Source organism: Mucilaginibacter sp. UYNi724, assembly GCF_054057495.1.
The window spans coordinates 1-57,671 of sequence record NZ_JBSRZI010000019.1 but is presented as its reverse complement, the minus strand read 5'-3'; the positions used below and the strand labels follow the sequence as shown (position 1 = coordinate 57,671).

Sequence of the window (57,671 nt, the reverse complement as noted above, 5' to 3'; positions counted from 1 at the left end):
CGCAACGAAAAACTCTCGCGCTCTTTTGTACGCAGGAAGAATGTAACGGCCCAGTTAAACAGCATAGATGCCAAAAATATAAGCACTATTAGCATAAAGTTACCCAGGTTTGCAAAGGCAAGCACCATAATAATAAGCAGGATGTTTATACCGCCTAACATTAAAGTGGTTTGCATGTGGGTATAGCCTAATCTTAATATACGGTGGTGTATGTGGTTACGATCTGCCGTGAAAGGCGATTTACCTTGTATAATGCGTAGTGTAAATACCCTAAGCGTGTCAAATATTGGCCCCATTAATATGGCAAAAGTCAACGCCGGTGCCGATATAATTGACGGGGCATTAACGGCTGTGACTTTATTAAGCTCGATAAACTTAACAGCCATAATTGCCGATATAAGGCCAATAAGCAATGAGCCTGCATCGCCCATAAATATTTTGGCGGGGGTTAAATTAAAGCGTAAAAATCCAAATACCGCACCTACTATTGTTAATGATACGGCTGCCAGTTCGTAATGTTTCATGGAGATGAACAGGATAGAGAAAGCACCATTCACAATGATACATGTGGTAGCCGCCAACCCATCAATACCATCAATTAAATTAAAGGCATTGATAATAAGGATAATAAACAGGATAGAAAATATTGCGCTTGCTACGTAAGGGATATCGTTTAAACCAAACATACCGTACATGCTGGTAAAGCGGATATCACCCAAAATAACCAGTATAGTAGCTACAATGAACTGTATTAAAAATTTGGTACTTGAATTTACGCCCGAAAGATCATCCTTCAACCCCATAATAAACAATACGATACTGGCCGTAAGCAAATAACTAACCGGTATGGTTTTATCAATTATGCTGAACAATAGCAGGGTAATGGTAAAGCTTACAAATATAGCTACGCCACCTAATCGTGGTATGCCGTGGTCATGCTGTTTGCGAAAATGGCCAACATCATCATATAAATGCCGGGTGCGCGCTACGTGTAAAATTGAGGGGATGGAAAGCAGCGTTATCAAAACTGAGAACGTTACCATTAACAAATAATATATAAAATAATAAGTGTTTAAATATTCGGGCATTTTATATAATGTTAGGGGCAATTATATGCAGCAAATGTATCAATTATATCCACAATTAAAAAAATTGCCTTAATTTCCTTAATGGCTTTAATATCAATGTTATAGGCGGAAAGAATATCTTATTTTTATACATCGCTTTCATATCAAAAAATAAAGATTTGATACGGTTTTTGATACTGCGGTTACTTACTCCACCTACACTCATTTCCACCAATACCTGTTTTACGTAATACACTGATAAAAGGTTTCGGTGGATATATCTCAGCATCAATTCATAGTCTGCAGCGGTACCATATTCAAGACCATAGCTGCCAAATTTTTCAAACAATTCCCTCTTGCAATAAAACGTTGGGTGCGGGGGCATCCAGCCATAATTAAACATCCCTTTTTTATATTCGCCGCTCACCCATTTACGGCTGATGGATCCATCTGATTTTATGTAATTCAGGTCGCCATAAACAATATCGGGTTTATTGTTTTCAAAGGCTTGGGCAACTACAGTTAAAACGTGTTCATCTTTAAAAAAATCGTCGGCATTTAATATGCCTACAACATCGCCCGTGGCTAAAGCTATACCCTTATTCATGGCATCATATATGCCTTTATCGGGTTCGGACAATAGGACATGGATGTTTTTGAGATATTTTTTTGCTATTGAAACCGTGCCATCTGCCGAGTTGCCATCTATTATTATATACTCTATATTCCTGTAGTCTTGACTTATTACCGACCGGATAGATTGCTCAATAGTATCCTGAGCGTTATAGGAAACAGTTATTACTGATATTTTAAGGTCATGCACTGCGGAAAAATACGTTTATTTATGGTGCAAATTATGTAATTTTGAAATCGCTGCATAATTATTAGTAACATTAAGCGGTAATTATTTTATATGCGTGCTTTATACATAATTTATTTTGTTGGTATTGTTATTTTGGGTAGTTCGTGCTCTTACAAACAAAACCAGATACTTTTCGAAAAAAAGGCATCAATTGCTGATACCGCTACACAACAGCCCATGGCTACGGTTAGCTACCATATACAACCGCAGGATGTTTTGCAGATAAGAAACCTGCAAAACATCAAGTACATTGTTGATGAATTACCCGTAATGGCTAACGGATCTTCTGCCGGCAGTGTGGCCGGGCAGGGCCAAACCTACCAGGTAGAAGAAGACGGTACTGTAGCACTACCTGTAATTGGGCATGTACAGGTTGCCGGTTTAACACGCACGCAAGCCACAAAACTTATAGAGGACCTTTATCGTAAAAACCTTTTAAAAGACCCTATTATTGAATTAAAGGTTATTAATTTAAAAGTTACCTTATTGGGTGAGGTGAAAGCGCCCGGCAACTTCCCTATTATAAAAGATAATACTACTTTGGTTGAAATGCTTGGGCAGGCAGGGGGTTTAACGCCGGCTGCCAATGAAAAAACCATCAAAATAATACGGGGCAAAGATAAAGACCGCAAAGTAACTGAGATTGATCTGAGCAACATCAATTCGCTATCGGACCCGAGGACCTTGTTGCAAAACGGCGATATTATTTACGTTGCACAAAACAAACGCGCTATACGTAGCGAAAACTTGCAAAGCTTTAATACCTGGGTACAACCGGCTTTACTATTTTTAAACACGGCACTGATAATTTTTACCCTTAGCAGGCAGTAATGGAGGAATCGGATAAAATTGTCAAAAAATTACCCAACCAAGAGGTTGACTATTTTAAAATAGCTAAAATACTGGTAAGCCGCTGGTATTGGATAGTGGGATCTCTTATCCTGTTCATGCTGGGGTCGTATGTGTACCTGTGGTACACGCCAAAAACCTATGCTACATCCGGCACGTTAAAATTAGAGGAAAATATATTGGTATAAGGGCATCTGTTATCCTAAAATCCTTCCCGGGGTACAAAGGTTTTTCGCTTAAAGAACTAAGCGATAACTATGTACTTTATTTCGCTACTGAGGCGCGATAACGTCTTTGTTTATCTCTTTCCAAAGTAAGTCCTTCAGTTCGGTTATATTCTTTTGGGCAACCGAGGATATAAACACGTAGGGGATATCTTTAGGCACTTCCTTGTCCATCTCTTCCTGTAACTCAATATCAAGCATATCAGATTTGGTTATGGCTAATACCCGTGGCTTGTGCATCAGTTCGGGGTTGTACTCGTTCAATTCCCTCAGCAGGATGTCGTATTCTTCTTTAATAGTGCGGTTGGTATCGGCCGGGACCATAAATAGCAGCACTGAGTTACGCTCGATGTGGCGCAGGAACCGGATCCCCAACCCTTTGCCCTGCGACGCACCCTCTATGATACCCGGAATATCGGCCATAACAAACGATCTGTTATCGCGATAGCCAACGATACCCAAATTAGGCACAAGCGTTGTAAAGGCGTAATCAGCAATCTCCGGCTTAGCTGCAGATACTACCGAAAGTAAAGTTGATTTACCCGCGTTAGGGAAACCCACCAAACCAACATCGGCCAGTAACTTCAATTCAAGGATATTCCAGTCTTCCTGGCCATCCTCACCTGGTTGCGAATAGCGTGGGGTTTGCTGTGTAGCCGTTTTAAAGTGCCAGTTACCCTGGCCGCCACGGCCGCCTTTTGATAGAATTTGTGTTTCGCCATCGGCGCTTATCTCAAAGATCACTTCGCCTGTTTCTGCATTTTTTGCAATGGTTCCAAGCGGCACTTCCAATATCTCGTCGCGTCCGGTTTTACCCGACCGGAGTGAACTACCACCAGAGTCACCATCGCCTGCAATTACGTGCTTTCGGAATTTAAGGTGAAGCAGCGTCCACAATTGGGCGTTACCTTTTACAATAACGTGCCCGCCGCGGCCACCGTCGCCACCATCCGGGCCACCTTTTGATGTTAAAATATCGCGGTGCAGGTGCGATGAACCCGGGCCACCATGTCCCGAACGGCAGCATATTTTTACGTAATCAACAAAATTTGAACCCTGAGACATAGTATTGCGTTTTAAAGTAGAAAGTTATTTAGACGGAAAGTCCGAAAGATGGTAAGCAAATCGCTTTACCGTCTTCCGGACTTTACTGCCTTGCCGACTTTCGGACTATATTATTAATAAACTTCGATAACCGAATTGATAGAAGAGAAAATCTCATCTATAGACCCGATACCATTGATGCTTTTGTATTTGCTTTGGTTTCTATAAAAGCCTGCAACCGGTGCAGTCTTGTCATTATATTCTTTAATCCGTTTACGTATAACTTCCGGGTTGGCATCATCAGGCCTGCCGGATGTCTCGCCACGTTTTAATAAACGTTGTTCTAATTCGCTATCGGTAACTTCTAAAGCGATCATACCAGAAATGGCAGATCCTTTTGTTTCAAGCAAATTGTCTAAAGCCTCGGCTTGTGCTACAGTGCGCGGGAAACCATCAAAAATAAAGCCTTCTGCATCTTTATTAGCGTCAAGTTTATTGCTGATCATACCAATCACAACACTATCAGGAACAAGCATCCCCTCGTCCATTAGTTTTTTTGCTTCGAGGCCAAGTTCGGTGCCTTGCGCAATTTCGCCACGTAACAGATCACCTGTTGAAAGGTGGATCAGGCCAAATTTCTCGATAAGATTCTGTGATTGAGTACCCTTCCCTGCTCCGGGCGGGCCAAACAGTACTAAGTTAAGCATCCCTTTGTGATTAAAGTTAAAAGCCTTTCAGTGTTTTAAAACAGAAAGGCTTAATTAGTGTGCACTTGTAGGGATTCGAACCCCAAACCTTCTCATCCGTAGTGAGATGCTCTATCCAATTGAGCTACAAATGCGTATTTTGATAACAACTGTTGTCAATAAATTAACAACCGCCCCGTTTTTTACGGACTGCAAAAATAGGATATTCTACATCCATTGCAAATTTTTTTATCAATTACTTTACTTTTTCGGCAATTGCCTCAAAATTTGGCAGGTCTCCAGCGTTTTCTAACACCTCGGCATAAATCACATTTTGTTCCTCATCTATCACAAAAGCAGCACGTTGGGATACGCCTTTCATACCAAAAGCAAACTCAGCATATAAAGCACCATATGCTGCAGAAACTTCTTTATTGAAATCAGATAGTAACGGAAATTGATAAGAGTTTTCTTCTTTAAACTTAGCCAGGGTAAAAGGCGAGTCGACAGAGATGCCTAAAATTTGTGCGTTTAAACCATCGTAATAACCAAAGCTATCGCGCATGGTGCAAAGCTGCGTGGTGCAAACACCTGTAAAAGCCAAAGGGAAGAAATGGATAACCACCTTTTTGCCTTTAAAATCGGCTAACGAAACTTCTTTAAGATCTGATGAGGTTAATTTAAACTGCGGTGCAGCCTGCCCGGGTTGTAATAGCATAAGTATTTTATTTTATGCAAATAAATAGCTTTTAACCGAAAGTTGGGCATCCTGCAAATTAAAGAACAATTTTTTTACCAAAAAAAAACAAAAACACTTGGAATTATCAATTAACTATTTACATTTGTAGTGTACTAATTAACTAATACACTAATGATACAATTTCACAACTTATCGTTTGGTTATTCGTCCAAAAAGCTGCTCTACAAAAATCTTACATTAGAAATTCAAAGCGGCAGTATTTATGGGCTGCTGGGGAAAAACGGCGCGGGCAAATCTACCCTACTTAAAAATATGGCGGGTACGTTGTTCCCTCTAGGAGGCAGCGTAATGGTAAATGGCATGGTACCCCAAACGCGTAAACCATCCTTCCTGCAAACCATTTACTATATAGCCGAGGATGTTTACGTACCGGCGCTTACTATCAAACAATATAAAAACTTGTTTGCGCCCTTCTACCCATGGTTTGATAGTAATAATTTTTACAAATACCTTACCCAGCTGGAAGTAAGCGTTGATGGCAAACTGAACAAACTATCCTTCGGGCAGCAAAAAAAGTTTGTGATAGCATTTGCGCTGGCTTGTAATACCAGGGTGCTCTTGATGGACGAACCTACCAACGGATTGGATATCCCTTCCAAATCGCAGTTCAGGAAACTTATCGCTTCGGTGATGAACGAAGATAGGATTATCTTTATCTCCACCCACCAGATTCGCGACCTGGAGAACATGATAGATAACGTGATCATTGTAGACGACGGCAAACTGCTGCTACACGCTTCCGTGGCAGACATTGCAGATAAGCTTTGCTTTAAAACGGTATCAGAAATACCGCCAGGCGCCAGAGTTTTATATTCCGAAAAAATGCTCCGTGGTACCGCTATAGTGATGGAAAACACCGATTGCGACGATTCGGGCCTAAACTTAGAGCAACTTTTTAACGGCGTTACTGAAAATCCCGCAATGGCCAAACAAATATTTTCAACCAACTAAACCTCATTACCATGAATGATACTTTTAACCTCAGCAGGTTTGGGCTTCTGCTAAAGAAAACCATACTGGAGCGCGCTATGCAAATAATTGGCGCGTTTGCGGCCGTACTGGCGTTCACCTTTTTACTTTACACGCTTATCCTTTACTCCTTAGACTGGGGGCCTGCGCAAAACCTGACCTTCATTTGGGGCTTCATTGGCGGCGGAGTTGTTTTATCCTCTGTAGTGTTCTGCTACTTTACTACCAATGCCGGCGGGGCCGCATACCTAACGCTACCTGCTTCTGCGCTGGAAAAATGGCTTTGCGGTGTATTAATATCGGGCCTGCTGTTTTGCATTGTTTTTTTAAGCTTTTTCAGGTTGATGGATTACACCTTCGTAACTGCGTACCACAACGGGCTCGACCGTAGCAGCCCGCTGTACCGAAACCTGTATGACCATGTTTACTTATACACTTTTTTAGATAATAACGTAGTTATTAAGGCCACTATATTATACACTAATTTTGTGGGCGCTATGATGGTGGGCTCGTTGTATTTTAATCGGGTTGCCCTGGTAAAGGTGGCGTTGGTGGTATGCGGGTTACTTGCTGCCATCTATTTTTTTAACCTGGCCGTTGTTAGTCTATTATTTTCTAATGTTGATGTTGCATTCCCGTACTTTACGGTGCTTATTAAAGTTTATTCAGAAGTTGGGAACATTGAGTTGCCGCATTACGCATATGATATTACCAACATTTTTTTGCAGTATGTGTTGCCTGGTATTTTATGGATAACCGCATACTTAAGGTTGAGAGAAAAAGAAATTTAGAATGGAGTTTAGAGAAAAGCAAGCAATTTACTTACAGATAGCAGAATACGTTTGCGAGCAGATATTGCTTAAACAGTGGCCACTGCAAGCAAAGATACTGAGCATACGCGATCTTGCAATAATGATGCAGGTGAACCCAAACACTGTGCAACGCGCCTATGATTTTTTGCAACAGCGCGAGATCATCACCAACAAACGGGGTGTAGGCTACTTTGTAGAAGCAGATGCCATGGCCAGGGTAATTGCCTTTAGAAAAGAGCAGTTTTTAGAGAATGAGCTACCGGTATTTTTAAGAAGCATGTATTTGTTGGATATCTCGGTGGAAGAAATTGATATACGTTACCAAAAATTTATCGACGAAACATTTAAAGAGAAAAAACATGAAGACTAAAATAAGCACAACAATACTCACCGCACTATTTGCCGTAATGCTGTTAGGCGTGGTGGTGACAGACCTTGCGTTTAAAAACGTGTACGACAAGGTTGATAAAAGTGACTTGTACTGGAACTATAATAAGGTATTGGAGCAGCCCTTTAAATACCTCAAGTTGGATGGCGGTAACATCACCCAGATCGTTTTCGAACAAAACAAGCACGCATCGGTACGTGTGCTTAATTATTGGGACGCCTATAAAACAGGTGTTACTTTTAAAGCCTATGTAAAAAACGATACACTGCACCTTACATTTCCCAATAAATACAAAAACCAAGGCGAAAAAAACTGGATGCAAAACCGGGTATTGGTGCGTCTTTTTGCGCCGCAATTATTATCTATCGATGCTACCAACACCAACTTTGAAATGCAAAAGTTAAGGCAGGCAAATATCAATGTTGATATAAAGGGCAAATCGAGGTTCGAAGTCGAGAGTTATAGTAGTAATTTTGATACGCTTAAAGTTACGCAGGCAGACTCGAGCCAAGTGTTGTTTGAAATGGCACCCGAATTAAAAGGCTCAAAAAACATGCATTTCGGCTACGTATCGGCTACCCTTAAGGATTATACCATACTCGACATAGGGCACGGGTTTGCCGAAAAAGCAAGTCTTAACATTGCTGATAGCTCTGCGGTTATTTTATCCGGGAAATCATTAAAGGCGATGCATCAATAGCTAAAAATTAAAATAGCACAAAGAAGTCATAGAATTGCGATCCGTTTGAAAAGAGTACGGTACGAAGCTGTATTTGAGGCCTTGTATGGCAACCTATAGGATATGATATAAAACGAAATTATATGAAAGCCATTATCATAACCCAACCCGGCGAACCCGAAGTTTTGCAAATTGGCGATAGGCCCACCCCTGCCTGCTCCCCTACCGAAATACTTATTAAAGTGATGGCATCGGGCATTAACCGGCCTGATATTGCACAACGGAAAGGTAATTATCCACCGCCTGCGGGTGCGCCTACGGATATACCGGGATTGGAAGTAGCAGGAGTGGTGACTGAGATTGGTGCAGACGTTACCCGTTGGAAGATAGGCGATAAAGTTTGCGCCCTGGTAATTGGCGGTGGCTATGCGGAATATTGTAATGCGCCCGAAGGGCAATGCCTGCCGGTGCCCGATAACTTATCATTTGCCGAAGCGGCATCGTTACCTGAAACGTTTTTTACGGTTTGGAGCAATGTATTTGACCGTGGCAGGCTGCAACCCGGCGAAACTCTTTTAGTGCACGGAGGCAGCAGCGGCATTGGCGTGGCCGCGATACAAATGGCTACGGCATTCGGTAGCAAAGTTTATGTAACCGCGGGCAGTGCCGAGAAATGCAGGTTTTGCGAAGACCTTGGCGCTACGAAGGCCATCAATTATAACGAAGAAAATTTTGCAGATGCGATAGCTAAACTAACTGATAACAAAGGCGTAGATGTGATACTGGATATGATAGGTGGCCCCTACACCCCATTAAATATTAAATGCCTTGCTACCGAAGGCAGACTGGTGCACATTAATACCATGAAGGGTAAAAAAGTAGAAATTGACCTGAGTGAGGTTATGCGTAAACGACTAACCATTACAGGATCAATGCTGCGCTCTCGCGATGTTGGGTTTAAAACAGCTATCGCCCACAATCTGGAGCAGCATATTTGGCCATTACTGGCATCGGGCAAAATAAAACCTGTTGTTTATAAAGTATTTGCTGCGGCCGAGGCTGCCAAAGCCCACGTACTGATGGAAAGCAGCGAACATATGGGGAAAATAGTTATCAGTTGGCAGTAGGGAGTTTGCAGTTAACAACAAATAAATAGTTTATAGCAGGTAGTTGGCAGCTTGCATTTACGTGCAAACTGCCAACTATTTACTTCAAACTGCTTAATTAGGGAACTTAACCCCGCGGTAGTTTGAAATATTTACTGCCGGGATGGTAGAGCCGTAGTTTGAATTGATCGCTTTAATAAACTCGTTTGCTACAATGGCATAACCACGTGGCGTTAAGTGGACCCCATCCAGCGAGAAGATCCCACCGCTGATATAGCTCGAATTTGCACTTACACCATCTATTATCACACCATTCGCTTTAACACCATTTAAAAAAGTAAAGGCATCAAACACAGCTAAGCCTTTTGTAGCGGCTACTGCTTTAATGGTTTTATTATAATCAGTAACATAATCTTTCACTAATACCGACTCATTATTATCCAATACATATTGGTTCTCAATAGGTGCATAAGGCGTTAAACCATAAGGCACCATACCGACCGGCGATGTCACCATTTGGCCGATCTTTGCAGTAGGAAATGTCAACACGATAAGATCTGCCGCTATAGCCGCGCGCGGGGCATAGTTGGTATTAGTGATATCAGCCGATGCACGTGCACTAATGTAAAGCGCCTGTACTTGTGGGTTAGCTTTTTGCACACCGGCTAAAATAGCACCAATAGTAACGGTTGTAAAGTATGGTACTGATGTAACATCAGGTATGGTAGCAACTGCGCCTCTGGCACCTTTTGCTGTCAATTTAGCTATAGATAAAGTGTATAGCTGTGCAAATTGAGTCTTATCAGTCAATGCATCGCCTGCACCGCCGCTTGTTGCGTAACCTAAAGCATCGTTATTACCCAACCAATCGGTAAAAAAGGTAAAATCTTTAGCGGTAACAAAATCGAGGTAAGTGGTATTGTTTGTTGGCGGGTTGCCCAGTAGCAAACGCTCAAAAAACGGGTTTAAATTACCATAAGGCGCGTAAGTTATCTGCTGTAACTTAATGCCTGGTACGCCGTAGTTATTTAGGTCGCCGCTGTATTTGGTTAGTAAAGTTACATTTCCAAAACCCGGGATAGTTACCTGGCCGCGTACTGCATTATTCTCTGTAACGGTAGCAGTAATTGGTGCACCTGTCGCGCTAAAACCTGTAAGTTTAAGGTAGGTAGAGCCGCTTGCCTGTGCTTCGTTAAATAGCGGCTGGGTAAAGGTACCACCGCCAACTATAGCCATTTGTTTGGCAATGATGCTTGGGTAAGAATTTTGCTGCCCTTCCAGGTATAAGCCGTTATCCGCGTAGCCAGCGGTTAACGAGTTACCTACCGCTATGTAGCGGGTAAAATCGGCATTGCCTTCGCTTTTCTTAGGGCTTTCAAAATTGGGTTTACAGCCTGTAAATAATACAAGCGCTGCAGATATGTATATGTATTTATTTAACGTTTTCATGCTGAAAGGATATTACCAATGGTAAGAAATTGAAACACCCGGGATATAAACATTGCTTTTGAATGTACCCGATAAATTAGATTCGATATTAGTTTGGAAACGAGAGAACAAGTGTTCGTACTCGAAAGAAAGATCAAGATCCAGTTTGCGTGTAAGCTTGTAGCCTAAACCCGCTGTTAAGTAATAGCGGTTAGCATCGGGTACCTCTGGCGTTACATAACCATCTTTTACTGCGGTGCTGGCGTAACCACCACCAAGGCGCACGGCAACTTTGTCACTTGTTTTATACTGCGCGCCACCTCTTAAGCTAAACGCGTCTTTATAGTTACGTGGCGAGTAAGTATCAGCTAAAGTAGCGGTGTTTGATGTATAATCGAACGCAAGGGCTTTATAAGAATGCCATCCCACAAAATTCGCATCGAAAGCCAAAGTCCATTTTGTATCAGGCGTATAGCCAAAACCTATTGAAGCATTTGCCGGCAACGGGATACCTGCTTTAAAATAATTTGGTTGCGGGAAATTTGCCTGCAGCGAGTTTGCCACACTAAAGAAGGCATCGCCCTTTTTAATGGTAGTATTAACCCGCGAACGGTAATTTAAACCAATGGTAAATTTATTGCTTGGCTTAATAAACACCCCTGCGTTCCACCCGTAGCCGCGGCCACCGCCAGTTAAACGCGCTTGGCCGGGGTTACCGTCGGGCCCGCTCACTGGGATAGCACGTTGCAGGTCAACCGATGCATGGTTGTAAACAAAGCCTGCACCTATGCTTAGGTAATCGGTAAGTTTATAACTAACCGTCGGCTGGAAAAATATCGCCTTAAGATCAAGGCTCTCCAATACGTATTTTCCCTGCCAGTTGCTTCCCCAATCCGTTAAGCCACCAAACGGGGTGTAAACGCCAAGGCCTACTTTCCAGCGGGCACCTTTAGGACCCCATACGCCATAAGCGTTAAAAGGAGTAGCTACTTTTTCTTTGGTAAACGCAGTACCCGAAGCGCCTGCACCCTGGAAACCCGACTTAAAAAACAGCGGGCTTATACCTGCCTGCAAATAGTTTTCAGATAACATCGCCATTGCGCCGGGGTTAAAAACAACCGAAGCACCATCCTGCAACAAGCCGGTACCGGTGTGGCCCATGCCTATTTGTTTTTGTCCGTTTAGGTTAACCATAAAACCCTGGGCATAGATAACGCCGGGGGCTAACCACATTAATAGTAGTAGAAGTTTTTTCATTTAATACGTTAAGAGGCTGTAAAGCCGGTTTTAAAATTGGTGAACAAAACTACAAAATTGTCCCTGAAAAATTTCACAGAAATTTCTTCACTTAACTATTTAAATATTTGGCAATAAACCTTAACTTTGCGCCTCTGAAATAGTACCGTTTTGTATAGAGCGCATCTGTTTCATCATAAATTATTTAAAATACCAGGTTATATATGCCAAACATTGGAAAAATATCAAGGATCATCGGTCCGGTAGTTGACGTAAGTTTCGCTGATGATGCACATCTTCCTAAGATCTATGATGCGCTTGAGATCACAAAAGACAACGGACAGAAAATCATTTTGGAAGTTCAGCAACATTTAGGTGAAGACCGTGTGCGTGCAATCGCGATGGACTCCACCGACGGCTTGCTGCGCGGAATGAAAGTTTTAGATACTGCTGCAGCTATAAAAATGCCGGTTGGTGAGCAAATCAAAGGCCGTGTATTTAACGTAGTTGGTGATGCAATTGATGGTATTCCTGATCTTGACAAAACGAATGGCCGTTCTATCCACGCTACCCCTCCACGTTTCGAAGATCTATCTACCGAAACTGAGGCCTTGTTTACAGGTATCAAAGTTATTGACCTTTTAGAGCCTTATGTAAAAGGTGGTAAAATTGGTTTGTTTGGTGGTGCCGGTGTTGGTAAAACAGTATTAATTCAAGAACTGATCAATAACATCGCGAAAGCTTATGCAGGTTTATCTGTATTTGCCGGTGTAGGCGAGCGTACCCGTGAAGGTAACGACTTACTGCGCGAGATGCTTGAATCGGGCATTATAAAATATGGCGATGCGTTTATGCATTCAATGGAAGCCGGTGGATGGGATCTTTCTAAGATCGACCCTGAGGCTTTGAAAGAATCAAAAGCAACATTCGTATTCGGCCAAATGAACGAGCCCCCGGGTGCACGTGCACGTGTGGCACTTTCTGGTCTTACCCTTGCAGAATATTTCCGCGATGGTGATGAGGATGGTAAAGGTCGTGACATCTTATTCTTTATTGATAACATCTTCCGCTTTACACAAGCAGGCTCTGAGGTATCGGCATTATTAGGTCGTATGCCATCGGCAGTAGGTTATCAGCCCACACTGGCTACCGAGATGGGTACCATGCAAGAGCGTATCACTTCAACAAAACGTGGTTCAATTACATCTGTACAGGCCGTTTACGTACCTGCGGATGATTTAACTGACCCTGCACCGGCAACAACATTTGCCCACTTAGATGCTACAACCGTACTTTCACGTAAAATTGCCGAGCTTGGTATTTACCCTGCAGTGGATCCATTGGATTCTACCTCACGGATCCTTAGCGCAGCTATTTTAGGTGACGAGCATTATAATACCGCTCAACGTGTTAAAGAAACTTTACAACGTTATAAAGAGCTTCAGGATATCATCGCCATCTTAGGTATGGACGAGCTTTCTGAAGAAGATAAATTGGTTGTATCACGCGCACGCCGTGTTCAGCGTTTCTTATCACAACCGTTCTTTGTTGCCGAGCAGTTCACCGGTTTAAAAGGTGTATTGGTTGACATTAAAGACACCATCAAAGGTTTTAACATGATTATGGATGGTGAAGTTGATGAGTACCCCGAAGCAGCATTTAACCTTGTAGGCAGCATTGAAGATGCTATTGAAAAAGGTAAAAAATTATTAGCAGAAGCTAATAATTAGTAGCAAGTATATAGTATCAAGTAGTAAGACATCCTTACCGCGTGATACTCTAAATATTACTTGATACTTGATACTAATTACTTGATACCAAACAGATGACATTAGAAATTCTTACTCCTGATAAAAAGATCTACGAAGGCGAGGCTACCTCGGTTACTTTACCCGGTACATTAGGATTTTTAGAGATCTTGAATAACCACGCCCCTATAATTTCTACTTTAAACGATGGTAAATTAACCATCCGCGGTGCCGCAGGTACTAAAGAAGAAGTATTTTTTATCCAGGGTGGTGTGGTAGAAGCTTTAAACAATAAGGTTACCGTATTAGCGGAGGGCATTATTCAGAAATAAAACTTTTTATACTGATAAATTAAAAGTCCGGTCAGTATTGACCGGACTTTTTTTGTGCTTAATTTAGTTCTTTGAAATTTTTATTAATTATTGACCATTAAAGATCTCGGCAACATGTTCAAAAATGCTGACGCTTTTGAATAATCAAGAGTTTCATACTCCAGGCCTAATGCTCTTATATTATTATAATAAGTACGGTGGTTTTGATAGTAATACTTTTCTGATTGCAGGTACCAGGCTTTATTGCCAAGTTTTTGCGCCAGGAACCATTTTTCTAATAAACGGGCTGTCCTACCATTACCATCATTAAATGGATGGATCTTAACAAATACTAAATGAATAAGCGACGCAAAAAAGAATGCCTCTTTAACATTAAGATCGGTTTCTATTAACAACTGCATGTCGTTATAAAGCTTTTTCATTTCGTCCTTAACCAACCCCCATTCGCAAGCCACATATTCAATTTTGCCCTCGGGAGTAATTACAAACATTTCACCAGTACGCGTTTTACCGCGCTGGCTTTTGTGTAAAATATGCCCAGTTAGTAGTTTATGCGCCTTTTTAACGTGCTTTTTATCTAAAGCACGTTTTTGAGCAAACTGGTAGGTAGCATACAAGTCATCGATCTTTTGGGTATGATCCGGCAGGAATTTAACACCCGATAACTTGTGTTTGATAAACGAATCGAGGTCAATATCTTCCCCTTCTATCTTAGAAGAAAAAACAGCAGATACCGATGTGTAAAAACTAAAGGTTGAAACCGATAGCTCGCTATCACTCAATTTTTCGAAATCTTCGGATATGCGTTCATCTACCTGCGCTACATACGCTTGCAATAAGGTAACCGGTAATATCTGAAAATTAAACTCGTTCATATCGTTCATAAAGTGCAATACAATGTTAAATAAAATTTCTCATTCGGCCTTTTCTCATTAGTTAAACGAGAACAATCGAAAAAGTAAATTTAAACGTCAAACCACCCATTTCACGCCGAATTTTAAACTATTGCTATGCATGCATAAAAAACATACCGAATACCGTTTTAAACTTTGGTATAAATTAATAAAAATTAAATTCTATATTTATATATTATCAACAAATTAAATACCGATAATTTAAACTAATCAATATAAAATACTTATTTAAAATAAATTTTTATTGCCTTGTTATTCCATAAGGCTATATCTAACTTACGAATACACAATACAACCTAAATCGTTAACGCCGTTTTCGGCGGGCACGATGGATAAAAACGCTTCATAAAAATGAGTTCATCATCAGATACTACAAACACTGTAGAAATAAACAAGTACAGTAAAACCTTTACCCAGGATGAAACACAACCTGCGGCAAAAGCCATGCTTTACGGGATAGGCCTTACAGATGATGACATGCAAAAAGCACAGGTTGGTGTAGCCAGCATGGGTTACGATGGTAACACGTGTAACATGCACCTTAACGATCTTGCCAAATTGGTTAAACAGGGTATTTGGGATGAAGATATGGTGGGCCTGATATTCCACACCATCGGCGTAAGCGATGGCATGAGCAACGGTACCGAAGGTATGCGCTACTCGCTAATGAGCCGCGATATTATCGCAGATTCTATCGAAGCGGTTACAGGCGCTCAATACTACGATGGTTTAATAACCCTGCCGGGCTGTGATAAGAATATGCCGGGCTCTATCATGGCAATGGGCCGTTTAAACCGCCCCTCAATTATGGTATATGGTGGAACAATAAAACCGGGCCACTGGAAAGGTGAAGACCTTAATATCGTATCGGCTTTTGAAGCTTTAGGTAAAAAGATAGCAGGGCAAATTACTCCCGAAGATTTTATTGGTGTTATAAAAAATGCCTGTCCAAGCGCGGGTGCCTGTGGTGGTATTTACACGGCTAATACCATGGCTGCCGCTATCGAGGCATTGGGCATGAGTTTGCCTTACTCCTCATCAAACCCAGCTTTAAGCGATGATAAAAAAGCAGAGTGTTTGGCTGCCGGCAAAGCCATTAAAATACTTTTAGAAAAAGACATCAAACCATCAGACATCATGACCCGTGCGGCTTTCGAGAACGCGATAGTGATCATTATGGTTCTTGGTGGTTCTACCAACGCGGTATTGCACTTAATTGCTATGGCCAAAAGTGTTGGCGTCAGAGTAACCCAGGATGATTTTCAAACCGTAAGTAACCGCATCCCGGTACTGGCCGATATGAAGCCCAGCGGTAAATACATGATGGAAGACCTGCATAACATTGGCGGAGTACCCGCAGTGATGAAATATTGCCTTGCACAAGGCTGGCTTGACGGCAGTTGCCTTACTGTAACAGGTAAAACTATCGCCGAAAATTTAGAAACCGTTCCTGCATTGGATTTCGATGCGCAAAAGATCATATTACCTGTAGAGCATGCTATAAAAGCGACCGGTCATTTACAGATTCTTTACGGCAACCTTGCTGAAGGCGGAAGCGTTGCTAAGATTACCGGTAAAGAGGGCACCAGCTTTGAAGGCCCTGCCCGTGTATTTGATGGAGAATTTGAGCTGATCCACGGCATTACAAGCGGCTTTGTTAAAAAAGGCGATGTAGTGGTTATCCGTAATGTAGGCCCTAAGGGAGCGCCGGGCATGCCCGAAATGCTGAAACCAACCTCTGCCATATTTGGCGCGGGCTTGGGTAGTTCGGTAGCGCTAATTACCGATGGCCGTTTTAGTGGTGGCACACACGGTTTCGTGGTAGGCCACATTACACCAGAGGCTTATGATGGTGGTGGTATTGCCTTTGTAAAAGACGAAGACAGGATCTTTATTGATGCGATAAACCGCACCATTAACGTAATGATAAGCGACGAAGAATTTGCCGCCCGCAAAGCCGCCTGGAAACAACCGGCTTTAAAAGTAAGCAAAGGGCTTTTATACCGCTACGCCAAAACCGTAAGCAATGCTGCCGAAGGTTGCGTAACCGATGAAATGCCGTAATTAGATTAAGATTAAAAGATAATAGAATAGAATAAAATCGGTGTTTCAAAAGCATCGGCGTAATCACAGAATAATGGAAACACAAACAATCACACAACAAATCGGTGAAGTCGAAGAGCAATCGGTGAAATCACCAGTAGTACAACTATCAGGATCGGAAGCATTATTAGAAGCCCTGATCGTGGAAGGTGTGGATACCATTTTTGGTTACCCCGGCGGTGCTATTATGCCAATTTATGATGCTTTATATGATTACAGCGACAAACTTAACCACATCCTTGTTCGCCACGAGCAAGGTGGCATACATGCCGGTCAGGGTTACGCGCGTTCATCGGGCAAGGTAGGTGTTGTTTTTGCGACCAGCGGCCCCGGTGCCACCAACTTAGTCACCGGTTTAGCCGATGCGCAGATAGACAGCACACCGCTGGTTTGTATCACCGGCCAGGTATTCGCACACCTTTTAGGTACGGATGCCTTCCAGGAAACAGATGTAATAAACATTACAACACCTGTTACTAAATGGAATTACCAGGTAACCGATGCTACTGAGATCCCCGAGGTGCTTGCTAAGGCATTTTACATTGCCAAAAGCGGCCGTCCCGGCCCCGTATTGATAGACATTACCAAGAACGCGCAGATCCAGAAGTTCGATTACGAAGGCTATATTAAATGTAACCATATCCGTAGCTACAGGCCAAAACCTATTGTTCGCCCGCAGTATATACAAGAGGCTGCCGAACTGATCAATGCTGCCAAAAAACCATTTATATTATGGGGACAAGGCGTAATATTAGGTAGTGCCGAGCAGGAGTTTAAAACTTTTGTTGAAAAGAGCGGCATTCCCGCTGCATGGACTATCCTTGGTGCGGGCGCTATCCCCACGGACCATCCACAAAACGTAGGTATGCTGGGTATGCACGGCAACTACGGGCCAAATGTGCTAACTAACGAGTGTGATGTATTGATCGCTATAGGTATGCGTTTTGACGACCGCGTAACAGGCCGCCTTGATAAGTATGCCAGGCAGGCAAAGGTGATCCATTTGGATATTGACCCTGCCGAGATAGACAAAAATGTAAAATCTGCCGTGCCAGTTTGGGGCGATTGTAAAGAGACCATCCCAATGCTTACCGCGTTGGTAGAAGAAAAACTGCACACGGAATGGCTTGATAAATTCAACGATTACACCCGTCAGGAAGTTGAGCAGGTTATCCATAATGAACTTAACCCCACCACGGGCGAAATGACCATGGGCGAGGTGATCAAACAATTAAACGAGATCACCAAAGGTGAAGCAATTATTGTTACCGATGTAGGCCAGCATCAAATGGTGGCTTGCCGTTACGCGCAATTCAATAACACGCGCAGCAACGTTACCAGCGGTGGTTTAGGCACCATGGGCTTTGCTCTGCCTGCAGCCATCGGCGCTAAGTTTGGCGCGCAAGACCGTACCGTCGTTGCCATTATTGGCGACGGTGGTTTCCAGATGACCTGCCAGGAACTGGGTACTATTATGCAAAGCGGCATAGATGTAAAGATCATCATCCTGAACAATCGTTTCCTGGGCATGGTTCGCCAATGGCAGGAACTGTTCAACTCGCGCCGTTACTCGTTCGTGGATATCCAAAGCCCCGATTTTGTGGCATTGGCTGCGGCTTACCGCATCCCCGGCAAAGTGATAGATGACCGTAAGGACCTGCCATCAGCATTAAACGAAATGTTAAATAACCCGGGTTCGTTCCTTTTAGAAGTAATGGTAACCAAAGAGAACAATGTGTTCCCTATGGTACCGCAAGGTTGCAGTGTAAGCGAGATCAGGTTAAAGTAAACCCCACCTAAATCCTCTTCATAAGAGAGGACTTAAACAAACAAAAAACAACATGGAAACTCAGGATAACGAAAAGCAGGAATTTAACATAACGGTTTACACCGAAAACCAGATAGGTTTACTTAACCGCATTGCCATCATATTCACGCGTCGTAAAATAAATATCGATAGTTTGAACACCTCTCCTTCTGAGATTGAGAGCATCCACCGTTTTAACATCGTGATAACCGAATCTGAAGAGGTGGTGCGCAAGCTAACCCGCCAGATAGAAAAACAGGTAGAGGTATTGAAAGTATATTACCACACCAATGCCGATGTTATTTGGCAGGAACTGGCCTTATACAAAGTCTCTACCGATGTTATTGCCGAGAAGGTAAGCGTAGAACGTTTGCTGCGCGAAAATGGCGCACGTGTGGTGGTTTTACGTAAGGACTATACCGTGTTTGAAACCACAGGCCATCGCGAAGAAACTGATAATCTGATCAGCATTTTACAACCTTACGGGCTTATTGAATTTGTACGCAGCGCACGCGTGGCCATCATCAAAAACAGCGAAGGCTTTAACAGCAAACTGCGCGAATTTGAAAGGCTTGAACCGGGCGAGGACGTTATTGAGAACGAATACCTTAATAAAGGACAAAAAGTATTTACAATGTAAATGCGAAGAGTAAAGAAATAAGACAGAAAACAGAACGAATTATAAATCACAATAAAAGAGTAAATCTGTGAAATCATCTAAATCGGTGAAATCGCAAAAAATCAAAAAACCAAAACAATGGCAAAACTAAATTTCGGCGGTAGTGAAGAAAATGTAGTAACCCGCGAAGAGTTCCCTTTAGCAAAAGCTCAGGACGTATTAAAGGATGAAGTTGTAGCAGTAATTGGCTATGGCGTTCAGGGTCCGGGCCAGGCGCTCAACCAAAAAGACAATGGCATTAACGTAATTGTTGGCCAGCGTAAAGGCACAAAAACATGGGATAAAGCAATTAACGATGGCTTTGTACCCGGCGAAACCCTTTTTGAAATTGAAGAAGCCCTTGAAAGAGGAACCGTAATTTGCTATTTATTAAGCGATGCTGCACAGATAGCTTTATGGCCAACTGTTAAAAAACACTTAACCCCGGGTAAAGCACTTTATTTCTCTCATGGTTTTGGTATCACTTTTAATGAGCAAACCGGCATTATCCCTCCTGCGGATGTGGATGTATTTTTGGTTGCCCCTAAAGGTTCGGGTACGTCATTACGCCGTATGTTCTTGCAAGGCCGTGGCTTAAACTCAAGCTACGCGATCTTCCAGGATGCTACGGGCAAAGCTTTTGAGCGTGTTATCGCTTTAGGTATTGCTGTTGGTAGCGGTTACCTGTTCGAAACAGATTTCCGTAAAGAAGTTTACAGCGATTTAACCGGCGAGCGTGGTACGCTAATGGGCTGTATCCAGGGTATTTTTGCTGCACAGTACGAAGTTTTGCGTGCTAACGGTCACTCACCTTCAGAATCGTTCAACGAAACAGTTGAAGAGCTTACCCAATCGCTAATGCCGTTAGTTGCAGAGAACGGTATGGACTGGATGTACGCAAATTGTTCAACCACTGCACAACGCGGCGCTTTAGACTGGTGGAAAAAATTCCGTGATGCCACTAAACCGGTATTTGAAGACCTATACAAAAGCGTTGCGACCGGTGTTGAATCACAAAAATCTATCGACAGCAACAGTAAGGATGATTACCGTGAAAAATTAGACGCGGAATTGAAAGAATTACGCGACAGTGAATTATGGCAGGCAGGCAAAACAGTACGTAGTTTACGCCCCGAAAACCAGGCTGTAGAAGCATAAGAACCCCTTACCCCCCTGAAAGGGAATAGAGAAATAATAGTTAGCGATGGGTTTTATACCCATCGCTATTGTAGATAATAAGAACATGGGACAAACATTATTCGACAAAATTTGGGATGCGCACGTCGTCAGTAGCAACGAGGGCTTTCCCGATATTTTATACATCGATACACACTTCATTCACGAGGTAACCAGCCCACAGGCATTTGATGGTTTGCGCACAAGGGGGTTACCGGTTTTCAGGCCCCAACAAACCGTTGCCACGGCCGATCACAACGTCCCTACCTGGGACCAGCACTTACCCATTAAAGAAGAACTTTCCCGATACCAGGTTGATATGCTCACCAAAAACTGCGCAGAGTTCGGTATCGAACTTTACGGTTTAGGGCATCCATTCCAGGGTATCGTCCACGTTATAGGCCCCGAGTTGGGCATCACCCGTCCGGGTGGCACTTATGTTTGTGGTGACAGCCATACTTCAACACACGGCGCCTTCGGTGCCATAGCGTTTGGTATAGGCACATCACAGGTAGAGCAGGTTATGGCTACCCAATGTTTACTTCAACAACGCCCTAGAAGGATGAAAATTGAAGTGAACGGCAAATTACAAAAAGGCGTTGGCGCAAAAGATATCATCCTGTACATCATCGCGCAGATCTCTGCCGCGGGCGGTACGGGTTACGCGGTAGAATATGCCGGCGATACCATCCGTGGTTTAAGCATGGAAGGGCGCATGACCATCTGTAACATGAGCATCGAAATGGGTGCCCGTTGCGGATTGATAGCGCCTGATGATACTACTATCAATTACGTAAAAGGCCGCGAATTTGCGCCAAAAGGCGAAGAGTGGGATAAGGCAGCAGCTTACTGGCAAACTTTATACTCGGATGAAGATGCAGATTTTGACAGTGTACTAACTTTTAATGCCGAAGATATTGAACCGATGATCACCTACGGTACCAATCCGGGTATGGGCATTGGTGTTACACAGCACGTTCCCGAAACTGCTTCGTTCGAACAGAAAGAGCAAGGCTCATACAAAAAAGCCCTTGACTACATGGGCCTGCATGACGATGAATCGCTTTTAGGCAAACCTATCGATTACGTGTTTATCGGCAGCTGTACCAACAGCCGTATCGAAGACCTGCGAGAGGTTGCAGAGTTTGTAAAAGGCAAACACAAGGCAGATAATGTAGTGGTTTGGGTTGTTCCAGGGTCGAAACAAGTACAGGAACAAGCCATCCGCGAAGGCCTTGATAAGATCTTTGACGCGGCAGGTTTCCCGTTACGCGAACCGGGCTGCAGCGCATGTTTAGGTATGAATGAAGATAAGATCCCGGCAGGTAAATACTGTGTATCAACCTCCAACAGAAATTTCGAAGGCAGGCAAGGGCCAAACTCGCGTACCTTCCTGGCAAGCCCGTTAACCGCGGCAGCCAGTGCAATTACAGGAGTTGTTACAGATATCCGTTCATTTCTTAATCAGGAGGAATTAGTGTAATGTCAACTAAAATATTTAAACACATACAAACCAGCGTGGTGCCTCTGCCGATCGAAAATATCGATACGGACCAGATCATCCCTGCCCGGTTTTTAAAGGCCACCACCCGCGAGGGTTTTGGCAATAATTTATTTCGTGACTGGCGTTTTGATAACGACGGCAACCCAAAACAGGACTTTGTACTTAACGAGCCGAAATACGGCGGCAAGATCCTGGTAGCAGGCAAAAACTTTGGTTGCGGCAGTAGCCGTGAACATGCCGCCTGGGCCATTGCCGATTATGGTTTTGATGCCGTAGTAAGCAGTTTCTTCGCTGATATCTTTAAAGGTAACGCGTTAAACAACGGATTGCTGCCGGTACAGGTGAGCGATGATTTCCTGAAAAAGTTGTTCGAGGTAATCGATGCCGACCCGCATGCCGAAGTGGAGATAGACCTGGTTGACCAGTTCATCAAAATCGTTAAAACAGGCGAGCAGGAAAACTTTGAGGTTAACGCTTATAAAAAAGCCTGCATGACCAATGGGTACGATGATATTGACTACATCCTGAGCAAAAAGGAATTAGTTGAGGAATTTGAACAGAGGTAACAGGTTAAAGCTGAAAGACCAAATGAACAGTGAAATATGAATCAAAACAAAGAGATAAAACGGGAAGGGAAAGGCACCGCTAAGTTATTTGACGAGCGCAGCCTGGAAGCCGACTATTCCACACTACCTCCCCTGCTTAAGCAAGGCTGGCGCGTGCTGGATATCGGTTGCGGAACCGGGGCTATCTCTAAAGGCATAGCCCAAAAGGTTGGTTCGGAAGGGCACGTAACGGGGATAGATAATACGCCGTACTTTATTGAAAGCGGTAAAGAAACGTATGCTGATGTTACTAATTTGGAATTGCTTAATGCCGACCTGTTCACGTTTGAGCCAAAAGAAAAATTCAATCTTATAGTAGCCGCGAGGGTACTGCAATGGTTGAACAACCCGCAGGAGGCTGTGGTGAAATTAACAAGTATGCTAAAGCCGGGTGGCATATTATCCGTTTTGGATTATAACCACGAAGCTTTAGAGTGGCAGCCAAATCCACCTGCAAGTATGCGCCAGTATTACGCCACCTTTTTAAGATGGCGCGGCGACGCGGGCATGAACAACCACATTGCCGAAGACCTGCCCGGTTACTTTACCGAAGCTGGTTTAAGCCAGGTTGAGGTTTTGGATGCAAATGAATATTACAAAAAGGGAGATGCAAACTTCCTGTCGAAAATAGGGATCTGGTCGTCGGTAGCTAAATCAACCCAGATGGTTGAGGAAGGTTACATAACAGATGATGACCGCTTGAAGGCCATCGATGATTATAACAAATGGATTGAAAGCGACGCGCAACTGATGGTGATGAAACTAAAAGAAGTGCGCGGGACTAACGTATAAAACACAATGGGAGTTAAAAAACACATATTAGTAATACCCGGTGATGGTATTGGGCCTGAGGTTACCACCTGGGGTAAAGCCGTATTAGAAAAAATTGGTGTCGATTTTGGCCATGAGTTCACTTTTGACGAAGCCCTGATGGGCCACGCAGGAATTGAAGCAACAGGCAACCCGTTGCCAGATGAAACATTAGCAAAAGCCAAAGCCAGTGATGCCATCCTTTTCGGTGCCATCGGTCATATCAAATACGATAACGATCCATCTGCAAAGGTCCGCCCGGAACAAGGTCTACTGAAAATCCGTAAGGAACTTGGTCTATACGCCAACCTACGCCCTATTATGCTTTTTGATGAGCTGCTGGATGCATCAAGCTTAAAGCCTGAGATACTAAAGGGAACAGATATCCTGTTCTTTCGTGAATTGACCGGCGACGTTTATTTTGGCGAAAAGAAACGCAGTGAAGATCGTAATACTGCTTCCGATCTGATGATCTATCACCGATATGAAGTAGAGCGCATTGCTACCAAAGCATTTGAAGCTGCCCGTGTACGTGGCAAAAGGCTCTGCTCGGTAGATAAGGCAAATGTGCTGGAATCATCACGCCTTTGGCGCGAGGTGGTACAAGAACTTGCCAAGCAATACCCCGATGTAGAGACCGAACACATGTTTATTGACAACGCAGCCATGCAACTGGTTAAAAACCCTAAAAAGTTTGATGTGGTATTAACCGCCAACCTTTTTGGTGATATTCTTACCGATGAAGCTTCGCAAATAGCAGGCTCTATGGGGATGCTGGCATCCGCATCAATTGGTGATGGTACGGGTTTCTTTGAGCCTATCCACGGTTCGGCACATGATATTGCCGGTCAGGATAAAGCTAATCCGCTCGCATCAATGCTATCGGTATCCCTGATGTTAGAGATTGCCTTTGGCCTTAAGGATGAAGCTAAAAAGATAACCGACGCTATTGACAAAACTTTAAAAGGTGGTTACCGCACCGGCGACATTGCTGACGTTAACACCGACAAAAGCAAAATATTAGGCACAAAAGCCATGGGGCAAAAAGTATTGGAATACTTGTAGTGAGATGTGCAGATGCGAAAGTAGGCAGATGTGCAAATGAGCTACCCCAATGAACTAATCAACCATTGAACAAATTAACTACAATGAAATGGAACGCTGAATTATATGACGACAAACATTCCTTCGTATTTCAATACGGAGAGAATGTGCTGGAATTACTTAATGCGAAACCGGGCGAGCATATCCTCGACCTTGGTTGCGGTACCGGCTATTTAGCCAGCGAGATCCAAAAACTTGGCTGCATGGCTACCGGTATCGATGCTTCGCCGGAGATGATTGAGAAAGCGCGTGCAACCTACCATAACGCAGATTTCTTTGTTGCCGATGGCGCTGACTTTGAATTTGACAATAAGTTTGATGCCGTGTTTTCTAACGCTGCGTTGCACTGGATAAAAAACGTTGATGGCGCTATCAGCTCTGTTTACAATGCGCTTAAACCCGGTGGCCGTTTTGTTGCCGAGATGGGTGGAAAGGGTAACGTACAGCAAACAGTTGCAGCAACTACATTAATATTAAATAAGCACGGTTATAAAATACCACAGGACGGTAACCCATGGTATTTCCCATCGACTGCAGAATATGCTACCAAACTGGAAGCAGCAGGTTTTAGGGTAACATTTGCAGCACACTTCGACCGTAAAACGCAACTTCAGGATGGGCACCAGGGTGTAACCATGTGGTTAACCATGTTTGGCTCATCATTTTTTGCAGAAGTACCGGAAGATAAACTATTACAAATATTAAATGAAATTGCCGACGAACTTGAGCCCCACTATAACGATAACGGGCAATGGTACTCGGATTATAAGAGATTAAGATTTACAGCAATTAAAGAGTAGCAAGTAAATAGTATCAAGTATCGAGACCTAAAACTCGGCACATGATACCAAAATCTTGATACTTTATACTAACTACTTGATACTAAAAAAGAAAATTATGTTACACGATCCTAACCGCGTTTACGTTTTTGATACTACGCTTCGCGATGGCGAACAGGTACCGGGGTGCCAATTAACCACCCCCGAAAAGATCGATATAGCCCGCGAACTCGAAACACTGGGCGTAGATATTATAGAGGCAGGTTTCCCCGTGTCAAGCCCGGGCGATTTTATGAGTGTCGTAGAGATCTCTAAAGCCGTAAAAGAGCCCGTTGTTTGCGCGCTTACCAGGGCCAACAAAACAGATATTGATGTAGCAGTAGAGTCCTTGAAATATGCGAAACGCCCGCGAATCCACACAGGTATTGGGTCGTCAGACCAGCACATTAAACACAAATTCAACAGCACACGCGAAGAAATTTTAGAGCGTGCGGTTGAAGCTGTTAGGTACGCCAAAAAATCTGTAGAGGATATCGAGTTCTATGCAGAAGATGCCGGCCGTGCCGATTCGGCCTTTTTAGCCCAAATGGTTGAAGCGGTAATTGCCGCGGGTGCAACCGTGGTAAACATCCCCGATACCAACGGCTACTGCCTGCCAGACCAGTACGGCGCTAAGATCAAATATCTGAAAGAGCATGTTAAAAATATCGACCAGGCCATTATCTCGGTACATTGCCATAACGATCTTGGCCTGGCAACGGCCAACTCTATTGCCGGTTTACAAAATGGTGCCCGCCAGATAGAAGGCACCATCAACGGCATTGGTGAGCGTGCAGGTAATACCTCTATCGAAGAGGTGGTAATGATCCTGAAAACACATGCGATACTTGGCTTGCATACCAATGTAAACAGCAAAAACTTTTTTGAAATGAGCCGCATGATCAGCAGCCAAATGCGTATGCCGGTGCAGCCAAACAAGGCTATTGTGGGTAGCAATGCATTTGCGCACAGCAGTGGAATTCACCAGGATGGCTTTTTGAAGAACCGTGAGAACTATGAGATCATTCGCCCGGAGGATGTTGGTTTTCCAAGCGCAAGCATTGTGTTGACTGCACGTAGTGGACGCCATGCGCTTAAATTCCATTTGGAAAGATTAGGCCATAAATTAGATAAAGACGAACTATACGAGGTTTACAAAACCTTTTTAACGCTTGCTGATGCTAAGCTGGATATAAATGATGACGACCTGCAAGGCCTTATGGCGCACAGGTTGGTAAAGAACTAAGTGATGGATACAGCAACGGAAGTACATTTGGATTTTGAAGCGGCCTACGAGCGTCTTAAAGATGTGGTAAAGCATACCCCTTTGGAGTATAACGAGGGGCTGTCGGCAAAATACGAATGCAAAATATATTTAAAACGCGAAGACCTGCAGATAGTACGCTCTTACAAATTACGCGGGGCGTACAATCTTATCGCGCAACTAAGCCAGCAACAATTAGATAAAGGCGTGGTATGCGCAAGCGCGGGTAACCATGCGCAAGGCGTGGCTTATTCCTGTAAAAAGAAAAACATTAAAGGCATCATTTACATGCCCGAGATAACCCCAAAACAAAAAGTTAAGCAAACAGAAATGTTTGGTAACGGAAACGTGGAGCTGGTTTTAACCGGCGATACTTTCGACGACTGCCTGCGTGAAGCTTTGATCTACACCAAAGAGCACGACGTAGAGTTTATCCCCCCGTTTGATGATTACCGGACTATTGAAGGCCAGGGAACTGTTGGCGTGGAGATACTGCAGGACTTGCCGCATTTCGACGTAGCCATTATGCCAATTGGCGGTGGTGGTTTAGCTGCGGGTATGGGTACATATTTAAAGCAACAACTCCCAAATATTACGTTAATAGGTGTTGAGCCCGAAGGTGCGCCATCAATGCTAACATCTATAAACAATGGCGAAAATACTGCACTTGGCGACATTGACCGTTTTGTGGATGGTGCAGCCGTTAAACGCGTGGGTGATAAAACCTTTGCTATTTGCCGCGAAATACTGGATCACATGCTTACCGTCCCCGAAGGGAAAGTTTGTACCACCATATTAAAATTATACAACGAGGATGCCATAGTGGTTGAACCGGCCGGTGCACTGTCAGTTACTGCGCTTGATGCTGTAAAGGATCGGATAAAAGGTAAAACTGTGGTTTGCGTAATAAGCGGGGGCAATAACGATATTGACCGCATGCAGGAGATCAAAGAGAAATCGTTGCTTTACGAAGGCCTCAAGCATTACTTTATCGTGCGGTTCCCGCAACGCCCGGGTGCGCTTAAGTTATTCGTGAACAGCGTGCTTGCCCCCGGTGATGACATTACCCGTTTCGAATTTATCAAGAAAAACTCCAAAGAGAACGGCCCCGCCCTAGTAGGCATCGAACTAAAAAATGCGGAGGACTACCCCGCCCTTTTAGAGCGCATGGCAGAGCACCGTTTTGAAGTGATAGAACTGAACAGGGATAAGACTTTGTTTGAATATTTGGTGTAATTCAAACATTGATTATAACAATAAACGCCGGGTTCAAGCCTGGCGTTTGTTTTTATGATCCCACGCGTTATTGCTATAAAGGTAAGAAGCAATCTCTTTAAGCAAATCCGCATGCAAAGTGTATAATTGTCTTAAAGAGATTGCTTCGTACCTCGCAATGACGAATGTTCACTTACTTCCCATCCAATACTTTCATCGCCTCCAATGCAGCTATCTGCCCCGAGATCAAAGCAGGCGGTACACCCGGCCCGGGAACAGTTAGCTGGCCCGTAAACAATAGGTTTTTAATATGCTTTGCACGCATGCTTGGTTTAAAAAACGCGGTTTGGGCAAGGGTGTTAGCCAACCCGTAGGCGTTCCCTTTAAAAGAATTGTAATCTGCTTTAAAATCCTTAAGTGCATAACTGCGGTTGACTACAATATTATCGCGGATACTTTGGCCGGTAATAGCTTCAAACCTATCAATCATCACCTTAAAATATTTTTCGCGGGTAGTTTCGTCATCATCCAGGCCGGGAGCTATTGGCATTAAAAAGAAAAGGTTCTCCCCTCCTTCGGGCGCGGCCTCGTGGTCTGTTTTAGATGTACAGCAAACGTAAAACAATGGTTTACTTGGCCATTGCGGGTCTTTATAGATCTCTTTGGCATGCAGCTCAAAATCTTCGTCAAAAAACAGGTTATGATGTTGAATGCCTTCTACTTTTTTGTTCGTCCCAATATAAAATAGTAAACTGGAGGGCGACATGGTGCGCTTGTCCCAGTATTTTTCGCTGTAGTTTCTGTCTGATTTATTTAAAACATGCTGGTCGATATGCTCATAATCTGCGCCGGCTATTACAAAATCTGCCTGGTAGTCGCCGTTTTTGGTTTGGATGGTTTTTGCCTGGCAATCGGCAACATCAATTTTGGTTACCTCCGTGTTTAGTCTGATGTCGACACCATAGCTTTCGGCAACGCTTACCATGGCTTTAACAATTTCATTCATGCCCCCCATGGGGTACCATGTACCAAGGGCAAGGTCGGCGTGGTTCATCATGCTGTACATTGCCGGGGTATCCTGCGGGGTAGCGCCCAGGAATAGCACCGGGAACTCCAGCAATTTTATCAGTTTAGGGTTTTTAAAATATTGGCGTACGTGGCTACTCATGTTAGTAAGCAACTGCATGCTAAAACTTTTACGGATGAGGTTAAAGTCGATAAACTCTGTAATAGAATGCGAAGGACGGAAAACGTACTCGCCCATGCCTACTTTATATTTGTAGGCGGCCTGCGCTAAAAACTTACGCAACCCTGAACTGCTGCCGGGTTCAATCTCGTTGAAGAGTTTTTCCAGTTTGCCCATGTTTGCGGGTACATCCAGTACATCATCCTTACCATAATAAACACGGTAACCGGGATCAAGGCGTTTCAGATCGTAAAAATCAGATGGTTTTTTACCGAATATGGCGAAGAAGTTCTCGAACACATCGGGCATCCAATACCAGCTTGGGCCCATGTCAAACTTAAAACCACCTTTCTCCCAAATACGCGCGCGGCCGCCGGGCTGGTCATTCTTTTCCAAAACGGTAACCTTATAACCCTCTTTTGCCAGTACACAAGCCGAGGCCAATCCTGCAAAACCCGCCCCAATTACAATAATTTGCTTTTTCGCATCCATCAGCAGCCAAATTAAGCAAATACTTGTAAGCAAGTAAAAAACAATACAGCTTACATTTTGTACTTTTGGGTAATGAACCTGTTTGACGAAACGTGCTTTGAATGCAGCAAGCTGATAACCACCAAATACAGTACTTCTTTTAGTACGGGTATTAAAGCGTTCGACCAGCGTTTTAGGTACCCCATTTATGCCATTTATGGGTTTGTGCGCTACGCGGACGAGATAGTCGACACTTTTTACGACCACGACCAGCGCCTACTGATAGACGAGTTTAAAGAAGAAACTTTTAAGGCTATCGACCGTGGCATTAGCACCAATCCGGTATTGCACTCTTTTCAGCAGGTTGTCAATCATCACAACATTGATAAAGACCTGATCGAAGCCTTCCTCAGTTCCATGAAAATGGACCTGGATAAAACGGCTTATGACAACGATGGCTATAAAACATATATCTATGGCTCGGCCGAGGTTGTTGGTTTAATGTGCCTGCAAATCTTTTGCGAGAACGATGTATCGCTGTATGATCAGTTAGTCCCAAAGGCAAAAAGCTTGGGTTCGGCATTTCAGAAAATAAACTTTTTGAGGGATATTAAGTCAGATTATGAAGACCGTGGTCGTACTTATTTCCCCGAGGTCGATTTTACAAACTTTACCGAAACGGATAAAAAAATCATTGAGACTGATATCAAACAAGATTTTGATGACGCATTCGAAGGCATTAAACTATTGCCAAAAGGAAGCCGACTGGGCGTTTATGTAGCGTATGTTTATTACCTTCAGTTATTTAAAAAAATAAAGGCAACCACGGCATTTACTATTATGCAAAAAAGGATAAGGGTTTCTAATACGCAAAAGCTAAGCCTTTATTTTAAGGCCAGGCTTCATCAAAAACTTAATATAATTTAGAACAAGCAGTACTGTTAGATATTACCGATGCTTTTTAAATTCAGATACTTATTATTTGTAGCCGTTTTGTTGCTGTTTGCACCCACTAACAAGGGTAACGCCACTGCCATGCCCGATGATATTGCAGAGCCCAACCTGCATGTGATCCGCAAACAACTCGTTACAGCCATTAACAGTAGTAAAACTACCGACTCGCTTTACCGTACCCTTGGGTTGATAAAAAACCGCACAGGACTTGTTAATGGCTACATAGGCACACTGCAAGCTTTAAAAGCCAAGCACACTTGGAATCCATACTTTAAGATAAAATATCTGAACGACGCTGAAAGAACGTTTAAAGGCGCGGTAACCCGCGACCCCGCAAACATCGAGATCCGCTTTATGCGCTTTTCGGTAGAGCATAATGTGCCGGGCTTTTTAGGCTATACCAAAAACCTCGTTGCCGACCGTACCGAGATCATCAAACAGATCGATCGCAAGCATTATTCATCAGCAGATACGGCACTGGTTAAAACCATCATTACATTCCTGATAGATTCTAAACGCTGTACACCCACCGAGAACAGGAACCTTTCGCAACATTTAGCCACCTTATAAGAGTGAAATACACCTACCTGCTTATTAACTTAGCCACCATCTTTTTCCCGGTTGTATTGTCGTTTGATAAGCGGGTGGCATTTGCTAAAACCTGGCGTTTTATTTGGCCGGGCATGGCGCTTACGGGGTTATTGTTTTTGTTTTGGGATGTGCTTTTTACCATTCACGGCGTGTGGTCTTTTAACGATAAATATATCATTGGGATCAAATTTTTTGGTTTGCCATTGGAGGAGGTGCTCTTCTTTTTAACTGTTCCGTTTGCCTGTATATTTATTTACGCGTGTTTAAATTACTATGTGAAATGGCAGCTGAGCACTGATGTATCGCGCAGCGTATCCGGTTTGTTAGCTTTGGCATCAGCTTTTATACTGATTGATAACTTTAATAAGCTTTATACGGCAGTTACGTTTAGCTTACTTGCCATTATACTATTGCTTTTGCTATTTGTGTTTAAAGCCGATTGGTTGGGCAGATTCTACGTGGCTTACCTGGTATCGCTTATTCCGTTCTATTTGGTAAACGGGTTGCTCACATCTATCCCCGTTGTGCTTTATAATGATGACCAAAACCTCGGTTTCCGCGTTGGAACTATCCCATTCGAAGATCATTTTTACAGTATGGCCTTACTACTGATGAATGTTGGCTTTTTTGAGTATTTTAAGGACCGTAAAAAGCTTGCTGCGTAATGGCCGACTTACCCATATATACCAAATCGCAATTAGCCCTCCGCAACGGGCAGGATAAGCCGCAGGTCTGGGTAGCCTATAAAGGCGATATATACGATGTGACCGAAAGCCGCCTGTGGCACAACGGCAAACACTATGAGCATTGGGCAGGCCAGGATCTTACCGACGAACTCGCTTACGCACCGCATACCGAAACCGTTTTTGAGAAATTTAGTATTATAGGCAGATTGGGGAAGTAGTCTAAAAAAGAATTAAGAAACAAGATCAAAGCTAAGAGTGCTGAACTTAGCGATATTTCTATCGCCATTTATAATTCAATATGAACGTTCATTAAAACAGAAAAACCTGCCTTAAGGGGCAGGTTTTTCTATATATGTTGAGTTTATTATCTTAAATTTCGGCGTAGATAGGTTTTGCAACGCCGTTATCATAAGCCTTCAAGTTCTTTTTAAGCAACTTACGCGCTACGTGAATACGGGTTTTAACAGTACCGATTGGGATAGTCAAATGATCAGCTATCTCGTGATATTTATGGCCTTCAAAATACATAGTGAATGGCACGTAGTAATCTGATGGTAAACGATCTAAAGCCCGTTTAATATCATCCATTACAAATTTTGCTTCTCCCTGATTTTTAGTTGAACTAAATACCAGGTTAGGTGAAGAGATCTCATCGCTTTTGGTAACAAAAGTGCTCATTTTAACAAAACGGCGGTAATTGTTGATGAAAGTGTTTTTCATGATGGTGTACAACCAGCCTTTAAGGTTGGTACCTTCTTTAAACTTGTTGTAGTAAGTTATAGCTTTCAACATTGTATCCTGAACAAGGTCGTTTGCGTCGTCAGCATCGTGTGTAAAGTGTAAGGCGTATGACCTTAGTGAACTTGCTTGACGTAATACCAGGGTGTTAAACTCAATCTTTGTCATTCTGTTAATGTTTTGTATTGAGTGTTAAACAAACATGATACCAGTTTATGGAAAGAGTATGAAATTGCGATGATGCCTGTTTTAATGGAATCTGTCGCTCAAAACCACCTCAAAATTTACAAACAGCAGACAATTACCTATAAATAAGCTATTTACAATCATTTATCACCAGTTTGTATTATTAACAGATTATTAGTAAATAGTTAAAACAATTAGTTGTTTAACCTACTGTAGATGAGTAGGGTGTAAAATTAAATTATAATTAATTTAATTAACCAATAATATTAACCTCGCGTTGTAGTGTAACGCCAAATTTAGTGTACACACTGTCTATGATTTGCGACGACAGACTGTACACTTCTTTACCCGTTGCGCTTCCGTGGTTCACTAAAACCAGCGCCTGGTTCTTCCACGTACCTGTGTTACCAACGGTTTTGCCTTTCCAGCCACACTGCTCAATCAGCCAGCCCGCGGCAAGTTTTACTTGTCCGTCTGTTGTTGGATAGTTAACTATCTCCGGGAAATTTTGATGCAAGATTTCAAATTGCGCTGCGGGAATCACCGGATTTTTGAAGAAGCTCCCCGCGTTTCCGATAGTAGATGGATCCGGAAGTTTAGATACACGAATGTGCGATACCACTTTTGATACATCCTCAATCGTAGGCTGTGGAATACCACGGTTAGCCAACTCTTGCTCTATCGCGCCATATCTTAGGTTGATGTTCGGCTTAAGCGATAAATGGAATTTCACCCCTACTATAATATACTGCCCTGCCAGTTCGGTTTTAAATACACTTTCGCGATAGCCAAACTTACAATCCTCTTTAGTAAACGTGCGGAAATTACCAGTAGCTATCTCAAAAGCGCGGCAACTTGCAAACACATCCTTTAGCTCCACACCATACGCGCCAATATTTTGGATGGGCGATGCACCAACCGAACCGGGGATGAGGCTCAGGTTTTCCATACCGGCGTAGTTACGGTCCACACAAAAATTCACCAGATCGTTCCATACTTCGCCTGCGCCCACTTCTACAAATACATCATCGTGGCTAATGCGGTGCTCTATCCCGCGGATGTTCATGCGGATAACCAGCCCGTCAAAATCTTTCACCATCAGCATATTGCTGCCGCCACCTAAAACAAGGCGGTGCATTTGCAACCATTGCGGGTCAGCAAATAGTTCTTCCAATTCGTCCTCGTGGCTTATCTCGGCAAAATACCGGGCATTAACATCAATACCAAAAGTGTTGAATTTTTTTAGCGATACGTTTTCCTGTATTTGCAGCATGGTTGATGATTTTGGAATGGGGCGAATTTCGGGATTTTAATTAGATGTATAGCAAAAACATTATATTCAAACCAAATTCACATTATAAAATAAATGAAAGCTATGTACATCGTGGTAATTGTAGTAATTGTAATACTTGGCGCTTTAATTTATATGTTAGTTACCAGGAGCGACGATAAACGAGAGGCTGCTTTATATAAAAAACAAACGGAAAATCCTTACATGGGTTTGCGCAAACAAGTTTTATCATTAAAACCACAAGACTTAAAGCTTAATATTTCTCCTGATAAAGAAACTGCATTTTGTGTTGTTTTGGAATTTGGTACAAATGATGGCGCCGCAACAATTATTTCATTGTTAACAGGCGACGCAAGTATGTATACCAGCAGCGGTGGCGGAATAATTGGAGGGGCATCGCATGAGAATGTGAATAAAGCTGCAATTGCGTTTGTTTCTTCTGCTCAAAATTATTTTACGAAAATGGGGCCGGAAAGCATGGAAATACCAAAGCCTAATCATATTAAATTTCATATCCTAACCAATAAGGGGCATTATTCTTTCGAAGGGTTGGAGTCGGATATTACAGCTGAAAAATCTGAATGGGCTGAAATATTTTATAAAGGCAATGACGTTATTACCCAACTAAGGTTAATAAACGAGAAATAACTATACCCTAACTCACTACTTGCCGATAACCCTACTCTTCCAAAAGGCTTCCCCCGTTGAGTTGTGGTGAATTTTGCGCGAAACATGGAGAATTTCGGAAATATTATTGTTATGATACAGACTTGTTTTATTTATCTTGGCCGTATTTAAACCTTATAAATGAAAGAGGGATACATTGTTTTGGGTGGGGTGCTATTATTTCAACTCGGACGCGTTGTATACTTTTACTATCAAAAATGGAAACTAAAGAAAGTAGATATCGAGATAACCGATAATTTATGGGAAACATATCTTAAACAAAGAGAATATTTATTAAGTGTTAAGGCCGAAAATCTTGGCATCCAGCTTAACGAAGATAATGAAACAGTGTTTGGTGTTGGCCATGAAACCCATTATGGAACCGAGGTTAGGTTACTTCTTGTTTTCAGAAATGCGAAAATATCGACCATTAATACCCTAATTGCAAGAGAACAGGTATTCGAAACCGACAACATGAATGTTAAAGTGGCTATAACTTCTGCAATGTCTACCGCTCAATACAATTTTGCAAGGATGCGAAGAAAAAACACTTCTGTACCCGAACCTGGATATGCTAAATTTTATATTTTAACAGGTAATGATGTTTACGCTGCAACGTCCTCTGTACGAGACATTGTAGACGGGAACTCGAAATGGGAGGAGTTATTTAACAAAATAGATGCAGTATTTAATGCGACCGTTGAAAGTGACAATGAATAATTTGCTACCTCCTAAACCACTTCTTCCCCACCACCAATAACCCAAACTCTTCCGAAGGATTTTTCTCTGTTGATTTATGGTGGATCTTGTGTGCCCTGCGGATGGCGGACAGGTACCAATTACTGCTTTTGAATGCTTTGAAACGGTTATGTATAAACCAATCGTGGAAGATGAAGTAGATGGTGCCATAGGTACTGATGCCGGCCCCTATCCAAAAGCGATAGTCTAAGGTAACATGCCCCGCCCACATCAGCCATAAGGCCATTGCGGCAAAACCTATGCTGAACAGATCGTTAAGTTCGAACCAGCCGTGGCGTTGTTGGTGGTGCGTTTTATGGATAAACCATAGCGGCCCATGGAACAGGAACTTATGCATAGCCCAGGACATTAACTCCATCCCGGCAATGGTTAATAGTACAATACCTATGTTGATTAATACCTGCATAAAATATAAAAGCAGAAACAAATAAGTTTGTTTCTGCTTTAGTTAAATCTAATATCGTAAATCTGCAATCGTAAATTAGATATGTATCGCCCTGTTCTCCGTTGCCGCTAAACACGCTTCGCGCATGGCTTCGGTGTAGGTTGGGTGGGCGTGGCTGGCACGGGTCACGTCCTCTGCAGAGGCGCGGAATTCCATGGCAATAACCGCTTCGGCTATCATATCTGCAGCACGCGGGCCTATCATGTGTACACCAAGTATTTCATCTGTAGTAGCATCAGCCAATACCTTTACAAAACCATCCAGATCGCCACTTGCACGGGCACGGCCACTGGCCTTGAACGGGAACGACCCTAATTTATACTTAGTCCCCGCCTCTTTTAATTGCTCTTCGGTATAACCAACCGCGGCAACTTCCGGCCAGGTATAAACAACACCCGGTATCAGGTTATAATTAATGTGTGGTTTTTGGCCGGCAATCAACTCGGCAACAAATGTACCTTCATCCTCGGCCTTATGGGCAAGCATAGCGCCTTTAACTACATCGCCAATAGCATAAACGCCTTTAACGCTGGTTTCCAGGTGCTCGTCAACCGTAATTTTGCGGCCACGCTCTTCAACGGTGATGCCTATTTTATCAAGGCCTAAACCATCGGTATAAGCAACACGGCCAACGGCTACCATGCAGTAATCGCCTTTAAGCTCTTGCTTTTCGCCTTTAGGATTATCAAACGTAACGGTAACCTCTTTGCCTTTGGCAGTAGCGCCTGTAACCTTGTGGCCCAGGTAAAACTCCATTCCTATTTTCTTCAGTACCTTCTGTAATTCGCGGCCCAGGCCCTTATCCATAGTGGGGATAATGCCATCCATATATTCTATTACCGATACCTTAGCACCCAAACGCGCGTAAACCGAACCAAGCTCTAATCCAATAACACCACCACCGATTAGTATAAGGTGTTTAGGGATTTCTGTAAGTGTTAAAGCCTCGGTTGAGGTGATTATGCGTTTCTTGTCAATTTTTAGGAAAGGCAGGCTTGCTGGTTTAGAACCGGTAGCGATGATCACCTTTTCTGTGGTCAGCTCGGTAATTTTACCATCAGTCGCAGTCACAATAATGGTATTTTTATCTTTAAAAGACCCCACACCCACGTGTACGTCAATCTTGTTTTTCTTCATAAGGTAAGTGATACCGCTGGTGTTGGCATCAACAACTTCCTGTTTGCGTTTTATCATCTGGCCAAAATCAATGCCCAGGTTATCCAATTTAATACCGTGCGTAGCGAAGGTATGGGCAGCGTTATGATAATTTTCCGACGAATCCAGCAATGCCTTTGAGGGGATACAGCCCACGTTTAAGCAGGTACCGCCAAGGGTGTTATATTTTTCAATAATTGCGGTTTTCATCCCCAGTTGGGCGCAGCGTATCGCCGCAACATAACCACCCGGACCAGAACCTATAACGATTACATCATATTGCATAGTAGTGTATTTTGGTGGTCAAAGTTAAGGAATGTTTACAGGCTTATAAATAGGTAATTGATTAAAATGTGAGGGGATTGACAAAGGGGGTTAGAGAGTAATTATCGGCCAAAACTTTGACTTCTACCAGTTGCGGCAACACCCGTGTGTTACACTATGTCACATTTAAGGTTATCGCTACGTTCGTGGGGCTTTTAATTCAATCTTTTTTAAAACGTCGACCCAAATGTCAAAGTGGACGTGGTCCTATAAATGAGGGCACTTAACTTAACCATTGATTATTGGCATATTTTCGCTTCGAAACTGCCTTTGATGTAGCTATTATCAAACTTGGCATCAACCTTACCGATAACTTTATCGGCCGTAATGGATGTTATCTCTATTACACTATCCGATGAAAACAAAGCGCCATCAGTAGAATTTGGGTCGTCTATTAATATATAGATGTCGTTCTCTGTAAACTTCCCTATCTTTTTAGGCACACTTAACCGCACAGAAAATTTACTGATGTCGGCGGCACAATCGTCGCCCTTATTTGCCGATAAATAAATCGCAAACAAGTCTTCGGGCTTGTAATTCTGATAACTAAAATTAACGTTACGAATAACTGCATTTTGTGCAGTAAATGTTGAACTGTAGATCTTGCCGGATACAGGGCCGGTGGCGGCTTCCGGTTGCGGATTATCCTTTTTTTTACATGATAAAACTAAAACCACTACAAATAGCAGGTAGAATTTAACTTTCATAATATTGAGCAAGTGATTGAAAGACTATAACCGTATGCTGAATAAATTGTTTAACTACAATTTTAAATTTACCTCTTTTGTAACACCTTCATCACTCGTTAGCATATTCCCCATTTACTTACTAAATTAGGCTCATCAAAACTAACTGACCATCATGAAAAAACTCTCCGCATTAATCTTGTTTATTGCTGCGACCTATAGCGGCGTTTTTGCACAAAGTAACTACGTTAAAGAGCATTTTACTAAAAAGGATGTGTACATCACCATGCGCGATGGCGTGAAACTTTTCACCTCCATCTATACGCCAATTGATGCATCAAAGGATAAAAAGTATCCTATTATGATGCAGCGTACCTGCTACAGTATTGCTCCTTACGGCGAAACAAAATATCCCGGCTCTTTAGGCCCCTCAAAATACATTATGCAAGAGGGCTACATTTTTGTTTACCAGGATGTACGCGGCCGCTACAAAAGCGAAGGCACCTGGACCAACATGACACCGGTTATCGACGATAAAAAAAGCAAAAAAGATGTTGACGAAGGCTCTGATACTTATGATACCATCGACTGGCTGATCAAAAACGCGGCCGGTAACAACGGCAAAGTTGGCCAGTGGGGCATCAGCTATCCGGGTTTTTACACTGCCGCCGGCATTCTGAGCAACCACCCTGCACTTAAGGCTTCGTCGCCGCAGGCACCTATCTCGGACTTTTTCTTTGATGATTTCCACCATAACGGAGCGTTTATCGAAAGTTACTTTTTCACCTTCCCTGTGTTTGGTGTACAAAAAACAGACACTACTTCAAAGGCGTGGTACGCAAATACTATGTTTAGCCCCGGCACAAAAGATGGCTATCAGTTCCTGATGGATCTTGGTCCGCTTAAAAATGCCGACAAATATTATAAAGATAACTTTTTTTGGCAGGAAACGGTTAACCACCCAAGCTATGATGATTTCTGGCAAAAACGTGGCTTGCTTAAACACTACAACAAAGTAAAACCTGCGGTGATGCTGGTTGGCGGCTGGTTTGATGCCGAAGATCTGACAGGCCCTTTGGCTATCTACAAAACCATCGAGAAGAAAGACCCGAGCGCCTATAACACCATTGTGATGGGTCCGTTTGGGCACGGCAGATGGTCGCGCGAGACGGGGCACACCATGCACAGCAACATTTACTTCGGCGATAGCATTGCTACGTTCTATCAAAAAAATATCGAGCAGAAATTCTTTAACCACTTCCTTAAAGGTAAGGGCGATAAAAACTCGGGCCTGCCAGAGGCTTATATGTTCAATACCGGTAAAAACGAGTGGCGCAAATTTGATAAATGGCCTGCCGCAGAAGCAAGCCACCTTAAATTTTACCTGAGTGCCGACGGCAAACTGGCCGATGCAGCGCCTGCACAAGGCGGCACCAGCTTTGTAAGCGACCCGATGAAACCTGTCCCTTACACCGAAGATAATACTACCACCATGGGCTTTACCCCGCACAATTACATGAGCGAGGATCAGCGTTTTGCGGGCCGACGTACTGATGTGCTGGTTTTCCAAACCGATGTATTAACTGATGATGTAACCCTTGGCGGCGAGATAATGGCTAACCTAAAAGTAGCTACCACCGGCACCGATGCGGATTGGATAGTGAAATTGGTTGACGTTTACCCCGCCGATGAGCCGAATAACCCATACATGCCAAACAAAAACATTATCCTGAGCAATTACCAGCAAATGGTGCGCTCGCAGATAATGCCCGCACGTTTCCGCGATGGGTTTGAGAAAGCCATACCGATGGTTGCCAACCAAAAAACAGATGTAAATTTTCACCTTAATGATGTGTTGCACACCTTTAAAAAAGGCCACCGCATAATGATCCAAGTGCAAAGCACATCGTTCCCGCTGTATGCGCGTAACCCGCAAAAATTTGTAGAGAACCCGTACAAAGCAGAAGCAACTGATTACCAAAAAGCAACCCACACCGTATTTAGCGACAGCTTTATTGATGTGGAGGTATTGAAGTAGGGTTAGTTATCAAAGAGTGGTTATTGGAGTCCGTTAATATTCTGATAATTTTTAAATTCATAAATTCCGGTTCAGACAAAATGAAAATACATTATAAGATCCTCAGCATTTTAGCTTTAGGCTTTTTCCCAATATTAGCCCATGCCCAACTTGGCACGCATAAAGAAACCTTTACCCGTGCAGATAGCCTGAGGGGCATGCTTACGCCTTTGCGTACCTGTTACGATATCAATTATTATCACCTTGATGTGAAGTTTGATATAGATAACAAAGCTATTAGTGGCAACGTAATTTTTAAATACACCGCCACGCAGGATTTCACCAAACTACAATTTGACCTGTTTGCTAACCTGAAGATAGAGAAGGTGGTTTACAAAGGCAAAGAAGTGCCCTACACCCGCGAGTTTAACGCGGTATTTGTAACCTTTCCGCAAACGATAAAAAGCGGCAGCAAGGACCAGTTTACAGTTTATTATTCTGGTAACCCTACTATTGCTAAGAATGCCCCATGGGATGGTGGCGTAGAATACAATGTAGATTCGCTTGGGCATAAATGGGTTTCAACCGCTTGCCAGGGTATGGGGGCCAGCGTATGGTGGCCTACCAAAGACCACCAGGCAGATGAGGTAGATAGCGTACTCATCAGCATCAGCGTGCCCAACGGTTTAAAAGATGTAAGTAACGGCCGATTAAGAAAAGTTACCAAATTGAACGATGGCTACACACGCTTCGATTGGTTTGTGGCTAACCCCATTAACAATTATAACATAGAGGCCAACATTGGCGATTATGTACATTACAGTGATACCTACATGGGCGAAAAAGGCAAACTCACTATGGATTTTTGGCCGTTAAGCTACGACCTCGAAAAAGCTAAAAAACACTGGGGCGCAAACGCCAAACCGATGTTAAAAGCCTTTGAACATTGGTTTGGCCCCTACCCTTTTTACGAGGATGGCTACAAATTGGTAGAAACCCACCACCTTGGGATGGAGCACCAAAGCGGTACGGCGTATGGTAACAAATTCCGCAACGGCTACCTGGGTCGCGATATGTCCGGCACCGGCTGGGGTTTAAAATGGGATTACATTGTGGTGCACGAGAGCGGCCACGAGTGGTTTGCCAATAACATTACGACTAAGGATATTGCCGATATGTGGGTACATGAGGGCTTTACCTGCTACAGCGAATCGCTTTTTGTGGAAGATAATTGGGGCAAACAGGCCGCGCAGGAATATGTGCATGGCTTGCGCTCAGGAATTCAAAATGATGGCCCGATCATCGGCCCATACAATGTGAATAAAGAAGGCTCGGGCGATATGTACCCTAAAGGTGCAAACTTGCTTAATATGATCCGTACGGTGATAAATGATGATGAGAAATGGCGCGGCATCCTGCGCGGTTTAAATAAAACCTTTTATCATCAAACCGTTACCAACGACCAGATCGTTAACTACATTAACGAGCAAAGCGGTAAAAACCTAACACCGGTGTTCGACCAGTATTTAAAATACAAGAACCTGCCAACGTTGGAGTTTGCTACCATCAAAGGCAAATTATATAGCCGCTGGATAGCGGATGTAACCGGTTTTGCCATGCCTGTCCGCGTAAAAATGAAGGGCGGCGATTACCAGTATATCACGCCTAAAATGAGGTTTAGCCCCGTGGCTATAGAGGGCGCTACTAAAGATAATATCGAAGTAGATACCTTTAATTATTACATAGGGGTGTTGGTGGATTAATTCATTAACGTCTTTACTTTTTTAAAAGGCCTTTCCAGTGGAAAGGCCTTTTTTTGTTATTCCTAATTGTCATTTCCACACTACGTTCGCTATAAAGCGTAGTAAAATAAATATTGAAAAACATGCAACTAACCCTACCAAGGTTGCGTCTAATGGTTAAACAAACACTAACCCAACCCCAATGAGAACATTAAAAACACTTTTAGTAGCTGCCGCATTAGTGGTAACAGCAGGCTTAGCAAAAGCAGATACCCAAGACCGCCACCTTACCGGCTTTAGCGCGGTAAGCGTTGCGGGTTCATACGATGTATTCATCACCCAGGGTTCGTCAGAATCTGTTAAGGTTGATGCCCCTTCAAACATCATCGACAAAATCATCACCGAAGTACAAGGTGGTGTTTTAAGAATTTATACTAAAGAAGGCACCAACTGGAACTGGAACAGCGGCAACAAAAAAATGATCATTTATGTGTCTATTAAAGATATCAATGCGGTTAGCCTTGCAGGCTCTGGCGATGTAGTATTTAAAGATGGTTTAAGGGCTACTTCATTAAAGATTAAACTAACAGGCTCAGGCGACATCAGCGGCAAGGTTGATGTTAAAAACCTGGAAAGCAGCATAGGTGGATCAGGCGATATTACACTATCAGGCCGTGCCGATAATTCGACAGTTAGCGTAGTAGGTTCAGGTGATTTTACAGGGCAAAATTTGGTTACTACCAACACCCAGGTTAAAGTTGCAGGTAGCGGTGATGCGAGGGTAAACGCGAATGATAAGATTGACGCTTCGGTTGTAGGCTCGGGCGATGTACATTACACGGGATCAGCCAAAAACATTTCAAGCTCGAAAGCCGGAAGCGGCAGCGTTAGCAGGATGTAGTTAAGGTAAAAGCTGAAAGGCACCCTCAACAAAAAAGGCTTCGGGATATCCCGAAGCCTTTTAAATTATATATGGATAGGTTATGCTAATTGCTTAGCTAACTTTTCTGCAAGTACTGATTTAGGTACAGCGCCAATTTGTTTATCAACAATTTCGCCACCTTTAAAGTATAGTAAAGCAGGGATGTTACGGATACCGTATTTCATCGAGATGCCGGGATTGTTATCTACGTTAACTTTACCTACAATGGCTTTGCCATCGTATTCTTTAGCAAGTTCTTCAACAACAGGGCCTACCATTCTACATGGGCCACACCACTCTGCCCAAAAATCTATAAGTACGGGTTTATCTGATTTAAGCACAAGTTCGTCGAAGTTTGCATCAGTTATTTCTAAAGCCATGATTTCTATTTTTTAATAATGTTATACAAATATATACTATTCAAATAGCTTGCCACAAGTAGCAGCATGACAATGTGACAATTATATTATCAACATCTTAAGATATGACAAGGGCAACTTTATTTATGCTTAAGCGGCTACTTTTTGTGTGGAAAAAGTATTATTCCACCACTTCGCTTATCTGAACAACCGGTGCAACATTCGTATAACGAGGAATATCGTCCCTGATCTCTTTACCATGCGCTTTCATCCCATCCTGAAAGGCTTTAATATTGTCAAAATACAAATAGCCTATTGCTAAATACGGGGTTGGTGCACCAGGTGCACCGCCTGCAATGCCTTTGTCTATGGAAGTGGCTTTCATGCTATCGCTAAATAATTGTCTTAGCAGTGGAAAGTGCTTGCCTGTGTAATAGCTCATATCAAACGTTTTACCTTCTCCATTTGGATAAAGTATCGCCACTTTGATCATACCTTTTTTTATTGCCTGAGCATTGGTTAGCTTTGGCTGGCAAACAAAAACAATTACAATTATTGCAATTAGTAAATAAAATTTTGTTCTCATATAATTTGGCGTTAATGGTTAGCTTTATTATCAGCAAATTACATAATAATTGTATTTACATCAACACCGCCTGCGCGTTCGTTAAATTAAAAATATCGGCCATCAACTCGTCGCTTGGGCTTACCTTATGCGATTTGGAGAGCAGGTCTACATACATTGCCTCTTCCCCATCCCTTATTTTAAACTTAAGGGCGCAGCTTTTGGCCGGGTACTTTTCGTTATTGGTAGTGATCACCTGCATCAGGCTATCCAGCAATTGGTTGCTCAATGCTTTTACGTCCAGGCATACTGTTAAAGATTTAGTAAGTTTATCCCTCATTTCGGATAATAGACTAATCACCGTTACCCTCAAGTCCCAGTTATCCTTCTGGCGGAATTTCTCTTCAATACTGCCCTTAATATGCAGGAAGAAACCATCCACCATCATATTACGGAACTTTGCATAATCTTCACCAAAAAAAGCAAACTCGTAGCTTTCGTTATAATCCTCCAAAACAAACGTACCGAATGGTTTGCCCATTTTGGTAGTTTTATGCTGCACATTTGCAACCAAACCGCCAATACAGATCTCGCCACGTTTACGCAGGTTGGCCAGGTTCTCCATTACCTCTTCCCCACCCTCGCCTGACCGTGCTTTCTGGATGTTTTTCAGTTCGGTAATGCTGGTATTGCAATACTTATCCATCTCCAGCTTAAAGTTATCAAGCGGGTGGCCGGTAAGGTATATACCTATTACATCTTTCTCGTACTTCAGCTTTTCTATCAGCGGCCATTCCTCAGCTTCGGGCATAGCAGGTTCCGGGATGTAAGATGCAACCGAACCACCAAACAATGATGATTGCGAACTGCTTTGCGTGTTCTGGTAATCATTACCATATTTTATCAAGCGTTCTACCCCGCTCAAGATCCCATTCTCTGTTTTGGCGAAGAATTGGGCACGGTTCAATCCAAACTCGTCGAACGCACCGCCGTAAACCAAGTTTTCGTAAGCCTTACGGTTTACCGACCGCGTGTTGGAGCGTTGAGCAAAATCATACACGCTTTTGTAAGGCCCGCGTTCAACACGTTCCTCAATAATACTTTCAACTGCCTTTTCGCCCACACCTTTTACACCTGCCATTCCAAAGCGGATAACCCCTTTCCTGTTGGCAGTAAAGGCCATATCACTCTCGTTAATATCGGGCCCTAAAACTTCCACACCCATGCGGCGGCACTCCTCCATAAAGAAGGTGATCTTCTCCATGTTGTTTTGGTTGTTCAATACCGCAGCCATGTATTCCGCCGGGTAATGCGCCTTTAAGTAGGCCGTTTGATACGCCACAAAAGCGTAACAGGTAGAGTGCGATTTATTGAACGCGTACTGGGCAAAGGCCTTCCAGTCGGTCCATATTTTGGTGAGTTTATCTTTGGGGTGGCCTTTTGCCATGGCCCCATCCATAAACTGGGCTTCCATTTTATTAAGAACCTCAATTTGCTTTTTACCCATCGCCTTACGCAAAACGTCGGCGTCGCCTTTACTAAAGCCCGCCAGCTTTTGCGACAGCAGCATCACCTGCTCCTGATACACGGTGATACCATAGGTTTCGCCCAGGTACTCTTCCATGTCGGAAAGGTCGAAAACAATAGGTTCCAGCCCGTGTTTACGCTTTATAAAGTTGGGAATGTATTCTATAGGCCCGGGGCGGTACAGGGCGTTCATAGCAATCAGATCCTCAAACTTATCGGGCTTAAGGTCACGCAGGTACATTTGCATCCCATCGCTTTCAAACTGGAAAGTACCATTGGTATCGCCGCGTTGGTAAAGCTCATAAGTTTGCTCATCATCAAGCGGGATGTAATCTATCTCGATATGTACATCGTGGTTTTGCTTGATCAGCCTTAACGCGTCCTTAATAATGGTAAGGGTTTTAAGGCCCAAAAAGTCCATCTTAATTACACCTGCATCCTCAATTACACGGCCATCATACTGCGTAACCAACAGGTCCGAATCCTTAGCGGTAGCAACCGGGACGATCTCGGTTAGATCGTACGGCGCGATGATGATCCCTGCGGCGTGTACACCGGTATTACGTACCGATCCTTCAAGTTTTTCAGCCTCGCGAAGCACAATTCCCTTCAAATCGGTTGATTTGTAGATGGCCTGCAATTCGGGCACCTGCTCAATAGCCGTTTTTAGGTTGATCCCCAACGTTTCGGGCACCAGCTTTTTCATGGCATTCACGTCGCTCAGTGGCATATCCAATACACGCCCCACATCCTGGATGCTGGTACGGGCGGCCATAGAGCCGTAGGTGATGATCTGTGCTACCTGGTTCTTACCATATTTATCAACCACATAATCGATAACCTTTTGTCGGCCTGCATCATCAAAATCCGTATCTATATCGGGCATGCTCTTCCTGTCCGGGTTCAGGAAACGCTCGAACAGTAGGTTATACTTTAATGGGTCGATATTGGTGATTCCGGTACAGTAAGCCACCACAGATCCTGCAGCTGATCCACGGCCGGGACCAATGAACACGCCAATATCGCGGCCATGCCTGATGAAATCGGCCACAATTAAAAAGTAACCGGCAAAACCCATCGTACGGATGGTGAACAACTCAAATTCTATCCGCTCCTCAGCCTCGGGGCTTATGTCTATATATCTTTCCCTGGCACCCATGTAGGTAAGGTGCTTCAGGTATTCCCACTGATTTAGCGTATCGGCATCCGCGGTGGTGTGAATCTTAAATTTTTCGGGGATAACAAAGTTGGGCAGTAGGATGTCCCTTTTCAGTTTAAGTACATCTACCTTGTCAACAATCTCCTGCGTGTTATCAAGCGATTCGGGGATATCGCTGAACAGCTTGCCCATTTCGGCCTGTGTTTTAAAATAAAACTGGTCGTTGGTAAAGCCAAAGCGGTAGCCCTTGCCGCCTTCTTCGTCTGTAGCTATGGGTGTGCTTTGCAAATCTCCTGTGTTTACACAAAGCAAAATATCGTGGGCGTTACTATCCTGCTGATCCACGTAGTGCGAATCGTTAGAACAGATAACCTTTACATTGTATTTCTTGGCAAATTTAGCCAGCACCAGGTTAACGGTGTTTTGCTCGGGGATGTCGTGGCGTTGCATCTCTATGTAGAAATCTTCGCCAAACAGGTCAAGCCACCATTTAAACTCTATTTCGGCAGCGGCTTCGCCATCGCGCAATATAGCTTGTGGTACCGATGCACCAAGGCAGCAAGTAGTAGCAATAAGGCCTTTATGGTATTTCAGGATCAGTTCTTTATCAATACGCGGCCACTTGCTGTAAAGGCCTTCCATATAACCTAAGGAGCATAGCTTGATGAGGTTTTTATAGCCTTCGGCATTTTTAGCCAGCATTAACTGGTGGTAACGTTTATCCTTCTTCTCTTTGGTAAATTGCTTTTTGTGCCGGTCATCAACCACATAAAACTCACAACCTACAATGGGTTTTACGTTATGCTTACCCGCTTCGGCCACAAATTTGAATGCGCCAAACATGTTGCCGTGGTCGGTAATGGCCAGGGCCTTCATACCATCAGCTGCTGCCTTTTTATATAGTTTTGATATATCGGCGGCACCGTCAAGTAACGAGAACTGGGTGTGTACGTGTAAGTGCGAAAATTCGGGCATGTATTATCTCTTTCTGCTGATCCTGTGGAATACAAATTTATCAAAAAACAAAAACTTAGGGCAGTGTTGTGGATAAATCGGTGCTAATTTACAAAGCCCTTAATGTTGCCTTCAAAATAAACGTACTTATAGTCAAATTATCGTAATAAGAGAAAAACAATAGCTGGATATATGTGTTAAAAACGCGTATAGTACAGTTTTTAGCACATAATTTGCACATCTAAAAGTAGACACCCTAACCTTTACGAATTTGGAACGATTTGGACGTATAGCCCTTAAAACAATTCTTTGGATAATTGCGAGTGTCATCTTTTTGATATTGCTTGTAGTTATTTTGATACAAGTACCCGCCGTGCAAAATTTTGCTAAGGACAAGGCTGTGACTTTTTTGCAAAATAAAATCCACACAAAAGTCGAGATAGGCCACATTAGCTTGGGCCTGCCTAAAATGCTGGTGCTTGAAGATGTTTACTTTGAGGATCAGAAAAAAGACACCCTTATTGCCGGTGACAAACTGAAGGTAGATATTTCAATGCTTAAGCTGTTGAAACGCAAGGTTGAAATAAATGAGATTAACCTGGAAGGCATTACCGCTAATATCAGCCGCGGGCCGGATAGCCTTTTTAACTTCGATTATATTATTAAAGCCTTTGTGGGCGAGCAAAAAAAAGAGGTCAAACCCGAGGATACTACCTCTACCATGAAGTTCTCGCTGGATAAGATCATCCTTGATAGGATAAACATCAAATACAAAGATGTAACTACAGGCAACGATGTTAAATTTTTGCTGGGCCACTTTGATACCCGCATTAAGGATTTCGACCTGGATAAGATGAAGTTCACCATTCCAAAAATTAACTTAAGTGGGGTGAATGCCAGGATTATCCAAACATCCGCCGGTTCATCCATAAAACAAGCTGCTACTATTGACACCGCTACCAAGCCATTAAATATGGACATTGCCCTGGGCGAGATCAATGTAGACAAAGTTAAGGTTGATTACAAAAGCAGCGAAATGGCCGCCAAGGTTGATCTGGGTAAGTTTTTGGTAAACATGGATAAAATAGACATGAAGAACCAGCATGTGGGCATCAAATCTATCGAGTTGGCCAATACCAACGCAGGCTTAAGCTTTGCTAAGCCGGCCACCGTTACCAAGGCTATAGAGAAAACTATCAAAAAAATAGATACCCTTACCTCCAGGACACAGGCTAAAGGCTGGAGCGCCAATCTGGGTAAAGTGATCTTTGCCAATAACAACGTTAAATTTGATAATGACGCGCAAAAACCGATACCCCGCGGTTTGGATTTTGCGCACATGAACATCAAAAACTTGAACGCCAATGCCGAGAATATCGCTTACGCAACCGATAGTTTGTCGGGCCGGATCAACTCCTTTACGTTCACTGAAAAAAGCGGGTTGGCTATAAATAAATTCCACACTACGTTCTTCTATGGGCCAAAGAATGCTTATCTGAAAGACCTGCTGGTACAAACCCCGCGCTCGGTTATTCAGAAGGACCTGCAGGTTGGTTACCCATCTATCGAATCGCTTACTAATAACCTGGGCAAATTAAGCATCAACGCCAATTTAGACGGCAGCAAGCTGGGTTTACGCGATGTGTTGCTGTTGATGCCTACCATGGCCTCTATGGAGCCTTTTAAATCAACGCCAAATTCAACTATTAAGATTAACGGAAAAGTTAACGGCACGGTAGATAACCTGCATATCCCGAATATAGAGATCAGCGGCTTTGGCAACACTTATGTGAAAGCATCTGCTAACATGCGCGGCTTGCCAAATGTAGAAAATTCGGTGTTTGATGTTACCATTAATGATTTCCGCACTACGCGTAATGATATTGCCCGCCTGGTACCAAAAGGCACCATCCCACCAAATGTGAGCGTGCCCGAAAACATGGACCTGAAAGGCACCTTTAAAGGCAGCATGAAAAACTTTAACACCAAACTGGCCCTGCGCAGCAGCTATGGTGCGGTTGACCTGGTGGCCGCCATGAAGAGCGGTAAACGCAAAGGCAGCGAAACATACTCGGCTAATATCAAAGCCAATAACCTCAACGCAGGCGCTTTAACCAAGCAGCCGCAAATGGTTGGCTTTGTAACCATGAAGGCCAACATCAGCGGTACCGGCCTCGACCCAAAAACTGCCAGCCTTAAGTTTAACGGCGATGTTGTGAGCGCTAATGTAAAAGGTTATACCTATCGCAATTTAGTGATGAACGGTACTGCCCGCAACGGCAGCTACGTAGCCAAGGCCCGTATGAAAGACCCAAACATCAACTTTAGTTTGGATGCAAAGGCTAACATGAACAAAAAATACCCATCGGTTAATGCCACACTTTCGGTGGATAGCATCGATCTGCAGAAATTGCATTTCACGGCTAATCCTATGCGTTTCCACGGTAAAATTATTGCTGATGTACCAACTGCCGATCCGGATTATTTAAACGCCAAAATATTAGCTACCGATCTTATTATAAACAACAACGGTCAGCGCATCCAATTGGATACCGTAAGCCTGGTATCTACAGCTACGGCCGATAGCAGCACATTGTATTTAAAAGCGCCTATGTTTTACGCCCACATGGCGGGCAAGTATAAGCTAACCCAAATTGCGCCGGCCATACAGGATGTGGTTGATAAATATTACAACACCAGCCTGGGCAGCAAAACACCCCGTGTTAAAGTTAAATATTCGCCGCAGCAATTTATTTTTGACGCCCGTTTGGTTAAAACACCGTTGGTATCCCAATTTGTACCCGACCTGAAACAGCTTGACCCGGTATTATTTAACGGCCGCTTTAACAGCACCACCGGCGAGTTGATCGTAAACGGATCGGCACCAAAGGTTATTTATGGCACCAATACGGTTAACAACCTAAAGCTTGCTATTAATACCAGTAACGCTTTAAACTATAACCTAACTGTTGACGAAATAAAAGTAGGCTCATCTCTCGATTTGTTGTTCACCAGCGTATCTGGCAGCGCCCTGAATAATAAAATGGGTATCAGCCTGCAAGTTAGGGATGCTGCTAAGAAAGAGCGTTATCGCATTGCAGGCCAATTCAGCGCCATGCCAAATGAATACCAGTTCAGCTTTTTAGAGAACGGCTTGCTACTCGATTATACAGCATGGTCGGTTAACCCAAGCAACGCTTTGATGTTTGGCGGCAAGGGGATCCTGGCGCGTAACTTTAGTATATCTAACACCAACCAGGTACTAAGCGCCAATACAACATCCGGCCAGTACAATGGGCCAATAAATATCGATTTCAAAAACTTCCGTATCGAAACCTTAACCAAACTGGCTAAGCAAGATTCGTTGTTGGTTGGCGGTACCATTAACGGTAACGCCGAGGTTAGCAACTTCCAGAAATCACCGGTATTTACCGCGGCACTTAACGTTAACGACTTTAACTTTAAAGGCGATACGGTGGGCAATATCGCGCTGAAAGTGAACAACCAAACCGCTAACGCTTATGCCGCCCAAATGAGCATAACCGGCCGTGGCAACCAGGTTGACCTGAACGGCTTTTACTATACCCTGCCTGAAAGCAGGTTAGACATGAACCTGAACATCGTTAACCTGGGAGTGAAGAGCATTGAAGGTTTTAGCTTTGGTGCAATCAAAAACTCGAGCGGTAATATAACCGGTAACTTAAAAATAACGGGGACCACCACCGCGCCGGCCGTGCGGGGTAACATCACCTTTAATAAGGTTGGGTTTAATGTGAGCATGCTCAACTCCTACTTCACCATGCCCCAGGAGAGTATTACGTTTAATGATGAAGGCATCCGCTTTAACGACTTTACTTTGGTGGATTCTACCGGCAACAAGGCGATCGTATCGGGTTCGGTGTACACCAAAACCTATACCGACTTTAAGTTTGGCATGAACATAAAAGCCAACAACTTCCGCGCGATAAATTCTACCAAGGCAGATAACAAATTATTCTACGGTAAGCTGTATATGGATACCGATATCAAGATCCGTGGCGATATGGCTAAGCCGGTGGTTGATGCAACCCTTAACGTAAACGATAAAACGGATATGGTATTTGTGCTGCCAACCAGCGATCCGGGCGTTGAAGACCGTAAGGGTGTTGTGGAGTTCTGGAACTCGAGAGATCCAAAAATGGATTCGATATTAGTGGCACGTCAACTGGACTCGCTCAAAAAATCTGAGATTACCGGGCTTGATGTGAACGCGACGGTTAACATCGATAAAAATGCCAAATTTAACATCGTGATAGATGAGCGTAATGGTGACGTGGTTGAACTTTTGGGCGAAGCACACTTAAGCGGCGGCATTGACCCTAGTGGTAAAACCAGTTTAACCGGTACATACATTGTAAACCGCGGATCGTACAATTTATCGTACGCTACCGTATCGCGTAAGTTTAACTTTAAACAGGGCAGTACTATTACCTGGACGGGCGACCCAACCAGCGCGAATATAGACCTGACCGCTATCTATGTAGCCAACGTGCCGCCGATAGACTTGGTAGCGAACCAACTTAGCGACGAGAACTCTACCCAATACAAACAAAAACTACCGTTCAACGTAAATCTTAACTTACGTAACGAGTTGATGAAACCAAACATCAGCTTTGACATTACCTTGCCGGATAGCAATTACAACGTTGCTGCCGAGGTAACTAACACTGTTGAAACCCGCCTGTCGCAAATAAGACAAGACCCTAACGAGTTGAACAAACAAGTGCTTGGCGTATTGGTACTGGGCCATTTTATTGGCGATAACCCGCTGCAAAGCCAAGGCGGTAGTGCAGGTGTGCAGGGTGCTATCCGCAACAGCGTAAGCAGCCTATTAACCGATCAATTGAACAGCCTTGCAGGTGGTTTAATATCAGGTGTTGACTTAAACTTCGGTTTAACATCCGGGCAGGACTACTCGTCGGGCACGGCAACTAACCGAACAGATTTAAACGTGGGGCTATCTAAAAGGTTCCTCAACGACAGGCTTACGGTATCGATTGGCAATAACTTTAACCTAGAGGGGGCGCAACAGGGGCAAAAAGCGTCTAATATAGCGGGTAACGTATCGGTAAATTACAAGTTGAGTAAAGACGGCCGTTACACTTTGCGTGCATACCGTAAAGATGAGTTTGTGGTTATACAGGGCCAGATCGTTGAAACTGGTTTAGGCTTCTCATTAACAGTTGACTACAACCGTTTCCGTGAGATCTTCCGCAAACGTACCGAAGAAGAAAAAGCGATGCGCAAGAAATACAAAGAGGAGCAGAAAGTTAAAGACGAACAGGAAAAAGCCTCGCAAGAAAAAGCTAAAGAAGACAGAACTAAGACCCAGACCACTACCTTATGATAAAACGGATAATTTATTTACTATCGCTGGCCATAATTTTAAACGCTTGTAGTACCACCAAATATGTACCCGAGGGTGAAAAATTATACACCGGCGGTACCGTAAAGGTTGATGACAAGAACATATCAAAAGGTGATGCCAAAGCGCTTAGTGCCGAAATGAAAACGCTGATACGCCCTAAACCAAATGCGTCGTTACTGGGCATGCGCATTAAACTTTGGCTATATTATAAAACAAAAGCCCGCCACGGCTTTATCCAAAAGTTTTTGAGCAAGTATGGTGAGCCACCGGTTTATGTAAGCCAGGTAGATTTGACGAAGAATAGTGAGATCATGACCAACCGCCTGCAAAACGAAAGTTATTTTCAGGCGGCGGTTAGTGGCGATACTGTTGGTAAAAAGAAAACCGCTTCGGCTGTGTTCACAGCGTTGCCCGGCCCTTCATATACCATTCGTAATATAACTTTCCCTGGTGCAACAGATAATAATTTAGATACCGCTATTAAAGGCGCTCAGGCTGGTACACTATTAAAAACAGGCGATAAGTATAATCTGGACGTTATTAAATCAGAACGCATCCGTATCGATACGCGTTTGAAGGATGAAGGATTCTTCTTCTTTTCGCCCGAACAACTGATAGTAAAGGTTGATAGTACGGTAGATACCCACAAGGTAGACCTGTTGGTTAAGATCAAGGAAACAACACCGGAGCGTGCCCGCGAAATTTACACCATTCGTAATATATACGTTTACCCGAACTACTCTTTGCGGGATACTTCCTTAAAGCTTGACCAGGCTAAGCCTTACCGCTGGTATAACATTGTAGACCCGCGTAACACCGCAAGGCCATACCTTTTTGCAAATACGGTGCTACTGCACCCTAACGATGCGTACAGCCGCACTACCCACAATAACTCACTTAACAGGTTCATTAATTTAGGCCCATACCGATATGTCAAAAACAGGTTTGAAGATGTAACGCCCGATTCGCCAAAACTGGATGTTTATTACTTCCTTACCCCTTACAAACGCAAATCGCTACAGGCAGAAATTATTGGCCGCACCACATCAGCAAATTATACCGGTACACAAATAAACCTGAGCTGGAAAAACCGCAACGCCTTTAAAGGTGGCGAGTTGCTTACCGTAACCTTATTTGGTAGTACAGATGTGCAGATAGGCGGGCAAAATAACGGCTTTAACGTATTCCAATATGGTGTGCAAACCAGCCTGTCGTGGCCGCGCCTAATAACGCCGTTCAAGTTAAATTCATCAAACGCTTATATACCACGTACGGTGTTATCTTTAGGATACACATCGGTTACGAGGCAAAAGTTATACTCTCTTAACTCGTTTACAGGATCATTCGGATATCAGTTTAAAACCAACGTGCATAAGACGCACGAGTTAAATTTGCTGGAAGCGACTTTTGTAAAACCACGTACTGTAGATAGTTTATACAGGGATAGTATCAATAACCCAAACAACCGCAACCCGTCGCTTAAACACGTTATCGATCCGCAGTTTACATTAGGCCCAAGCTATGCTTACACTTATGATAACACCACAGAAGATTACCGTACCAACAGCATTTATTTCCGCGGCAAGGTAAGCTTGTCCAACAACCTTTATGGTATTATTACCGGTGCCGATACGCTGGCTGGTAAAGAGAAAAAACTATTTGGTACCATATTTAACCAATACGCCAAGGTAGAGAGCGAGATAAGGTTTTTCCACAAACTAAGCGTCGGCAGCAAAATTGCCACGCGCTTTTTAGTGGGCGTTGGTTTACCATACGGTAACTCAACAATATTGCCTTACAACCAGCAATTTTTTATTGGAGGGCCAAACAGTTTAAGGGGCTTCAGGCCACGGTCAATAGGCCCGGGCAGTGTAGACCCTACTCCACTTAGCGGAGATAGCTTTATTGCCGACCAAAGCGGCGACATAAAATTGGAGGCAAATATTGAGTATCGCCAAAAGCTATTCAGCATTGTTTACGGTGCTTTATTTGCTGATGCAGGTAACATCTGGAACGCTAAGCCACACCAGGCCGGCGGTACATTTGGCCCTAAGTTTTTAACACAATTAGCGGTTGATGCGGGTGTAGGTTTAAGGTTTGATGCCACCATATTGGTGCTGCGTACCGATCTTGGTTTTCCGCTTATGAAGCCTTATGCTGATGCAACCGGGTCACGGTCTATAAGCCCAAGTTTTAAAAATGCTATTTTGAATATCGCTATCGGTTATCCGTTCTAAACAATTACTGTCCCGATAGCTAATGGGATAGTGATTGTAATATTAAGGGGTTAGATGCGTCTAATCCCTACTTACCGTACAACCAATGGCTAAAAACTCGATATCCGTTCCGCTTAATATTATTGATCTGCATGGGGATGGATTCCATCCGCTATTGGATGTAGTGATATTTGGCAAGCCTTTTAAAGTGGTATTAGATACAGGAGCGTCGCGTACGGCGTTTGACCACCAACTGCTGATAGCAGCAAATGAACAAGCCGCAATTATTGTAAGTGACAGGCTATCTACAGGCTTAGGCACCAATACCATGGAGTCGGCCACCGCGGTTATCGAGAATATCTGGATAGGCGACCTGCTAATACCTGAACTGGAAGTGGCGGTACTAAACCTATCTACCATAAATGTAGCCTACCGCGAACTGGGCCACCCCGAAGTTTTGGGAGTACTGGGCAGCGATATTTTAATGAAATATAAAGCCGTTATTGATTTTGGCAAAGGAACGTTAAAGTTGAAGTAAATTAGCTTACGCCTTTCTTCAAAACCCGGTAGCAAAGGTTATAGCGCTTAGGTTTAGCACCGCAAAAACTACCAACACCAGCATAAGCGCGGGCAAAGGCCAGTGCTGCATCAGCTTAAAACCGTTATCTCCATCAATAATCCCCGTAAAAAAAGTTGGCAGGTATATGATAGCGTTTAGTAATGATGCCGGTAAATAGGTTAACGACATTACGTGCCCCTTTAATAATGATTTTTTTCCCTTTATGGTTTTAACATTACGCGATATTAAGGTAAAGGAATATAATAACGGAGTAAACGCAAGTAAAAAAACAACAGTCAAAAACACAACATGTATTGCCTTGGTATCAGGCAATTTGTAGGCAAGCGCAGACACCACCAGTGTGAACGTCCAGATTCGCCAATCGGTCAAATAACCGCGGATTATTTTTGAGAACGTGCCACCAACAAATTTGCGATAGGTTTTTGCCTGCTGCAGCGCAAGTTCTTCGATACCACGATATCCACCAAAATCCGTATCTACCACATTCTGGAAAACAACGTCTATTTTGCGGTTGTCGCCTTTAATTCGTTTAGCTTCAATAGCGGTAATAACATGGTCGAACAGTTCGTAGTAGATCTCCTGGTATTTGATATCATAGATCTTCATCCTATCTGTTGCCCATTGCAGTTCTTCTGGTGATAGTATCATTTGGCTATCGCTTTTGTTTTAAACTCACTCCTGTAAAGCTTATATAACGTTATGTTGTAAATAATGCTAACAATCAGCAATATAGTCACACTGTAATAGTTTGTGCTTGGCCATATTTTATAATATGGAGAATTTACCCAAATAATAAGGATTATAAAAATGCGTAATGGCATGCCGGCAAGCGTCTCAAACAACCTGTCTTTAGCCGATTTTTTCGTTGTACCTAATATATATCCCGTTTGGTATAACCGCATCAAATAAATAACACCCGGTATAATGATAACACAGGCGAAGATGCATTCAACAGCAAATAAGTCAAATTTCATTTGTGAAAAAAAGTAATAAATTACTATAGCTAACCCAACTATATAAAGCATTGCCGGGAACTTGAAGCACTCTACAAAATATCTCGCGAATTTGCGGAGGTAATCTTTAACCAAAGCTTTTTTACTGATGCGCTCGGTTTTCAATAAATTGCTTGAGCTACCAAAATCATTTCTGATGATGTTATTAATGGCATCCTCAAACGATATATTGCCTGGTTGATATTCAACTGCCGATAATATATGGTCGTAAATTTCCTCGTAAGTTTCTCTGTAATTCAGGGTTTTGTTAAGATAATCCTGTAATACCTTTAGTTGTTTGTCCGTAGGTTTCATTTGGCTGCGGGTTTAAGGTTTAACAAAGTTTGCAACTGGTCTATAAAAGCGTGTGCTTCGGTAAGCTTGCTGGTAACCTCTTTGCCACCCTGCTCGGTTAAGCGGTAATATTTACGTACGCGGTTATCAACCACCTGGGTAAAGGTTTCCAAGAAGCCATCCGCTTCCAGCTTATGAAGTGCCGGGTACAACGCGCCCTCAGTAAGCATTATCTCACCTTCAGATACCTCTTTAACCTTTTGGGTTATCTCGTATCCGTACATCTGCTCGTTATCTTCCAGCAGCTTTAAAATAATAGTTTGCAGGCTGCCTTTTAGCAATGGGTTAGTGCTCATACTTCAAATGTAAACAAATTTTATATACATAAGAAAATTATGTATATAATTTAAAAGGCATTGTATACAACCTTAGATACACTGCTTTTTAAAACCATTCGGATGAAATATCCTGTAATTTTGATACGTTTATGCTTAATCAAGGGTAAAAAACAATCGAAAAAGGCGAATTAAGTTCTCTTTGAGTAGTCCTGAAATAGGTTGACTGTTTTTGATTACACAAACATTGATAAAAAAGCTCAAACATTCACCAAAGATGTTTGAGCTTTTTTGTT

General features: G+C 43.2%; 52 protein-coding genes and 1 tRNA gene (1 of these 53 running past the window's edge). 32 read left to right on the top strand and 21 right to left on the bottom strand.

Translation table 11 applies throughout. The annotated features are described in order from the left end of the window. Nucleotides 1-1,043 carry the 5' portion of an MraY family glycosyltransferase gene (locus ACVW0P_RS20480; protein ID WP_457133719.1) on the bottom strand. The gene continues 16 nt to the left of window position 1, outside the view, so only the first 1,043 of its 1,059 coding nucleotides appear in the window; its start codon is at nucleotides 1,041-1,043; its stop codon lies beyond the left edge, outside the window. 100 nt (nucleotides 1,044-1,143) lie between these two features. Then, nucleotides 1,144-1,890, bottom strand: a complete 747-nt coding sequence (locus ACVW0P_RS20475) for a glycosyltransferase family 2 protein (RefSeq protein ID WP_457133718.1) — start codon at nucleotides 1,888-1,890, stop codon at nucleotides 1,144-1,146. A 90-nt stretch (nucleotides 1,891-1,980) separates the two neighbouring features. Here ACVW0P_RS20475 and ACVW0P_RS20470 point away from each other — a divergent pair, with 90 nt between their 5' ends. Beyond that, nucleotides 1,981-2,760, top strand: coding sequence for a polysaccharide biosynthesis/export family protein (locus tag ACVW0P_RS20470; protein ID WP_354429101.1), 780 nt, complete (start codon nucleotides 1,981-1,983; stop codon nucleotides 2,758-2,760). Then, nucleotides 2,760-2,966 (top strand): hypothetical protein, encoded by a 207-nt coding sequence (locus ACVW0P_RS20465; protein WP_457133717.1) that lies wholly within the window; start codon nucleotides 2,760-2,762, stop codon nucleotides 2,964-2,966. The genes ACVW0P_RS20470 and ACVW0P_RS20465 overlap by 1 nt, the downstream gene beginning before the upstream one ends. A gap of 84 nt (nucleotides 2,967-3,050) precedes the next feature. Here ACVW0P_RS20465 and obgE read toward each other — a convergent pair whose 3' ends face one another. The 4 genes from obgE to ACVW0P_RS20445 all read right to left on the bottom strand — a co-directional run bounded on the left by obgE (nucleotide 3,051) and on the right by ACVW0P_RS20445 (nucleotide 5,450). Further along, nucleotides 3,051-4,067 (bottom strand): GTPase ObgE, encoded by a 1,017-nt coding sequence (gene obgE / locus ACVW0P_RS20460; RefSeq protein ID WP_457133716.1) that lies wholly within the window; start codon nucleotides 4,065-4,067, stop codon nucleotides 3,051-3,053. Between the two features lie 113 nt (nucleotides 4,068-4,180). Then, nucleotides 4,181-4,753, bottom strand: a complete 573-nt coding sequence (locus ACVW0P_RS20455) for an adenylate kinase (RefSeq protein ID WP_457133715.1) — start codon at nucleotides 4,751-4,753, stop codon at nucleotides 4,181-4,183. 60 nt (nucleotides 4,754-4,813) lie between these two features. Further along, nucleotides 4,814-4,887 (bottom strand) — tRNA-Arg (locus tag ACVW0P_RS20450). Between the two features lie 101 nt (nucleotides 4,888-4,988). Next, entirely contained in the window at nucleotides 4,989-5,450 is a 462-nt protein-coding gene (locus ACVW0P_RS20445; RefSeq protein ID WP_354429093.1) for a redoxin domain-containing protein, read from the bottom strand. 153 nt (nucleotides 5,451-5,603) lie between these two features. Between ACVW0P_RS20445 and ACVW0P_RS20440 the strand changes: the two genes are divergently transcribed. The 5 genes from ACVW0P_RS20440 (at nucleotide 5,604) to ACVW0P_RS20420 (ending at nucleotide 9,467) form a co-directional block, all read left to right on the top strand. Then, nucleotides 5,604-6,443, top strand: coding sequence for an ABC transporter ATP-binding protein (locus ACVW0P_RS20440; RefSeq protein ID WP_457133714.1), 840 nt, complete (start codon nucleotides 5,604-5,606; stop codon nucleotides 6,441-6,443). A gap of 11 nt (nucleotides 6,444-6,454) precedes the next feature. Then, nucleotides 6,455-7,252, top strand: coding sequence for a hypothetical protein (locus ACVW0P_RS20435; protein ID WP_457133713.1), 798 nt, complete (start codon nucleotides 6,455-6,457; stop codon nucleotides 7,250-7,252). Between the two features lies 1 nt (nucleotide 7,253). After that, nucleotides 7,254-7,643, top strand: a complete 390-nt coding sequence (locus ACVW0P_RS20430) for a GntR family transcriptional regulator (protein ID WP_457133712.1) — start codon at nucleotides 7,254-7,256, stop codon at nucleotides 7,641-7,643. Continuing rightward, nucleotides 7,633-8,361, top strand: a complete 729-nt coding sequence (locus ACVW0P_RS20425) for a hypothetical protein (RefSeq protein WP_457133711.1) — start codon at nucleotides 7,633-7,635, stop codon at nucleotides 8,359-8,361. The genes ACVW0P_RS20430 and ACVW0P_RS20425 overlap by 11 nt, the downstream gene beginning before the upstream one ends. Nucleotides 8,362-8,483: 122 nt before the next feature. Then, on the top strand, nucleotides 8,484-9,467 hold the full coding sequence (locus ACVW0P_RS20420; protein WP_457133710.1) for an NAD(P)H-quinone oxidoreductase: 984 nt from the start codon (nucleotides 8,484-8,486) through the stop codon (nucleotides 9,465-9,467). 93 nt (nucleotides 9,468-9,560) lie between these two features. Here the strand turns inward: ACVW0P_RS20420 and ACVW0P_RS20415 are convergent, their stop codons facing one another. After that, nucleotides 9,561-10,895: an SGNH/GDSL hydrolase family protein gene (locus ACVW0P_RS20415; protein WP_457133709.1), complete on the bottom strand. Its 1,335-nt coding sequence runs from the start codon at nucleotides 10,893-10,895 to the stop codon at nucleotides 9,561-9,563. Nucleotides 10,896-10,907: 12 nt separating this feature from the next. After that, nucleotides 10,908-12,131: an OmpP1/FadL family transporter gene (locus ACVW0P_RS20410; RefSeq protein WP_457133708.1), complete on the bottom strand. Its 1,224-nt coding sequence runs from the start codon at nucleotides 12,129-12,131 to the stop codon at nucleotides 10,908-10,910. Between the two features lie 203 nt (nucleotides 12,132-12,334). Between ACVW0P_RS20410 and atpD the strand changes: the two genes are divergently transcribed. Further along, the gene (atpD, locus tag ACVW0P_RS20405; protein ID WP_354429078.1) at nucleotides 12,335-13,840 is read left to right on the top strand and encodes a F0F1 ATP synthase subunit beta; all 1,506 of its coding nucleotides are present in this window, start codon (nucleotides 12,335-12,337) and stop codon (nucleotides 13,838-13,840) included. Between the two features lie 95 nt (nucleotides 13,841-13,935). After that, nucleotides 13,936-14,190, top strand: coding sequence for an ATP synthase F1 subunit epsilon (atpC, locus tag ACVW0P_RS20400; RefSeq protein ID WP_457133707.1), 255 nt, complete (start codon nucleotides 13,936-13,938; stop codon nucleotides 14,188-14,190). Nucleotides 14,191-14,273: 83 nt separating this feature from the next. Here the strand turns inward: atpC and ACVW0P_RS20395 are convergent, their stop codons facing one another. Further along, the gene (locus ACVW0P_RS20395) at nucleotides 14,274-15,074 is read right to left on the bottom strand and encodes a Fic family protein (RefSeq protein ID WP_457133706.1); all 801 of its coding nucleotides are present in this window, start codon (nucleotides 15,072-15,074) and stop codon (nucleotides 14,274-14,276) included. Between the two features lie 381 nt (nucleotides 15,075-15,455). On the opposite strand from ACVW0P_RS20395, the gene ilvD reads away from it, so the two are divergent. From ilvD to ilvA, 11 genes are all read left to right on the top strand, one after another. After that, nucleotides 15,456-17,168: a dihydroxy-acid dehydratase gene (gene ilvD / locus ACVW0P_RS20390; protein WP_354429070.1), complete on the top strand. Its 1,713-nt coding sequence runs from the start codon at nucleotides 15,456-15,458 to the stop codon at nucleotides 17,166-17,168. Between the two features lie 73 nt (nucleotides 17,169-17,241). Continuing rightward, nucleotides 17,242-18,996 carry a biosynthetic-type acetolactate synthase large subunit gene (ilvB, locus tag ACVW0P_RS20385; protein WP_457133705.1) on the top strand — a complete coding sequence of 585 codons (1,755 nt, stop codon included), beginning with the start codon at nucleotides 17,242-17,244 and terminating at the stop codon, nucleotides 18,994-18,996. A 52-nt stretch (nucleotides 18,997-19,048) separates the two neighbouring features. Then, complete coding sequence (gene ilvN / locus ACVW0P_RS20380; RefSeq protein ID WP_354429066.1) at nucleotides 19,049-19,654, top strand: acetolactate synthase small subunit; 606 nt, start codon at nucleotides 19,049-19,051, stop codon at nucleotides 19,652-19,654. A 117-nt stretch (nucleotides 19,655-19,771) separates the two neighbouring features. Continuing rightward, complete coding sequence (gene ilvC, locus ACVW0P_RS20375) at nucleotides 19,772-20,830, top strand: ketol-acid reductoisomerase (RefSeq protein ID WP_354429064.1); 1,059 nt, start codon at nucleotides 19,772-19,774, stop codon at nucleotides 20,828-20,830. An 85-nt stretch (nucleotides 20,831-20,915) separates the two neighbouring features. After that, nucleotides 20,916-22,331 (top strand): 3-isopropylmalate dehydratase large subunit, encoded by a 1,416-nt coding sequence (gene leuC, locus ACVW0P_RS20370; protein WP_457133736.1) that lies wholly within the window; start codon nucleotides 20,916-20,918, stop codon nucleotides 22,329-22,331. Further along, nucleotides 22,331-22,918, top strand: a complete 588-nt coding sequence (gene leuD, locus ACVW0P_RS20365; protein ID WP_457133704.1) for a 3-isopropylmalate dehydratase small subunit — start codon at nucleotides 22,331-22,333, stop codon at nucleotides 22,916-22,918. The genes leuC and leuD overlap by 1 nt, the downstream gene beginning before the upstream one ends. Before the next feature lie 36 nt (nucleotides 22,919-22,954). Continuing rightward, entirely contained in the window at nucleotides 22,955-23,749 is a 795-nt protein-coding gene (locus tag ACVW0P_RS20360; protein WP_457133703.1) for a class I SAM-dependent methyltransferase, read from the top strand. A gap of 6 nt (nucleotides 23,750-23,755) precedes the next feature. After that, nucleotides 23,756-24,832: a 3-isopropylmalate dehydrogenase gene (gene leuB, locus ACVW0P_RS20355; RefSeq protein WP_457133702.1), complete on the top strand. Its 1,077-nt coding sequence runs from the start codon at nucleotides 23,756-23,758 to the stop codon at nucleotides 24,830-24,832. An 83-nt stretch (nucleotides 24,833-24,915) separates the two neighbouring features. Continuing rightward, nucleotides 24,916-25,671, top strand: a complete 756-nt coding sequence (locus tag ACVW0P_RS20350; protein WP_457133701.1) for a class I SAM-dependent methyltransferase — start codon at nucleotides 24,916-24,918, stop codon at nucleotides 25,669-25,671. Nucleotides 25,672-25,768: 97 nt separating this feature from the next. Beyond that, nucleotides 25,769-26,935 carry a 2-isopropylmalate synthase gene (locus tag ACVW0P_RS20345; RefSeq protein WP_354429053.1) on the top strand — a complete coding sequence of 389 codons (1,167 nt, stop codon included), beginning with the start codon at nucleotides 25,769-25,771 and terminating at the stop codon, nucleotides 26,933-26,935. Between the two features lie 3 nt (nucleotides 26,936-26,938). Beyond that, nucleotides 26,939-28,189, top strand: a complete 1,251-nt coding sequence (gene ilvA / locus ACVW0P_RS20340; protein ID WP_457133700.1) for a threonine ammonia-lyase IlvA — start codon at nucleotides 26,939-26,941, stop codon at nucleotides 28,187-28,189. Between the two features lie 172 nt (nucleotides 28,190-28,361). Here ilvA and ACVW0P_RS20335 read toward each other — a convergent pair whose 3' ends face one another. Beyond that, entirely contained in the window at nucleotides 28,362-29,846 is a 1,485-nt protein-coding gene (locus ACVW0P_RS20335; RefSeq protein ID WP_457133699.1) for a phytoene desaturase family protein, read from the bottom strand. 72 nt (nucleotides 29,847-29,918) lie between these two features. Here ACVW0P_RS20335 and ACVW0P_RS20330 point away from each other — a divergent pair, with 72 nt between their 5' ends. The 4 genes from ACVW0P_RS20330 to ACVW0P_RS20315 are packed head-to-tail and all read left to right on the top strand — an operon-like array spanning nucleotide 29,919 to nucleotide 32,274. Continuing rightward, nucleotides 29,919-30,752, top strand: coding sequence for a phytoene/squalene synthase family protein (locus tag ACVW0P_RS20330; RefSeq protein WP_457133698.1), 834 nt, complete (start codon nucleotides 29,919-29,921; stop codon nucleotides 30,750-30,752). A 27-nt stretch (nucleotides 30,753-30,779) separates the two neighbouring features. After that, entirely contained in the window at nucleotides 30,780-31,349 is a 570-nt protein-coding gene (locus ACVW0P_RS20325; RefSeq protein ID WP_457133697.1) for a hypothetical protein, read from the top strand. Nucleotides 31,350-31,351: 2 nt separating this feature from the next. After that, nucleotides 31,352-32,035 (top strand): lycopene cyclase domain-containing protein, encoded by a 684-nt coding sequence (locus ACVW0P_RS20320; protein ID WP_457133696.1) that lies wholly within the window; start codon nucleotides 31,352-31,354, stop codon nucleotides 32,033-32,035. Continuing rightward, nucleotides 32,035-32,274: a cytochrome b5 domain-containing protein gene (locus ACVW0P_RS20315; RefSeq protein ID WP_457133695.1), complete on the top strand. Its 240-nt coding sequence runs from the start codon at nucleotides 32,035-32,037 to the stop codon at nucleotides 32,272-32,274. The genes ACVW0P_RS20320 and ACVW0P_RS20315 overlap by 1 nt, the downstream gene beginning before the upstream one ends. 151 nt (nucleotides 32,275-32,425) lie before the next feature. Here the strand turns inward: ACVW0P_RS20315 and ACVW0P_RS20310 are convergent, their stop codons facing one another. Both ACVW0P_RS20310 and murB read right to left on the bottom strand, forming a co-directional pair. Beyond that, a complete protein-coding gene (locus ACVW0P_RS20310; protein WP_354429040.1) occupies nucleotides 32,426-32,962 on the bottom strand; it encodes an RNA polymerase sigma factor in 537 nt (178 codons plus the stop codon). Nucleotides 32,963-33,233: 271 nt separating this feature from the next. Next, a complete protein-coding gene (gene murB, locus ACVW0P_RS20305) occupies nucleotides 33,234-34,253 on the bottom strand; it encodes a UDP-N-acetylmuramate dehydrogenase (protein ID WP_457133694.1) in 1,020 nt (339 codons plus the stop codon). Between the two features lie 93 nt (nucleotides 34,254-34,346). On the opposite strand from murB, the gene ACVW0P_RS20300 reads away from it, so the two are divergent. Together ACVW0P_RS20300 and ACVW0P_RS20295 are read left to right on the top strand one after the other, a co-directional pair. Continuing rightward, nucleotides 34,347-34,919, top strand: coding sequence for a hypothetical protein (locus ACVW0P_RS20300; protein ID WP_457133693.1), 573 nt, complete (start codon nucleotides 34,347-34,349; stop codon nucleotides 34,917-34,919). Between the two features lie 159 nt (nucleotides 34,920-35,078). After that, nucleotides 35,079-35,657, top strand: a complete 579-nt coding sequence (locus tag ACVW0P_RS20295; RefSeq protein WP_457133692.1) for a hypothetical protein — start codon at nucleotides 35,079-35,081, stop codon at nucleotides 35,655-35,657. Nucleotides 35,658-35,661: 4 nt separating this feature from the next. Here ACVW0P_RS20295 and ACVW0P_RS20290 read toward each other — a convergent pair whose 3' ends face one another. The 3 genes from ACVW0P_RS20290 to ACVW0P_RS20280 all read right to left on the bottom strand — a co-directional run bounded on the left by ACVW0P_RS20290 (nucleotide 35,662) and on the right by ACVW0P_RS20280 (nucleotide 38,327). Next, entirely contained in the window at nucleotides 35,662-36,102 is a 441-nt protein-coding gene (locus ACVW0P_RS20290; RefSeq protein WP_457133691.1) for a sterol desaturase family protein, read from the bottom strand. Between the two features lie 75 nt (nucleotides 36,103-36,177). Further along, complete coding sequence (gene lpdA / locus ACVW0P_RS20285; protein WP_457133690.1) at nucleotides 36,178-37,581, bottom strand: dihydrolipoyl dehydrogenase; 1,404 nt, start codon at nucleotides 37,579-37,581, stop codon at nucleotides 36,178-36,180. Between the two features lie 278 nt (nucleotides 37,582-37,859). Beyond that, a complete protein-coding gene (locus ACVW0P_RS20280; protein ID WP_457133689.1) occupies nucleotides 37,860-38,327 on the bottom strand; it encodes a hypothetical protein in 468 nt (155 codons plus the stop codon). Between the two features lie 154 nt (nucleotides 38,328-38,481). Here ACVW0P_RS20280 and ACVW0P_RS20275 point away from each other — a divergent pair, with 154 nt between their 5' ends. From ACVW0P_RS20275 to ACVW0P_RS20265, 3 genes are all read left to right on the top strand, one after another. Continuing rightward, nucleotides 38,482-40,344 (top strand): CocE/NonD family hydrolase, encoded by a 1,863-nt coding sequence (locus tag ACVW0P_RS20275; RefSeq protein WP_457133688.1) that lies wholly within the window; start codon nucleotides 38,482-38,484, stop codon nucleotides 40,342-40,344. 80 nt (nucleotides 40,345-40,424) lie between these two features. After that, nucleotides 40,425-42,086 carry a M1 family metallopeptidase gene (locus ACVW0P_RS20270; RefSeq protein ID WP_457133687.1) on the top strand — a complete coding sequence of 554 codons (1,662 nt, stop codon included), beginning with the start codon at nucleotides 40,425-40,427 and terminating at the stop codon, nucleotides 42,084-42,086. Between the two features lie 181 nt (nucleotides 42,087-42,267). After that, entirely contained in the window at nucleotides 42,268-42,966 is a 699-nt protein-coding gene (locus ACVW0P_RS20265; protein ID WP_354429026.1) for a head GIN domain-containing protein, read from the top strand. Between the two features lie 80 nt (nucleotides 42,967-43,046). Here ACVW0P_RS20265 and trxA read toward each other — a convergent pair whose 3' ends face one another. From trxA to dnaE, 3 genes are all read right to left on the bottom strand, one after another. Then, nucleotides 43,047-43,367: a thioredoxin gene (trxA, locus tag ACVW0P_RS20260; protein WP_354429024.1), complete on the bottom strand. Its 321-nt coding sequence runs from the start codon at nucleotides 43,365-43,367 to the stop codon at nucleotides 43,047-43,049. Between the two features lie 160 nt (nucleotides 43,368-43,527). Further along, nucleotides 43,528-43,932, bottom strand: a complete 405-nt coding sequence (locus ACVW0P_RS20255; protein WP_457133686.1) for an EthD family reductase — start codon at nucleotides 43,930-43,932, stop codon at nucleotides 43,528-43,530. A 55-nt stretch (nucleotides 43,933-43,987) separates the two neighbouring features. Then, nucleotides 43,988-47,572: a DNA polymerase III subunit alpha gene (gene dnaE, locus ACVW0P_RS20250; RefSeq protein WP_457133685.1), complete on the bottom strand. Its 3,585-nt coding sequence runs from the start codon at nucleotides 47,570-47,572 to the stop codon at nucleotides 43,988-43,990. 250 nt (nucleotides 47,573-47,822) lie between these two features. Between dnaE and ACVW0P_RS20245 the strand changes: the two genes are divergently transcribed. The 3 genes from ACVW0P_RS20245 (at nucleotide 47,823) to ACVW0P_RS20235 (ending at nucleotide 55,712) form a co-directional block, all read left to right on the top strand. Then, complete coding sequence (locus ACVW0P_RS20245; RefSeq protein ID WP_457133684.1) at nucleotides 47,823-52,937, top strand: translocation/assembly module TamB domain-containing protein; 5,115 nt, start codon at nucleotides 47,823-47,825, stop codon at nucleotides 52,935-52,937. Next, entirely contained in the window at nucleotides 52,934-55,195 is a 2,262-nt protein-coding gene (gene tamL, locus ACVW0P_RS20240) for a translocation and assembly module lipoprotein TamL (protein ID WP_457133683.1), read from the top strand. Before ACVW0P_RS20245 ends, tamL begins: the two co-directional genes overlap by 4 nt. A gap of 85 nt (nucleotides 55,196-55,280) precedes the next feature. Beyond that, on the top strand, nucleotides 55,281-55,712 hold the full coding sequence (locus ACVW0P_RS20235) for an aspartyl protease family protein (RefSeq protein WP_457133682.1): 432 nt from the start codon (nucleotides 55,281-55,283) through the stop codon (nucleotides 55,710-55,712). Nucleotides 55,713-55,730: 18 nt separating this feature from the next. Here the strand turns inward: ACVW0P_RS20235 and ACVW0P_RS20230 are convergent, their stop codons facing one another. From ACVW0P_RS20230 to ACVW0P_RS20220, 3 genes are read right to left on the bottom strand one after another with little or no spacing between them, the layout of a single operon-like run. Next, complete coding sequence (locus ACVW0P_RS20230) at nucleotides 55,731-56,402, bottom strand: hypothetical protein (RefSeq protein ID WP_457133681.1); 672 nt, start codon at nucleotides 56,400-56,402, stop codon at nucleotides 55,731-55,733. Continuing rightward, complete coding sequence (locus ACVW0P_RS20225) at nucleotides 56,399-57,061, bottom strand: hypothetical protein (protein ID WP_457133680.1); 663 nt, start codon at nucleotides 57,059-57,061, stop codon at nucleotides 56,399-56,401. The genes ACVW0P_RS20230 and ACVW0P_RS20225 overlap by 4 nt, the downstream gene beginning before the upstream one ends. Continuing rightward, on the bottom strand, nucleotides 57,058-57,396 hold the full coding sequence (locus ACVW0P_RS20220) for a PadR family transcriptional regulator (protein ID WP_457133679.1): 339 nt from the start codon (nucleotides 57,394-57,396) through the stop codon (nucleotides 57,058-57,060). Before ACVW0P_RS20220 ends, ACVW0P_RS20225 begins: the two co-directional genes overlap by 4 nt. Nucleotides 57,397-57,671 lie beyond the last annotated feature (275 nt).

What these genes read in the sequence shown, in the direction of transcription:
- ACVW0P_RS20470 (WP_354429101.1), top strand. Translation starts at nt 1,981, where the DNA reads ATGCGTGCTTTATACATAATTTATTTTGTTGGTATTGTTATTTTGGGT.
- ACVW0P_RS20465 (WP_457133717.1), top strand. Translation starts at nt 2,760, where the DNA reads ATGGAGGAATCGGATAAAATTGTCAAAAAATTACCCAACCAAGAGGTT.
- obgE (WP_457133716.1), bottom strand. Translation starts at nt 4,067, where the DNA reads ATGTCTCAGGGTTCAAATTTTGTTGATTACGTAAAAATATGCTGCCGT.
- ACVW0P_RS20455 (WP_457133715.1), bottom strand. Translation starts at nt 4,753, where the DNA reads ATGCTTAACTTAGTACTGTTTGGCCCGCCCGGAGCAGGGAAGGGTACT.
- ACVW0P_RS20445 (WP_354429093.1), bottom strand. Translation starts at nt 5,450, where the DNA reads ATGCTATTACAACCCGGGCAGGCTGCACCGCAGTTTAAATTAACCTCA.
- ACVW0P_RS20440 (WP_457133714.1), top strand. Translation starts at nt 5,604, where the DNA reads ATGATACAATTTCACAACTTATCGTTTGGTTATTCGTCCAAAAAGCTG.
- ACVW0P_RS20435 (WP_457133713.1), top strand. Translation starts at nt 6,455, where the DNA reads ATGAATGATACTTTTAACCTCAGCAGGTTTGGGCTTCTGCTAAAGAAA.
- ACVW0P_RS20430 (WP_457133712.1), top strand. Translation starts at nt 7,254, where the DNA reads ATGGAGTTTAGAGAAAAGCAAGCAATTTACTTACAGATAGCAGAATAC.
- ACVW0P_RS20425 (WP_457133711.1), top strand. Translation starts at nt 7,633, where the DNA reads ATGAAGACTAAAATAAGCACAACAATACTCACCGCACTATTTGCCGTA.
- ACVW0P_RS20420 (WP_457133710.1), top strand. Translation starts at nt 8,484, where the DNA reads ATGAAAGCCATTATCATAACCCAACCCGGCGAACCCGAAGTTTTGCAA.
- ACVW0P_RS20415 (WP_457133709.1), bottom strand. Translation starts at nt 10,895, where the DNA reads ATGAAAACGTTAAATAAATACATATACATATCTGCAGCGCTTGTATTA.
- ACVW0P_RS20410 (WP_457133708.1), bottom strand. Translation starts at nt 12,131, where the DNA reads ATGAAAAAACTTCTACTACTATTAATGTGGTTAGCCCCCGGCGTTATC.
- atpD (WP_354429078.1), top strand. Translation starts at nt 12,335, where the DNA reads ATGCCAAACATTGGAAAAATATCAAGGATCATCGGTCCGGTAGTTGAC.
- atpC (WP_457133707.1), top strand. Translation starts at nt 13,936, where the DNA reads ATGACATTAGAAATTCTTACTCCTGATAAAAAGATCTACGAAGGCGAG.
- ACVW0P_RS20395 (WP_457133706.1), bottom strand. Translation starts at nt 15,074, where the DNA reads ATGAACGATATGAACGAGTTTAATTTTCAGATATTACCGGTTACCTTA.
- ilvD (WP_354429070.1), top strand. Translation starts at nt 15,456, where the DNA reads ATGAGTTCATCATCAGATACTACAAACACTGTAGAAATAAACAAGTAC.
- ilvB (WP_457133705.1), top strand. Translation starts at nt 17,242, where the DNA reads ATGGAAACACAAACAATCACACAACAAATCGGTGAAGTCGAAGAGCAA.
- ilvN (WP_354429066.1), top strand. Translation starts at nt 19,049, where the DNA reads ATGGAAACTCAGGATAACGAAAAGCAGGAATTTAACATAACGGTTTAC.
- ilvC (WP_354429064.1), top strand. Translation starts at nt 19,772, where the DNA reads ATGGCAAAACTAAATTTCGGCGGTAGTGAAGAAAATGTAGTAACCCGC.
- leuC (WP_457133736.1), top strand. Translation starts at nt 20,916, where the DNA reads ATGGGACAAACATTATTCGACAAAATTTGGGATGCGCACGTCGTCAGT.
- leuD (WP_457133704.1), top strand. Translation starts at nt 22,331, where the DNA reads ATGTCAACTAAAATATTTAAACACATACAAACCAGCGTGGTGCCTCTG.
- ACVW0P_RS20360 (WP_457133703.1), top strand. Translation starts at nt 22,955, where the DNA reads ATGAATCAAAACAAAGAGATAAAACGGGAAGGGAAAGGCACCGCTAAG.
- leuB (WP_457133702.1), top strand. Translation starts at nt 23,756, where the DNA reads ATGGGAGTTAAAAAACACATATTAGTAATACCCGGTGATGGTATTGGG.
- ACVW0P_RS20350 (WP_457133701.1), top strand. Translation starts at nt 24,916, where the DNA reads ATGAAATGGAACGCTGAATTATATGACGACAAACATTCCTTCGTATTT.
- ACVW0P_RS20345 (WP_354429053.1), top strand. Translation starts at nt 25,769, where the DNA reads ATGTTACACGATCCTAACCGCGTTTACGTTTTTGATACTACGCTTCGC.
- ilvA (WP_457133700.1), top strand. Translation starts at nt 26,939, where the DNA reads ATGGATACAGCAACGGAAGTACATTTGGATTTTGAAGCGGCCTACGAG.
- ACVW0P_RS20335 (WP_457133699.1), bottom strand. Translation starts at nt 29,846, where the DNA reads ATGGATGCGAAAAAGCAAATTATTGTAATTGGGGCGGGTTTTGCAGGA.
- ACVW0P_RS20330 (WP_457133698.1), top strand. Translation starts at nt 29,919, where the DNA reads ATGAACCTGTTTGACGAAACGTGCTTTGAATGCAGCAAGCTGATAACC.
- ACVW0P_RS20325 (WP_457133697.1), top strand. Translation starts at nt 30,780, where the DNA reads ATGCTTTTTAAATTCAGATACTTATTATTTGTAGCCGTTTTGTTGCTG.
- ACVW0P_RS20315 (WP_457133695.1), top strand. Translation starts at nt 32,035, where the DNA reads ATGGCCGACTTACCCATATATACCAAATCGCAATTAGCCCTCCGCAAC.
- ACVW0P_RS20310 (WP_354429040.1), bottom strand. Translation starts at nt 32,962, where the DNA reads ATGACAAAGATTGAGTTTAACACCCTGGTATTACGTCAAGCAAGTTCA.
- murB (WP_457133694.1), bottom strand. Translation starts at nt 34,253, where the DNA reads ATGCTGCAAATACAGGAAAACGTATCGCTAAAAAAATTCAACACTTTT.
- ACVW0P_RS20300 (WP_457133693.1), top strand. Translation starts at nt 34,347, where the DNA reads ATGAAAGCTATGTACATCGTGGTAATTGTAGTAATTGTAATACTTGGC.
- ACVW0P_RS20295 (WP_457133692.1), top strand. Translation starts at nt 35,079, where the DNA reads ATGAAAGAGGGATACATTGTTTTGGGTGGGGTGCTATTATTTCAACTC.
- ACVW0P_RS20290 (WP_457133691.1), bottom strand. Translation starts at nt 36,102, where the DNA reads ATGCAGGTATTAATCAACATAGGTATTGTACTATTAACCATTGCCGGG.
- lpdA (WP_457133690.1), bottom strand. Translation starts at nt 37,581, where the DNA reads ATGCAATATGATGTAATCGTTATAGGTTCTGGTCCGGGTGGTTATGTT.
- ACVW0P_RS20280 (WP_457133689.1), bottom strand. Translation starts at nt 38,327, where the DNA reads ATGAAAGTTAAATTCTACCTGCTATTTGTAGTGGTTTTAGTTTTATCA.
- ACVW0P_RS20275 (WP_457133688.1), top strand. Translation starts at nt 38,482, where the DNA reads ATGAAAAAACTCTCCGCATTAATCTTGTTTATTGCTGCGACCTATAGC.
- ACVW0P_RS20270 (WP_457133687.1), top strand. Translation starts at nt 40,425, where the DNA reads ATGAAAATACATTATAAGATCCTCAGCATTTTAGCTTTAGGCTTTTTC.
- ACVW0P_RS20265 (WP_354429026.1), top strand. Translation starts at nt 42,268, where the DNA reads ATGAGAACATTAAAAACACTTTTAGTAGCTGCCGCATTAGTGGTAACA.
- trxA (WP_354429024.1), bottom strand. Translation starts at nt 43,367, where the DNA reads ATGGCTTTAGAAATAACTGATGCAAACTTCGACGAACTTGTGCTTAAA.
- ACVW0P_RS20255 (WP_457133686.1), bottom strand. Translation starts at nt 43,932, where the DNA reads ATGAGAACAAAATTTTATTTACTAATTGCAATAATTGTAATTGTTTTT.
- dnaE (WP_457133685.1), bottom strand. Translation starts at nt 47,572, where the DNA reads ATGCCCGAATTTTCGCACTTACACGTACACACCCAGTTCTCGTTACTT.
- tamL (WP_457133683.1), top strand. Translation starts at nt 52,934, where the DNA reads ATGATAAAACGGATAATTTATTTACTATCGCTGGCCATAATTTTAAAC.
- ACVW0P_RS20235 (WP_457133682.1), top strand. Translation starts at nt 55,281, where the DNA reads ATGGCTAAAAACTCGATATCCGTTCCGCTTAATATTATTGATCTGCAT.
- ACVW0P_RS20230 (WP_457133681.1), bottom strand. Translation starts at nt 56,402, where the DNA reads ATGATACTATCACCAGAAGAACTGCAATGGGCAACAGATAGGATGAAG.
- ACVW0P_RS20225 (WP_457133680.1), bottom strand. Translation starts at nt 57,061, where the DNA reads ATGAAACCTACGGACAAACAACTAAAGGTATTACAGGATTATCTTAAC.
- ACVW0P_RS20220 (WP_457133679.1), bottom strand. Translation starts at nt 57,396, where the DNA reads ATGAGCACTAACCCATTGCTAAAAGGCAGCCTGCAAACTATTATTTTA.